The 57,106-nt window shown below is 71.1% G+C and carries 52 protein-coding genes and 1 pseudogene (1 of these 53 cut by a window edge); 25 read left to right on the top strand and 28 right to left on the bottom strand.

The genetic code is table 11. The features are described from left to right. Positions 1–477: 477 nt before the first annotated feature. From clpB to E9998_RS06790, 6 genes are all read right to left on the bottom strand, one after another. Entirely contained in the window at positions 478–3,081 is a 2,604-nt protein-coding gene (gene clpB / locus E9998_RS06765; RefSeq protein WP_136528946.1) for an ATP-dependent chaperone ClpB, read from the bottom strand. A gap of 161 nt (positions 3,082–3,242) precedes the next feature. Next, the gene (locus tag E9998_RS06770; protein ID WP_136528947.1) at positions 3,243–3,806 is read right to left on the bottom strand and encodes a hypothetical protein; all 564 of its coding nucleotides are present in this window, start codon (positions 3,804–3,806) and stop codon (positions 3,243–3,245) included. Between the two features lie 99 nt (positions 3,807–3,905). Continuing rightward, a complete protein-coding gene (locus E9998_RS06775) occupies positions 3,906–4,580 on the bottom strand; it encodes a BRCT domain-containing protein (protein WP_136528948.1) in 675 nt (224 codons plus the stop codon). A 113-nt stretch (positions 4,581–4,693) separates the two neighbouring features. Continuing rightward, entirely contained in the window at positions 4,694–9,682 is a 4,989-nt protein-coding gene (locus E9998_RS06780) for a DNA repair ATPase (protein ID WP_136528949.1), read from the bottom strand. Between the two features lie 233 nt (positions 9,683–9,915). Continuing rightward, positions 9,916–12,015 (bottom strand): SPFH domain-containing protein, encoded by a 2,100-nt coding sequence (locus tag E9998_RS06785; RefSeq protein ID WP_136528950.1) that lies wholly within the window; start codon positions 12,013–12,015, stop codon positions 9,916–9,918. Positions 12,016–12,149: 134 nt separating this feature from the next. Beyond that, positions 12,150–12,812 (bottom strand): OB-fold-containig protein, encoded by a 663-nt coding sequence (locus E9998_RS06790; protein ID WP_136528951.1) that lies wholly within the window; start codon positions 12,810–12,812, stop codon positions 12,150–12,152. Positions 12,813–13,206: 394 nt separating this feature from the next. Between E9998_RS06790 and E9998_RS06795 the strand changes: the two genes are divergently transcribed. Both E9998_RS06795 and E9998_RS06800 read left to right on the top strand, forming a co-directional pair. Then, on the top strand, positions 13,207–15,648 hold the full coding sequence (locus E9998_RS06795) for an FtsK/SpoIIIE domain-containing protein (RefSeq protein WP_136528952.1): 2,442 nt from the start codon (positions 13,207–13,209) through the stop codon (positions 15,646–15,648). Then, on the top strand, positions 15,645–16,295 hold the full coding sequence (locus E9998_RS06800; RefSeq protein WP_136528953.1) for a hypothetical protein: 651 nt from the start codon (positions 15,645–15,647) through the stop codon (positions 16,293–16,295). The genes E9998_RS06795 and E9998_RS06800 overlap by 4 nt, the downstream gene beginning before the upstream one ends. A gap of 46 nt (positions 16,296–16,341) precedes the next feature. Here E9998_RS06800 and E9998_RS06805 read toward each other — a convergent pair whose 3' ends face one another. Both E9998_RS06805 and E9998_RS06810 read right to left on the bottom strand, forming a co-directional pair. Continuing rightward, positions 16,342–16,734, bottom strand: a complete 393-nt coding sequence (locus E9998_RS06805; RefSeq protein ID WP_136528954.1) for a hypothetical protein — start codon at positions 16,732–16,734, stop codon at positions 16,342–16,344. Then, complete coding sequence (locus E9998_RS06810; RefSeq protein WP_136528955.1) at positions 16,727–17,092, bottom strand: hypothetical protein; 366 nt, start codon at positions 17,090–17,092, stop codon at positions 16,727–16,729. The genes E9998_RS06805 and E9998_RS06810 overlap by 8 nt, the downstream gene beginning before the upstream one ends. 105 nt (positions 17,093–17,197) lie before the next feature. On the opposite strand from E9998_RS06810, the gene E9998_RS06815 reads away from it, so the two are divergent. From E9998_RS06815 to E9998_RS26115, 7 genes and pseudogenes are all read left to right on the top strand, one after another. Next, positions 17,198–17,638: a hypothetical protein gene (locus E9998_RS06815; RefSeq protein ID WP_136528956.1), complete on the top strand. Its 441-nt coding sequence runs from the start codon at positions 17,198–17,200 to the stop codon at positions 17,636–17,638. A 10-nt stretch (positions 17,639–17,648) separates the two neighbouring features. Next, on the top strand, positions 17,649–18,149 hold the full coding sequence (gene moaC, locus E9998_RS06820) for a cyclic pyranopterin monophosphate synthase MoaC (RefSeq protein ID WP_136528957.1): 501 nt from the start codon (positions 17,649–17,651) through the stop codon (positions 18,147–18,149). Continuing rightward, positions 18,146–18,661 (top strand): MogA/MoaB family molybdenum cofactor biosynthesis protein, encoded by a 516-nt coding sequence (locus E9998_RS06825; protein ID WP_136528958.1) that lies wholly within the window; start codon positions 18,146–18,148, stop codon positions 18,659–18,661. The genes moaC and E9998_RS06825 overlap by 4 nt, the downstream gene beginning before the upstream one ends. A 40-nt stretch (positions 18,662–18,701) precedes the next feature. After that, a complete protein-coding gene (locus E9998_RS06830; protein WP_136528959.1) occupies positions 18,702–19,868 on the top strand; it encodes a molybdopterin molybdotransferase MoeA in 1,167 nt (388 codons plus the stop codon). Further along, a complete protein-coding gene (locus E9998_RS06835) occupies positions 19,865–20,278 on the top strand; it encodes a molybdenum cofactor biosynthesis protein MoaE (protein WP_136528960.1) in 414 nt (137 codons plus the stop codon). Before E9998_RS06830 ends, E9998_RS06835 begins: the two co-directional genes overlap by 4 nt. A gap of 296 nt (positions 20,279–20,574) precedes the next feature. Beyond that, on the top strand, positions 20,575–21,777 hold the full coding sequence (locus E9998_RS06840; RefSeq protein ID WP_136528961.1) for a sulfotransferase family protein: 1,203 nt from the start codon (positions 20,575–20,577) through the stop codon (positions 21,775–21,777). A 364-nt stretch (positions 21,778–22,141) separates the two neighbouring features. Further along, positions 22,142–22,852: pseudogene (locus tag E9998_RS26115) on the top strand (sulfotransferase family protein); the annotation flags it as partial. Between the two features lie 156 nt (positions 22,853–23,008). On the opposite strand, the gene E9998_RS26120 reads toward E9998_RS26115, so the two are convergent. Then, on the bottom strand, positions 23,009–23,665 hold the full coding sequence (locus tag E9998_RS26120; protein ID WP_136528963.1) for a copper resistance CopC family protein: 657 nt from the start codon (positions 23,663–23,665) through the stop codon (positions 23,009–23,011). 180 nt (positions 23,666–23,845) lie between these two features. Between E9998_RS26120 and E9998_RS06855 the strand changes: the two genes are divergently transcribed. Further along, positions 23,846–24,838 carry a Gfo/Idh/MocA family protein gene (locus tag E9998_RS06855; protein ID WP_136528964.1) on the top strand — a complete coding sequence of 331 codons (993 nt, stop codon included), beginning with the start codon at positions 23,846–23,848 and terminating at the stop codon, positions 24,836–24,838. A 58-nt stretch (positions 24,839–24,896) separates the two neighbouring features. Here E9998_RS06855 and E9998_RS06860 read toward each other — a convergent pair whose 3' ends face one another. The 3 genes from E9998_RS06860 to E9998_RS06870 form a co-directional block, all read right to left on the bottom strand. Continuing rightward, positions 24,897–25,739, bottom strand: coding sequence for a hypothetical protein (locus E9998_RS06860; protein ID WP_204745301.1), 843 nt, complete (start codon positions 25,737–25,739; stop codon positions 24,897–24,899). Between the two features lie 112 nt (positions 25,740–25,851). After that, positions 25,852–26,253, bottom strand: coding sequence for a YbaB/EbfC family nucleoid-associated protein (locus E9998_RS06865; RefSeq protein WP_136528966.1), 402 nt, complete (start codon positions 26,251–26,253; stop codon positions 25,852–25,854). Next, the gene (locus E9998_RS06870; protein WP_136528967.1) at positions 26,250–26,585 is read right to left on the bottom strand and encodes a YbaB/EbfC family nucleoid-associated protein; all 336 of its coding nucleotides are present in this window, start codon (positions 26,583–26,585) and stop codon (positions 26,250–26,252) included. Before E9998_RS06870 ends, E9998_RS06865 begins: the two co-directional genes overlap by 4 nt. 188 nt (positions 26,586–26,773) lie before the next feature. Between E9998_RS06870 and E9998_RS06875 the strand changes: the two genes are divergently transcribed. The 5 genes from E9998_RS06875 (at position 26,774) to E9998_RS06895 (ending at position 31,755) form a co-directional block, all read left to right on the top strand. Then, the gene (locus tag E9998_RS06875; protein ID WP_158299717.1) at positions 26,774–27,103 is read left to right on the top strand and encodes a WXG100 family type VII secretion target; all 330 of its coding nucleotides are present in this window, start codon (positions 26,774–26,776) and stop codon (positions 27,101–27,103) included. Then, on the top strand, positions 27,100–28,188 hold the full coding sequence (locus E9998_RS06880) for a hypothetical protein (RefSeq protein WP_136528969.1): 1,089 nt from the start codon (positions 27,100–27,102) through the stop codon (positions 28,186–28,188). Before E9998_RS06875 ends, E9998_RS06880 begins: the two co-directional genes overlap by 4 nt. A 194-nt stretch (positions 28,189–28,382) precedes the next feature. After that, complete coding sequence (locus E9998_RS06885; RefSeq protein WP_136528970.1) at positions 28,383–29,501, top strand: SPFH domain-containing protein; 1,119 nt, start codon at positions 28,383–28,385, stop codon at positions 29,499–29,501. A 23-nt stretch (positions 29,502–29,524) separates the two neighbouring features. Next, positions 29,525–30,586, top strand: a complete 1,062-nt coding sequence (locus E9998_RS06890) for a TFIIB-type zinc ribbon-containing protein (RefSeq protein WP_136528971.1) — start codon at positions 29,525–29,527, stop codon at positions 30,584–30,586. Next, entirely contained in the window at positions 30,583–31,755 is a 1,173-nt protein-coding gene (locus E9998_RS06895) for a hypothetical protein (protein WP_136528972.1), read from the top strand. The genes E9998_RS06890 and E9998_RS06895 overlap by 4 nt, the downstream gene beginning before the upstream one ends. Here E9998_RS06895 and E9998_RS06900 read toward each other — a convergent pair. From E9998_RS06900 to E9998_RS06940, 9 genes are all read right to left on the bottom strand, one after another. After that, positions 31,752–32,399: a hypothetical protein gene (locus E9998_RS06900; RefSeq protein WP_136528973.1), complete on the bottom strand. Its 648-nt coding sequence runs from the start codon at positions 32,397–32,399 to the stop codon at positions 31,752–31,754. The genes E9998_RS06895 and E9998_RS06900 overlap by 4 nt on opposite strands. Before the next feature lie 16 nt (positions 32,400–32,415). Further along, positions 32,416–32,820: a YbaB/EbfC family nucleoid-associated protein gene (locus tag E9998_RS06905; protein ID WP_136528974.1), complete on the bottom strand. Its 405-nt coding sequence runs from the start codon at positions 32,818–32,820 to the stop codon at positions 32,416–32,418. Continuing rightward, positions 32,817–33,137 carry a YbaB/EbfC family nucleoid-associated protein gene (locus E9998_RS06910; protein ID WP_136528975.1) on the bottom strand — a complete coding sequence of 107 codons (321 nt, stop codon included), beginning with the start codon at positions 33,135–33,137 and terminating at the stop codon, positions 32,817–32,819. The genes E9998_RS06905 and E9998_RS06910 overlap by 4 nt, the downstream gene beginning before the upstream one ends. A 17-nt stretch (positions 33,138–33,154) precedes the next feature. Next, positions 33,155–34,369: a hypothetical protein gene (locus E9998_RS06915; protein ID WP_136528976.1), complete on the bottom strand. Its 1,215-nt coding sequence runs from the start codon at positions 34,367–34,369 to the stop codon at positions 33,155–33,157. Then, a complete protein-coding gene (locus E9998_RS06920; RefSeq protein WP_136528977.1) occupies positions 34,369–35,604 on the bottom strand; it encodes a hypothetical protein in 1,236 nt (411 codons plus the stop codon). Before E9998_RS06920 ends, E9998_RS06915 begins: the two co-directional genes overlap by 1 nt. A 98-nt stretch (positions 35,605–35,702) precedes the next feature. Further along, the gene (locus E9998_RS06925; RefSeq protein WP_136528978.1) at positions 35,703–36,656 is read right to left on the bottom strand and encodes a hypothetical protein; all 954 of its coding nucleotides are present in this window, start codon (positions 36,654–36,656) and stop codon (positions 35,703–35,705) included. A gap of 60 nt (positions 36,657–36,716) precedes the next feature. After that, positions 36,717–37,466: a WXG100 family type VII secretion target gene (locus tag E9998_RS06930; RefSeq protein ID WP_136528979.1), complete on the bottom strand. Its 750-nt coding sequence runs from the start codon at positions 37,464–37,466 to the stop codon at positions 36,717–36,719. A gap of 5 nt (positions 37,467–37,471) precedes the next feature. Next, a complete protein-coding gene (locus E9998_RS06935; protein WP_136528980.1) occupies positions 37,472–38,071 on the bottom strand; it encodes a hypothetical protein in 600 nt (199 codons plus the stop codon). A gap of 175 nt (positions 38,072–38,246) precedes the next feature. Beyond that, positions 38,247–38,618 carry a hypothetical protein gene (locus E9998_RS06940; protein WP_136528981.1) on the bottom strand — a complete coding sequence of 124 codons (372 nt, stop codon included), beginning with the start codon at positions 38,616–38,618 and terminating at the stop codon, positions 38,247–38,249. A 366-nt stretch (positions 38,619–38,984) separates the two neighbouring features. Between E9998_RS06940 and E9998_RS06945 the strand changes: the two genes are divergently transcribed. From E9998_RS06945 to E9998_RS06955, 3 genes are all read left to right on the top strand, one after another. Further along, complete coding sequence (locus E9998_RS06945; RefSeq protein ID WP_136528982.1) at positions 38,985–40,232, top strand: hypothetical protein; 1,248 nt, start codon at positions 38,985–38,987, stop codon at positions 40,230–40,232. Further along, entirely contained in the window at positions 40,233–41,471 is a 1,239-nt protein-coding gene (locus tag E9998_RS06950; protein ID WP_136528983.1) for a hypothetical protein, read from the top strand. Positions 41,472–41,658: 187 nt separating this feature from the next. After that, on the top strand, positions 41,659–42,057 hold the full coding sequence (locus E9998_RS06955) for a hypothetical protein (RefSeq protein ID WP_136528984.1): 399 nt from the start codon (positions 41,659–41,661) through the stop codon (positions 42,055–42,057). 19 nt (positions 42,058–42,076) lie between these two features. Here E9998_RS06955 and E9998_RS06960 read toward each other — a convergent pair whose 3' ends face one another. The 7 genes from E9998_RS06960 to E9998_RS06990 form a co-directional block, all read right to left on the bottom strand. Beyond that, positions 42,077–42,415: a hypothetical protein gene (locus tag E9998_RS06960; RefSeq protein ID WP_136528985.1), complete on the bottom strand. Its 339-nt coding sequence runs from the start codon at positions 42,413–42,415 to the stop codon at positions 42,077–42,079. A gap of 14 nt (positions 42,416–42,429) precedes the next feature. After that, positions 42,430–44,031, bottom strand: a complete 1,602-nt coding sequence (locus tag E9998_RS06965) for a WXG100 family type VII secretion target (RefSeq protein ID WP_136528986.1) — start codon at positions 44,029–44,031, stop codon at positions 42,430–42,432. 92 nt (positions 44,032–44,123) lie between these two features. After that, positions 44,124–45,086: a hypothetical protein gene (locus tag E9998_RS06970; protein WP_136528987.1), complete on the bottom strand. Its 963-nt coding sequence runs from the start codon at positions 45,084–45,086 to the stop codon at positions 44,124–44,126. A 9-nt stretch (positions 45,087–45,095) separates the two neighbouring features. Next, positions 45,096–45,404 carry a hypothetical protein gene (locus tag E9998_RS06975; protein WP_136528988.1) on the bottom strand — a complete coding sequence of 103 codons (309 nt, stop codon included), beginning with the start codon at positions 45,402–45,404 and terminating at the stop codon, positions 45,096–45,098. Further along, complete coding sequence (locus tag E9998_RS06980) at positions 45,401–46,138, bottom strand: hypothetical protein (RefSeq protein WP_136528989.1); 738 nt, start codon at positions 46,136–46,138, stop codon at positions 45,401–45,403. The genes E9998_RS06975 and E9998_RS06980 overlap by 4 nt, the downstream gene beginning before the upstream one ends. 60 nt (positions 46,139–46,198) lie before the next feature. Next, entirely contained in the window at positions 46,199–46,927 is a 729-nt protein-coding gene (locus E9998_RS06985) for a hypothetical protein (protein WP_136528990.1), read from the bottom strand. A 256-nt stretch (positions 46,928–47,183) separates the two neighbouring features. Further along, positions 47,184–48,005, bottom strand: coding sequence for a hypothetical protein (locus tag E9998_RS06990; protein ID WP_136528991.1), 822 nt, complete (start codon positions 48,003–48,005; stop codon positions 47,184–47,186). 491 nt (positions 48,006–48,496) lie between these two features. Between E9998_RS06990 and E9998_RS27015 the strand changes: the two genes are divergently transcribed. The 7 genes from E9998_RS27015 to E9998_RS07025 all read left to right on the top strand — a co-directional run. Then, positions 48,497–48,721 carry a hypothetical protein gene (locus E9998_RS27015; protein WP_136528992.1) on the top strand — a complete coding sequence of 75 codons (225 nt, stop codon included), beginning with the start codon at positions 48,497–48,499 and terminating at the stop codon, positions 48,719–48,721. 40 nt (positions 48,722–48,761) lie between these two features. Next, positions 48,762–49,151, top strand: coding sequence for a hypothetical protein (locus E9998_RS07000; RefSeq protein WP_204745302.1), 390 nt, complete (start codon positions 48,762–48,764; stop codon positions 49,149–49,151). Further along, entirely contained in the window at positions 49,148–52,450 is a 3,303-nt protein-coding gene (locus tag E9998_RS07005; protein ID WP_192907050.1) for an ATP-binding protein, read from the top strand. The genes E9998_RS07000 and E9998_RS07005 overlap by 4 nt, the downstream gene beginning before the upstream one ends. Continuing rightward, the gene (locus E9998_RS07010) at positions 52,447–54,399 is read left to right on the top strand and encodes an MFS transporter (RefSeq protein WP_136528994.1); all 1,953 of its coding nucleotides are present in this window, start codon (positions 52,447–52,449) and stop codon (positions 54,397–54,399) included. The genes E9998_RS07005 and E9998_RS07010 overlap by 4 nt, the downstream gene beginning before the upstream one ends. Before the next feature lie 3 nt (positions 54,400–54,402). Further along, the gene (locus E9998_RS07015; RefSeq protein WP_136528995.1) at positions 54,403–54,942 is read left to right on the top strand and encodes a hypothetical protein; all 540 of its coding nucleotides are present in this window, start codon (positions 54,403–54,405) and stop codon (positions 54,940–54,942) included. Positions 54,943–55,016: 74 nt separating this feature from the next. Then, complete coding sequence (locus E9998_RS07020) at positions 55,017–56,105, top strand: M23 family metallopeptidase (RefSeq protein WP_420842416.1); 1,089 nt, start codon at positions 55,017–55,019, stop codon at positions 56,103–56,105. Between the two features lie 208 nt (positions 56,106–56,313). Next, a protein-coding gene (locus tag E9998_RS07025) for an FAD-dependent monooxygenase (protein WP_136528996.1) crosses the window boundary here: on the top strand, positions 56,314–57,106 show its 5' portion. The gene runs 707 nt beyond the window's last position; the window shows 793 of its 1,500 coding nt (coding positions 1–793); its start codon is at positions 56,314–56,316; its stop codon lies beyond the right edge, outside the window.

The raw sequence follows: 57,106 nt of genomic DNA on the forward strand, positions 1-57,106 counted from the left end.
ACGTGCAAGGCGGCTCGGGGTGCGGCGACGGGCTCGGGCCCGGCTGCGGCACGGGCGCTGGCTCGGTTCGGGCTGCGGGGCCAACGGCGCGGGGTCGGAGACCGGCTCGGGCGGGGGCGGCTGGCGGTCCGGTGCGGGCTCGGTCGGGCGCGGCGAGGCAAAGCAGTGCGGGGCGAGGTGGAGCGTCCGGGCTGCCGGGCCGACCCCCGAGGTCGGGTGTGTCGGCAGTGCGGAGCCCCCGGATCAAATGTGGCTCGGGGGTGCGACGTTCGGGGCCGGTTGGGCGCGTGCGAATCCCGGGGTCGGGTGTGTCGGTGCACAGGTCCCCCCGTTGCAAGAGCGGCTCGGGGTGCGACGTTCGGGGCGGCCCGGAGGCCGCCCCGAATGCGGGTGTTGTTCAAGTTGCGGGCCGGTGGGCGAGGGCACCGGTCGGGCGGTGCATGCGTCCCGAGCCGGTCGGCGGCCGGGCCGTCGCGGCTACTCCTTGGTGACGGTGAGCTTGTCTCCCTGGTCGCTGGTGCCCACTTTGACAGTGTCGCCGTCGACGATCTTGCCTTCGAGGAGTTCGCGGGAGAGGGGGTCGCCGATGGCGGTCTGGATGAGGCGGCGCAGGGGGCGGGCGCCGTAGACGGGGTCGAAGCCGCGGTCGGCGAGCCAGGACTTGGCGGCGTCGTCGACTTCGAGCTTGAGACGGCGGGTCTCCATGCGGTGTTCCAGGAAGCGCAGCTGGACTTCGACGATCGCCTTGAGCTGGTCGTGCTCGAGGGCGTGGAAGATGACGATGTCGTCGAGGCGGTTGAGGAACTCGGGCTTGAAGTGGCTGCGGATCGCGGCCATGACCTGGTCGCGCTTCGCGGTGTCCTCGAGGAGCGGGTCCGTGAGGGCGTGGGAGCCGAGGTTCGAGGTCATGATGAGGATGACGTTACGGAAGTCGACGGTGCGGCCCTGGCCGTCGGTGAGACGGCCGTCGTCCAACACCTGCAGGAGCGTGTCGAAGACGCGCGGGTGGGCCTTCTCGACCTCGTCGAGGAGGACCACGGAGTAGGGACGGCGTCGGACGGGCTCGGTGAGCTGGCCGCCCTCCTCGTAGCCGACGTATCCGGGCGGGGCGCCGATGAGGCGGGCGACCGAGTGCTGCTCGGTGTACTCCCCCATGTCGATGCGGATCATGGCCCGGTCGTCGTCGAACATGAACTGCGCCAGAGCCTTCGCGAGCTCGGTCTTGCCGACGCCGGTGGGCCCGGCGAAGATGAAGGAGCCGGTGGGGCGGTTGGGGTCGGACAGGCCGGCCCTGGCGCGGCGGAGGGCGTCGGAGACGACGGTGACCGCTTCGAGCTGGCCGACGACGCGTTCGCCGAGGACCTCTTCGGCGTGGAGGAGCTTGTGGGTCTCGGACTCCTGGAGGCGGCCCGCGGGAATGCCGGTCCAGGCCGAGACGACGTCGGCGATCTCGTCGGCGTCGATCTCCTCCTTGAGCATCGGCTGGTGGGCCGGGTCGGCGTCGGCGCCCGCGAGTTCGGTCTCGGCCTCGGTGAGCTGCTGTTCGAGTTCGGGGATGCGGCCGTAGCGCAGCTGCGCGGCCTTCTCCAGGTCGTATTCGCGTTCGGCGCGCTCGGCCTGGGTCCTGAGGTCGTCGAGTTCCTCCTTCAGCTCCGAGACCTTGCCGATGCGGCCCTTCTCGGACTCCCACTGGCGCGAGAGCACGGCGAGGCGCTCGCGCTCGTCGGCGAGTTCGCGCTGGAGCGAGGCGAGGCGCTCGGCGGAGGCCGGGTCGGCGGTCTCGTTCTGGAGGGCGGTCTCCTCGATCTCGAGGCGGCGCACGGCACGCTCGATGGTGTCGATCTCCTCGGGGCGCGAGTCGATCTCGATGCGCAGGCGGCTGGCGGCCTCGTCCACGAGGTCGATGGCCTTGTCGGGGAGCCGGCGGTCGGGGAGGTAGCGGGCCGAGAGCTGGGCGGCGGCGACCAGCGCGGAGTCGGTGATGCGCACGCCGTGGTGGACCTCGTAGCGCTCCTTGAGGCCGCGCAGGATCGCGACGGTGTCCTCTATGGTCGGTTCGCCGACGAAGACCTGCTGGAAGCGCCGTTCGAGGGCGGCGTCCTTCTCGATGTGCTCGCGGTACTCGTTGAGGGTGGTGGCGCCGATCATGTGGAGTTCGCCGCGGGCGAGGGCGGGCTTGAGCATGTTCCCGGCGTCGAGCGAGCCTTCGGACTTGCCGGCGCCGACCATGGTGTGGAGCTCGTCGATGAAGGGGATGATCTCGCCGTCGGAGGACTTGATCTCTTCCATGACGGACTTGAAGCGCTCCTCGAACTGGCCGCGGTACTGGGCGCCGGCGATCATGCTGGCGAGGTCGAGGAGGATGACGCGGCGGTCGCGCAGGGACTCGGGGACGTCGCCTGCGACGATGCGCTGGGCGAGGCCCTCGACGATGGCGGTCTTGCCGACGCCGGGTTCGCCGATGAGGACCGGGTTGTTCTTGGTGCGGCGGGACAGGACCTGGACGACGCGGCGGATCTCGGTGTCGCGGCCGATCACCGGGTCCACTTTGCCCGACCTGGCGGTCTCGGTGAGGTCGACGCCGTACTTCTCCAGGGCCTTGTAGCCCTGCTCAGGGTCGGAGGAGGAGATCTTGCGGTCGCCGCCGCGCAGGGTCGGGAACGCGGAGATGAGCAACTTCGCAGTGGCTCCCTGCTCGGCGAGGTGGGTGCCGACCTCGCCGCCCGCCTGGGCGAGGCCCGCGAGGAGGTGCTCGGTGGAGACGTACTCGTCGCCGTAGTCGGTGGCGATCTTGTCGGCGGCGTTGATGGCGCGCAGGGCGTCGCGGGCCATGGACGGCTCGGAGACGGAGGGCCCGGACGCGGAGGGCAGCTCGTCGATGCGGCGCTCGGTCTCGGCGGAGACGGTGCCGGGGGTGGCGCCGACGAGCTGGAGGAGGCCTGGGGCGGTGGAGCCGTCGACGGTGAGGAGCGCGTCGAGGACGTGCCAGGGTTCGACGGCCGGGTTGCCGTTCGCGGCGGCGGTGCGCGCGGCCTGGGAGATGACTTCGCGGCTCTTGGTGGTCAGGCGGTTGACGTCCACGGTCTCCGTGCTCCTTCGCGCTTCGGGTTTCAAGGCCGGCCGAGCTGCCGCGGGCGACCCGAACTTGAGTCTAACCGGCTCAAGTTTCGGCGGCGAGCCGATTCGGTTCGCCTACAGCGTAAAGCCCCGGCCCTGCGGGCCCTGGACTTTCGCGGGCGCGGTCACCGGTCGGCGGCCAGCGCCTCCGGCGTCGCTCCCGCGGCGAGCATCTCGGTCCTCCACCGCCTGATCGCGAAGTAGAGGGCCGACTCGGCGGCGGCGAAGTCCCAGCGGTGGTCCTGGCGCCTGGTGCGCCTGCCGCCGCGCATGAGGAAGACCAGCCAGCGCCCGTCCTCGTCGACGAGGCACCAGGCGTCGTCGCGGATCTCGCCGATGCTGAAGCGGGCGGTGCCGACGCCGAGCGACCGGATGCGCTCCTCGACCGGGATGCGCTCGCGCGCGAAGTACTCCTGGAGGGGCGCGTTCGCCTTCGCGCCGTCCGGGTGGGCGCGGTACTCCTCTTCGACCAGCAGGCGGAGCACATGCGCGCACGCCTCGTGCTCGTCGGCGAAGCGGCCCACGGCGGTCATGCGGCCTTCGAACTTGGGGCAGACGACCCAGGCCTGGCCGTCGGGGATGACGGCGACGGCGTCGCGCCGCGCGACGCTGATCGAGTAGTGGGCGCTGCCGTAGCCCTTCGCGGCCAGGCGCGCGGGCAGGGAGGCGATGGTGAGCGGACCGGTCAACGTCACCTCCGGGGAAGGCCGAACCGTGCCGATCGTATCGGGGCCGGACGAGCGCAGGTCCCCGGCCGTGGGCCGGGGACCTGCGCTCGTCGTGGCGGGTTACTTCTTGGCGCCGGTGAGGCCGAAGATCGACTTGATCTTGGCGAACAGGCCCGGCTTGGACTTGTCGGCGGCGTCGGACTCGATCTCGGGGGCCTCGGCCTGGGCGGGGACGGCCTTCTCCGGGTCGGCGGCGGCCGCTTCGGGCTCGTCGATCGCCTCGGCGACCGGCTTCGCCTCCTCGAGCTCCGGCTCGGGTTCGGCGACCGCTTCGGCGACCGGCTCGGCGGCGGGCTCGGGCTCCGTCTCCACCGCGGTCTCGGCGACCGGTTCGGGCTCGGGCTCGACCTTGACGGTCTCGGTCTCCTCGACCGAGCTCACCGCCGGCTCCGGTTCCGGTTCGGGCGCCGCCTCGACGGCCGCCGCGGCGGTCTCGGCCGGGGGCGTCTCGAGTTCGGCCTCGACGACCTCCTCCACCTCGTCCTCGGCTCCGGCCACCAGCAGCGCCTTGAACTCCTCGAAGGAGAGCACCGGGACCCCGGCCTCCTCGGCCTTCTTCACGCGGGCCTCGGTGGGCTTGACGGTGTCGTCCACGACCAGGTGCGTCACGGTCTTGGTGAACTGTTTGGCGAGCGCGACATCGGCGTCGGACTCCGCGATGAGTCGAGCCGTCTCGGCATCCGGGCCGGTGCCCAGGACGATGATCCGGACCTTGTCTCCCGTCTTCGTCGGCACGGGGACCTCCCTTGTTCGGTGGTATGCGGCTGTAGGGGCACTACGGCTACGCGCCAAGCTTTTGATCAAAAGCGTACCGGGTGGTCGCACCGGGTTCGTTCAGCGGAGAGACTTTACTCCGGACGGATCGCGCTCCTTTGTTGCAGGACGGTTTCGATGCCCGCCACGCGGTCGGAGAGCAAGGTGATGGCCCCGACGGCTCTCGACATTGGATCGTCGGCCGACCCGCCGAGGGTGCGCTCGCGGGCGAACGCCTCCTTGACGGCCGTCCACCGCGCCGCCCGCTCCTCGGTGAGCCGCCCTCGGAGTTCGGCGAGTTTGAGGAGGTTCGCCTCCGCGCCGGAGGCGAGGGTCTGGGCCTCGCCCGCGTAGTGGTCGTCGATGACCGCTTCCAGCTCGTCGTCGTTCATGACGGGGACGACGCGCTCGGTCAGGCGGTTCATGTTTCGGTAGGAGCCCTGGAGCAGGAACGGCGGTTCGGTGCGCGCGGCCTCGTCGGTCGCCGCCGAGGCGATGTAGGCGAGGTTGTTGCCCAGGACGGTGCGCTGGATGTGGACGAGCTTGCGCAGCACCGACAGGACCTGGTCGAGCTCCCCGGCCGAGTACGGGTGGTGCAGGCCGTCGGGGGCGGCGGTCGGGTCGCCCGAGGCGAGGCGGATGAGGAGGTGGACGTCGGCCCGCTCGCGCCCGGCCAGCGGCGCCGTCACCTTGTTCGAGGTGAGCGCGTTCTCGATGTAGGACTGGGCGAACACCTGGTCCCTGCCGGAGAGGACGTCGCCGAGGTTCCACACGTCGGCGCGGTTGGCGAGCATGTCCGGGATGCGGAAGCGCTGGCCCGCCTCGGTGTAGGGGTTGCCGGCCATGCAGACCGCGAAGCGCTTCCCGCGCAGGTCGTAGGTGCGGGTGCGGCCGTTCCAGACGCCCTCCATCTTCCGCTGCGCGTCGCACAGCGAGATGAACTTCTGGAGCAGCTCGGGGTTGGTGTGCTGGATGTCGTCGAGGTAGAGCAGGACGTTGTTGCCCGCTTCGAGCGCGAAGTTGATCTTCTCGACCTCGGCGCGCGCGGTCGCGTTCGGCGCGTCGGCCGGGTCCACGGACACGGTCTCGTGGCCGAGCGCCGGGCCGTTCACCTTGACCAGGAGCATTCCGAGCCGGTCGGCGACGTACTCCATGAGGGTCGTCTTGCCGTAGCCGGGCGGGGAGATGAGCATGAGCATCCCCGACTGGTCGGTGCGCCGGCCCTCGCCCGCGCCCGCGCCGATCTGCTTGGCGAGGTTCGAGCCGATGAGCGGCAGGTACACGTCGTCGATGAGCTGGTTGCGGACGAACCCGGCCATCGTCTTGGGCTTGAACTCGTCGACGCGCAGCGTGCGGCGGTGCGCGGCGATGATCTCGGCCCGGCGGCGCTGGTAGGCGCGGTAGCCGGGCTGCACGTCGCGGCGGAAGCGGCCGGTGCGCGCGAGGAACTCGTCCAGACGCAGCGCCAGGACCCGGTTCTCGACCCGCGGGTGGGTGCCGAGCAGGCCGGTGACCGAGGCGGTGAGCTCGGCGTCCACGTCGTACCCGTCGACCGAGCCGATGAGCAGGGCGATCGCCTCGGGGAGGTCGGAGCGGTCGAAGCGGCCGTCGTCGCTGGCCGAGAGGAACGCGTCGAGCCAGTTCCAGGCCAGGCCCCATTTGAGGAGGACGCTCTCGGGCCGGTCGCCCGGCGTGTCGCTCTCGACGGCGCGCAGGTCCGCGTCGAGCCCGGCCTGCGCGGTCGGTCCGATGTGGCTCTCGAAGGCCGCCAGGAGCGCGCGGGCGCGGCCCGAGGCCGCGAAGGCGCCGGTCGCGGCCAGTTCCTCCACAAGGTACTCGGCGGCGACGCGGTCGTCGGCGCTGAGCGGGTACTGCGGGTGGGCGGCGAGGCGGGCGGCCTCGCCGAAGCGGGCGAGGCTCGCCTGGACGTCCTGGACCAGCCCGGTCATGACGTCGGCGCGCCCGAAGGTGTCGCGGACCTTGGCGAGCGAGCGGGCCTGCGCGGCCCAGACCGACTGGCGCTCCTTGTCGGCGGCGGCGAACTCGCCCCAGAACAGGCGCGCGAGCGCGCGTTCGGCGCCGGGGTAGCGGAGCGTCCCGGCGGCGTTGTAGAGGCGCAGGGCCTCGGTGAGGATCGCGGCGGCGTCGGCGTCGTGGACGCCGCGCTCGTAGCCCTCGTCGTAGCGTTCGGCCGCGGCGGCGGAGACGAAGCGCGGCAGGTCGGCCTCGGCGGCGAGCGCGGCGGGGCCGTGCTCGGCGAGGAGGGCGGCGGCGAGGTGCTCGGCGCGGTAGACCTCGGGGTTCTCCGAGGCGAGGAACTGGCTCCAGTAGGGCCGCGTGTCGGCGAAGGCGGGGTCGTCGACGACGTGGCGGTAGTCGGTGCCGGTGAGGGAGAACGCGAGGTGCTCGCCGGAGGGCACGAGGGTGAGGTCCAGCGGCTGGGTGTTGACGGGGATGCGGTGCTCGCCGAACTTGATGGCGTCGCCGTCGAAGAGGTCGAGGCGGTCGGTGAGGGCGCGCCCGGCCTCGGCGCGCGCCGCGGCGATGCGGCCGGCGATCTCCTCGGCGCGGACGGTGTCGTCGAGGCCGCGGAGCTCCTCGATGACCTTGCGGAGGCGCTCGACCATCGGGTCGGTCGCGAAGTACGTGTTGACCTCGTCCAGTGAGGACAGCGAGGCGGTGCGGCGGGCGACGGCCTCGAGGATGCGGTCGGCGGAGGCCGCGAGCTGCTCGGCTCGGCGGGCGGCCTCGTCGAGGAGGTGCTGCTTGCGCGAGGAGAACGCCTCGTAGACGTCGGTGCGCTTGTCGGCGAGCTGCGTGAGGAACTCGTCGAAGTCGGCGAAGCGCGTCTCGAGGTTCTCGACGGTGAGCAGGAGACGCCCCAGCTGCTCGTCGCAGGCGGCGGGCGTGTCGGCGGCGCTGATCGCGGCGGTGACGGACTGGCCGAGGAGGGCGAACTCGGCGGCGAACTCGGCGCGGCCCTCGCCGACGGCGAGTTCGCGGCGGCGCGCGGCGAGGGTGGCGCGGGCGCGGTTGACGGCCGCAAGGACCTCGGAGACGCGCCCGAGGATGGCGGTGCGCACGACGGCGTCGCCGATCTCCAGACCCGCGACCACTTCGGTGAGGGTCTCCAGGCCCCGCTGGCGGGCGTCGAGGTCCTCGAGGATCGGGGTGGACTCGGCGACCGTCTCGACCGCTTCGGCCTTGGCCTCCAGGCCCGCGATCTGCTCGAAGTAGGCGGTGAAGGCGTCCTCGCGTTCGAGGAAGGCGACGGCGCGGCGGCCGGTGGTCGCCAGGGACTCGGTGACGTCGGCGGCGAGCGCGTCGATCCCGGCGAGGTCGACGTAGCGGACCTCGCGGAGGGTCACCAGGCGCCCGCCGGCGCCGCGCAGCTCGGTGAGCAGGCCCACCCATTCCTCGGCGGACTTGGGGGCCTCGCCGCGGGCGCGGCGCAGGAGCTTGACGGTGTCGGTGCGGGCCTGGTCGAGGGACTTGGCGGCCTCGGCGGTGAGCTCGGCGACCGTAGCGTACTCGTCGAGGACGGCCTCGGCGGTGTCGCGGACCTGCCTGAGCGTGTCGTCGAGGTCGAACAGGCCCTCGTCGCCGAGCCACGGGTAGTCGTCGAGGCAGCGGACGGCGGCGGCGATGAGCGCTTCGAAGACCGCCTGGGCGGGCTCCATCTCGCGGACCATGCGGGCGACGGAGAGGGAGTCGGAGACGGCGCGGACGGCCTCGGCGTTGCCGATCCGGTGGATCGGGGTGTCGCCGGCCTCCTGCGCGGCGGCGTGGGCCTCGGAGACGAACGGGGTCGCCCAGACCTGCACGGGGTGGACGCGGGTGGCCTCCTCGCCGTTGAAGCGGAAGGCGGCGAGGGTGCCGTCGTCGAAGATCGCGTAGCCGTGGACGGTCATCGGCGCCGCCACTTCCTTGCGGATGACGTTGTACGGCAGCAGGAGCGAGCGGCCCTCGACTTCGTGGTAGAAGACGAAGAGGACGTCCTCGCCGTTGGGCGAGCGCAGGACGCGCTTGAAGCGCAGGTCGGTCGTGTCGCCCTCGAAGGTCTTGAGCTTGCCCTCGTTGAGGTAGTACCCGCCGGGGAAGATGATGCCGTGGTCCTCGGGGAGGCGGCGGCAGGCGGCGCCGATCGCGTCGGCGCGCACGACGGTGGCGGTGCGGGTGTTGTACACGAGGTAGCGGGTGACGGTCTCCTTGTACGGGAGGATCCGCAGCAGCAGGAGCGGCCCGATGCGCGCGTAGGCGATCTCGGCGTCGGCGAGGGACTGGAGCGGCTCGGCGACGGGCTCGGTGTAGACGCCCTCGCCGGAGTCGGTGTTGTCCTCGATCTTGACGGTGAGGTCGCCGTTGATGCACTCCACGAAGATCTCGTCGTCGATGGAGACGTGCGGGTGGCGGCCGGTGACGTGGTCGTCGCGGGTGGTCGGGGTCCACTCGAAGTCGTAGGGCTCGGGCCAGACCGCGTCGGCCTCGCCGCGCGCGTCGACGTACTCGGCGGTGCCGTCGGGGCGGCGCTGCCAGCGCATGACGCGCTGGTCGGCGAGGTTCTCGCCGATGCGGAAGACCGCCAGGAGGCGGGTGTCGACCTCGCGCACCTGGAGGAGCTCGGTGGAGCGGTAGTAGCGGTACATCTCCGAGAAGTCGGCGGTGAAGCGCGGGTCGTCGAGGAGGTGGCCCGGTTCGGTGACCTCGTCGAACGCGAAGGTGGCGGCGCCTTCGCCCTCGGACTTGACGAGGTCGTGGAGGGCGAAGACGTCGGCGACGTCGGTGTGCGACCGCAGTCCCATGTGGACGTTGTAGCCGAAGAGGAGGCGGTCGCCGACGCGCGCCATGTCGCGCGGCACGCAGTTGTTCGCGGTGCGGATGCGGGTGGTGCCCAGGAGGCTCAGGCCGGTGGAGCCGAACGCGTCGGTGCGGGCGCCGTTGAGCGACTCGGCGCGCGAGGCCAGCTCGTCGGCGTAGTCGGCGAGGCGGCTGGAGAGCACTTCGTACGTGCCGGCGTCCAGCGCCGCGTCGGCGGCGGGAGCGGCCTCGACGGAGGCCTCGGCGGCGGTCTTCACTTCGGCCATGAATTCCCCTGGGAGCGTTGGGATCGGGTGGCGCGACTCCCGATCGTGCGCCATAGGTCCCACAGGATCTGTCGCGAAATCCCGCAGGACCTACGGCGCACGGTCCGGGCGCACGCGGTCGTTCACGTTTCGGTCGGCGCGATCGGCGGCGGATGCCCGCCGCTCGCGCCGGTCTCGTTCTCGGCGAAGCGCGCGTCGCCGGGGCCGCGGTGTCCGCGGCCCCGGCGGCGTCGCTACTTCGCGGCGATCTCCAAGGCGGGCTTCTCGGCGACGCCGAGGTCCTTCGCCTTGCCGAGCAGGCCGGAGAGGACGTCGTGGTCGCCGCCGCCCTGCATGAGCTTGACGAGCGCGGCCGAGACGGTCAGGTTCTTCACGTCCTCCGAGCCGACCCCGGCGAGAACGCCCTTGAGGTCCTCGGCGAACGAGGTCGAGCCGTTGGTCCAGGACGCGGCCACGGACTGCGCCACGTCGGAGTGGGCGACGAAGCCGTCGACGGCCTTGCCGTAGCCGATCGCGCCGACGACCCGGTCGAAGAACTGGGTGTCGCCGCCGACCAGCGAGATGTCGGCGTTGGTGAGCCCGGCCGAGATGACCCCGGCCTGCTGCTCGGCGATCGAGCGGCGCGCCTCGATCTCCATGCCGCGCAGCTCCTTCTCCATCTCCAGGCGCAGGCGGTACTCCTCGTGCCCGCGGGAGGCCTCCGAGAGGGCGTCCATCGCGGCGGCCTTCTCGGTGAGGCCGACGGACTCGGCCAGGAGGCGTTCGCGCAGCGCGTCGGCCTCGGCCGTGCCCTTCGCGGCGGTCGCGCTGGCCTCGGCGGTGCCCTTGGCGGCCGTGGCGGTCGCCTCGGCCTTGCCGATCGCGGCCTGGGCCTCGGCCTCGGCCTTGCCCTTCGCCTCGGCGGCCTTCGCCTCGGCGAGCCCGCCCTTCTCGATCGCGTCGGCCTCGGCCTCGCGGACCTGGACGGCGGCCAGGCCCGGGGCAGCGGCCACGGCCTGGTCGCCCTCGGCCTGGCGGATCTTCGCGCGCGCCTCGAGCTCGGCGGCCTGCTGGGCGGCCTCGGCCTCCGTCAGGCGCTGGCGGGCCAGGTGCTTCGCGGCCTGCTCGGCGGCCTCGGCGGCCTTGATGTCCTTGACGAGGTTCTCCTGCGCCTCGGCCTCGGCGAGGATGATGACCCGCTGGCGCTCGCGCTCGGCCTCTTCGGTCGCGCGCAGGCGCTTGATGCCCTCTTCCTGCTCGGCGACGGTCTTCTCCACGGCGATGCGCTCGCGCACCACGTCGGCGATGTCGCGCTTCTGCGCTTCGAGCTCCTTCTGCGCGGCGATGCGGGCGAGCTCCTCCTCGCGCTCGCGCGAGACCACTTCGAGGATGCGGTCCTTCTCGATGCGCTCGGACTCCACGGCGATGACGCGCTCGCGGTTCTTCTCGGCCACGGCGATCTCGCGCAGGCGGTTCTCGTGCTGGACGCCGGTGGCCTCTTCGGTCTTGATGCGGGCCGTCTCGGACTTCAGGCGCTCCTCGGCCTGGACCTTCTGGACCTCGGCGGACTCGCGGGCGCGGAGGGTCTCGATCTCGCGCTGCTGGCGGATCTCGGCCTCGGTCTGGCGGCGCTCCAGCTCCAGGACGGCCTCCTTGGCCTCGACGTCCTGGCGCTTGATCTCCTTCTCCTCGTGGCGGCGGTGCTCGTTCGTGGTGACCGCCTCGCGCGCGGTGAGCTCGGTGATCTTGCGGATGCCCTGCGCGTCGAGGATGTTCTTGGGGTCGAGCTGGTCCATCGACGTCTGCTCGAGGTAGTCGATGGCCGCGTCCTCGAGGGAGTAGCCGTTGAGGTCGGTGCCGATGACCTGGAGGATGCGGTCGCGGAACTCGTCGCGGTTGGTGTACAGGTCGGTGAAGTCGAGCTGCTTGCCGACGGTCTTGAGCGCCTCGGCGAACTTGGCGTTGAACAGCTCCTGGAGCGTCTCCTGGTCGGAGGCGCGCTTCGTGCCGATCGAGGTCGCGACGTTGAGCACGTCCTCGACGGTCGCGTTCACCCGCACGAAGAACGTGATCGAGATGTCGGCGCGGATGTTGTCCTGGCAGATCAGCCCGTCCTTGCCGGCGCGGTTGATCTCGATGGTCTTGACCGAGATGTCCATGTACTCGGCGCGGTGGATGATCGGCAGCACCAGCGCGGAGGTGAACGAGACCTTCCGGTTGCGCAGCTTCGTGACGACCAGAGCCTGGCCGGGCGCGACCTTCCGGTACAGGCGGATGATCATGACCAGGAGGCCGATGACGACGAGCGCGACGACGAGCAGCGTGACTATCGTCGCCGGTTGGGTTGCATCCATGGACGGTTCCTAACGAGGCTTCGGGGGACGGGAGTTGTCTGCGGTGTGGCAGCGGGCGTGACCACACCTTATCCGGGCCGCACCGGAGGCGGGGTCCGCGAACTGGGCGGCGGCACGAATCGGGGATACGGGCTTCAGGCGACGGCGACGTCCGGCGGCAGCGCCACCGGCACCACCAGGAACACCTTGTCGACCTCGTCGTAGTCGAAGACGACGACCTTGGCGTGCCGGTCGAACAGCGAGTCCTCGATCCCCTCGGGCTCGTGCGGCGAGCGCCGCACGTTGATGAGCAGGACCGCGCCCTCGTCGTCGACCACCTCGGCCTGCCCCGCGTCGAGCGTCACCGTGCCGGTGCGCACGACGCAGACCTTGCCGACCAGGTCGGCGTGGGCGGTCGCCGGGGCGTCCTCGAACAGCCGCGACAGCGGCCGGGTGAGGAGCTTCGCGCCGAGCATGCCCACGCCCAGGCCCGCCACGAGCACGGCCGTCCCGGAGGCCGCCGCCGGGATGAACATCCCGTCGGCGCTGCGCACCCAGCTGGTGCCCAGGACGGTCACTATCCAGCCCAAGGTGATCCACAGCGACAGCACCACCGTGAACGGGACCGCGCCGAACCCGAAGGCCGACCAGAACCCGCCCGCGCCGTCGAGCTCGGCGCCCGACTCGCCGCCGACGTCGACGACGTCCACGTCGAGCGCGCCGACGATCACGGTGAGCCAGTACAGGACCACGAGCATGAGGCCGAAGGAGAAGACGATCGGCGGAAAGGATAGGGCGATATCCAGGAACTCACTCATGGGGCACGGGTCCTTATCGGCGAACCCGACGCTCGGCCGCCCGCGGGCGGCGGCGCGGCGTTCGTCGGTGCTGTCGGCCGCACGCGCGGGAGCACCGCACGGGCGGTTCACTGCGGTCGGGGCACACGGGTCAACGGGTTCGAGCTCGGCTTCGGGGCCGGGCTGCTGGGCTGTGCCTCTAGAGTAATGCACGCGCCCCATCCGGGGAAGGTTGCGCGAGGGCGCTCACCCGGCCCCGCGCCGCCGCGAGGCCCGCCGCCGGTGCCGCGCAAGCCGACCCGTGCCGTCCCCTCCCCGCGCCGGACCGCGATATGGTGTGACCGGTCGAACAGCCGCCGGCCGGGCGCTCCCCGGGCCCCTGCGCGGCACGCGATCCCGCTGAGAGGGAGGTCCGGTGCCCGGTTTCCAGACTGCGCTGGCGCACGCGGCCGCCGCCTGCGACGCGGCCGCCGCGCGGCTCGCCGCCGCGGGCCGCCGCCTCGGCGACGCCGCCTTCCAGACCCCCGTCGACCCGGCCCTGCTCGCGGCCGAACGTCAGATATCCGACGCCGCCGACGCCTCCGCGCAGCAGCTGCGGTCCGACCCCGAGCTCCTGTGCGCCGGGACCGTGACCCTCCACGACGGCCTCGCGTTCCCGCTGCTGGTCCCTTTCGGCGAACGCGGGCACCTCGCGACCTCCGTCGACGCCCGCGTCGAAGGCGTCGCGGCCCTGGTGCGCACCGCCGTGCTGCACGCCGTCGGCGCCAGGCCGCCGGGCGGCCTGCGCGTGGTCGGCGTCGACGTCGCCACGCTCGGCGCGAGCTTCGCGCCGCTGCGGCCCCTGGCCGACGCGGGCGTCATCGAGGCCGTCGCCACCGACGCGCGCGGCGCCGCCGACGCCGTCGCCGCGGCCGAAGCGCAAGTGGCCGAGCACATCGCGGGCCGCCGCACCGACCGGATGCTCCTGGTCGTGGCCTCGCTCGGCGAGGCCCCCCGCCCGCTCGTCGAGCGCATCGACGCCCTCGCCCGCTCCGGGCTCTCGCACGGCGTCACCGTCCTCGGCTGCGGCCTGCCGCAGCTGCCGCAGGCCGCCGTCATGCACGCCGTCGACGGGCACGTGGAGATCACCAACCCGCCCGCGGCGCCGTTCGGGCCCGGCGAGCGCCTCGCCGCTCCCGTCGCCTGGCCGCAGTCCCCCGACCCGTCCTTCGTCGCCGGGGAGGCGCTGCGCCTCGCCGACCGCGCCAAGGCCGCCGCCACCCTCACCTTCGCCGACCTCATCCCCGCGCGGCCGGAGTCGGGCGACCCCGCGCGCGGCCTCGAAGTCCTCATCGGACGCGACGCGGCCGGGGAGGTGCGGCTGCGCTTCGACGACGCCACCCCGCACTGGCTCGTCGGCGGGCGCACCGGCGGCGGCAAGACCGTGTTCCTCCTCGACGTCCTCTACGGCCTCGCCTCCCGTTACGCCCCTTCCGATCTGGCGCTGTTCCTCCTCGACTTCAAAGAGGGCGTCTCGTTCACCGAGTTCATCCCCACCGAGCGGGACGCGACGTTCATCCCCCACGCCAGGGCTGTCGGCGTCGAGTCCGACCGCGAGTACGGCCTCGCCGTCCTCGCCACGCTGAACGAGGAGATGACGCGCCGCTCGACGGTCATGAAGCGCCACGGCGTCGCCTCCTTCGCGGGGCTGCGCGACCACGAGGCCTACCCGCGGATCGTGTGCGTCGCCGACGAGTTCCAGGTCCTCCTCGCCGGGAACGACCGCGTCGCCGCCGAAGCCGTCGCGCTCCTGGAGAACCTCGCGCGCAAGGGCCGCTCGTACGGCGTCCACCTCGTGCTCGCCTCGCAGACGATCTCCGGCATCGAAGCGCTGTGGGCCAAGAAGGACTCGATCTTCGGCCAGTTCCCGATGCGCATCGCGCTGCCGGGCGCGCGAACCGTCCTCGAACCGAACAACGACGCCGCCGGGCGCATCACCCTCGGCCAGGTCGTGGTCAACACCGAGGGCGGCACCGCCGGAGCCGACCGCGTCGCGCGCTTCCCCGACACCGACACCGAGGTCATGCGGCGCCTGCGCGAGCAGCTCGGCGCCGCCCACGCCGGGGTCGGCGCCCCCCGCGTCTTCTACGGCTACCGGCCCGTCCACCTCGCCGACACCCTGCCCGGCGAACGGCGCCCAGGCCGCGCGCTCCTGGGCCGCGAAGTGTCCCTGCGCCTGGACGCCGCGGGCGTCGACCTCGACCGCAGGCCCGGCAGGCACCTCGCGATCCTCGGCTCCGACCCCGTCGGCGGCGAGGCGCTCGAAGCGGCCGTCGAAGGCCTCGCCGGGAACGGCGCCCAGGTCTGGGCCGCCGACCTCACCGGGAACGCGCGCCCTCGCGGGGCCGCGCGCACCATCGCGCCCGAGGCGTTCGCCGCGACCCTCGCCGAGCTCCCCGACGACACCGTCCTGGCGGTCTGGGGACTCGACGCCGCCGCCCTCGACGCCAAGGGCCAGAAGGCCCTGCGCGACCTCCTGCGCACCGGCCCCGCCCGCGGCGCCCACCTGCTCGGCTGGTGGCGGGGCTTCCGCCGCTTCACCGACGACATCGGCGGCAGCGCCGGACGCGAGGACGTCGCCTGCGCGCTCGTCCTCAACCTCCCCGGCGGCGAGATCATGGCCCACTTCGGGCAGCAGTTCCAGCACTGGAACCCCCGCCAGGGCCGCGCCCTCCTCATCGACCGGCACGCCGACACCTCCGGCGGGCGCCTCCTCGTCCCCTTCTCGCGCCCCGACGACCACGCCGCGCCCGGCGCGCAGCGCACCGGCGACCACCCCGCACCCACAGCGGCCCAAGGCGAAAGAGGCCGAGCATGAGCGCCTTCGACGACTACCTCGCACAACTGCGCCGCCTCGACGGGGCCCGCCGCAGCGCCGACGAGGCCGCCGCCCGCACCGCCACCGCCGCCGAGTCCCTCGGCCAGCGGACCGCCCGCCTCACCGAGACCGCCCGCGACGCCCGCGCCGCCGTCGACGCCCTCGCCCGCGCCGCCCGCGTCCCCGCCCCCCGGCCCGGCCCCCAACCGCCCGCCGGAGCCGACCCCCGCGCCGACCTCGACGCCGCCGAAGCCGACCTCGGCGACGCCCGCGCCGCCTACGACGAGGCCCGCTACCTCGCCCACCGCCCGCCCTGGCTCCCCCGCTGGCGCGCCGACGAACGCAACGGCCTCGTCTACGGCGTCTGCGCGCTCGGCGCCGTCCTGGTCCACCTCATGCTCATGCGCGCCTGGAAGGGCCTCCCCGCCGACGTCGAGGGCAACCAGAGCTCGCTCACCCTCGCACTGTTCATCGGCCTCGGCGTCCTCGCCCCCCTGCTCGCCTTCGTCATCGGCTGGTTCGCCGTCGGCTTCGCCTCCCGCCCGCCCATCGCCCGCGAGGACAAGCGGATCGAACGCCACTGGCAGCTCGGCCTCGTCGTCACCCTCTCCACGCTCCTCGTGCCGATCATCGGCATGTTCGCCTGAAACACGACGAAGGCGCGGCCCCTGCGGGCCGCGCCTTGTTCATGCGTCAGGCCGCGGCGCGGCGCTTGAGGAGGTAGACCAGGCCCGCGACCGGGAGGACCAGGGGCACGTAGCCGTAACCGGAGCCGAAATGCGACCACACCGACGGCTCGGGGAACAGGTCCGGCACGGCGACGCTCAAGGCGCCCACGGCGACCACGCCGACGAGCTCGACCCCGACCGCCAGGAGGGCGAGCCGCGCGGCGCCCTTGATGATCGCGACGGCCGCCACCAGGTAGATCGCCGCAGCGATCGCGCTCAACGTGAAGCTCACCGGGGCCTCGCCGAACTTCGTCGCGACCTGGAACAGCGCCCGCGCGCCCGCCGAGACGGCGAACACGACGTAGACGAGGACGATGAGGCGGCCGAACCCGTCCGCCAGGCGGCGCGGCTCAGACATGGATCTGGAACTCCCAGATCTGGTGGATGCGCAGCATCAGCGCCGCCACGATCAGCCCCGAGGCCGCGACCGTCCCGATCCCCCAGCGGGAGCGGTCGATCGAACCCCAGAAGCACCCTGCGACCGGCACCAGCAGCGTCGTGACCAGGTAGGAGAAGAACAGCGCCTTCCCCCCGCCCGCCTCGCCCGGGACGATCGCGATCGACACCGCCAACTGCGCGAGCAGCAGCGCCTCCAGCACCCCGACGCCCACGAAGTGGCGCCGGCCCACCCGCTGCGAACGCGCCGTCTCGATGAAGAACCAGGCGCCCATCGCCAGCGCGGCGGCCTGTACGACGAGGTAGAGCCATTCGATCACGCCACCGACGCTAGCCCAGGCCCCCCGCGCCCCCGCCCTCGGCCGGACGCCGAGACGCGCGGGCCACGGGCACCGCGCCGCTACCCTGGGCGCACCCGGGAGGAGGTGGACCCCACGGCAGTCCTCAAGCTCCTGCTCGCCCTGCCGTTCACGCTGGCGTGCTTCTGGTTCGGCGGGCGCTTCGTCGCCGAGGCCGGAGGCTACGTCGTCGCCGGCGAATGGCGCGAGGGCACCGTCGTCCGCTCCTTCCCCTGCGAGCCCGCGTTCGCGTGCGAAGGCCCATACGCCTCCCAGGCGACCGTCGAGTACACCGACCGCGACGGCGAGGTCAGGACGATCCTCGTGTACGGCCGCTACGAGGTCGGCGACACCAAGCGGGTGCTGACCAGCGCCCTGCACGACGACGACGTCGCCCAGGTGGTGCCGGACGTCGTCCTCCTGCTCCTGGGCGGGTGCCTCATCGTGCTCGTCGGGCTGACCGCCTCCGTGTCGGCCCTCCTCGAACTGCCGGGCGCGAAACGGGACGGCGTCACCCCGCGCGACTAGACTTCGCTCCATGACCGACCTGACGCACGTGGACCCGACCGGCGCCGCCCGGATGGTGGACGTCTCGGCCAAGGACGTCTCGGAGCGCTCGGCGCTGGCCACCGGGCGGCTCGTCACCACCCCCGAGGTGGTCGCGGCGCTGCGCGCGAACTCACTCAAGAAGGGCGACGCGCTGGCGGTGGCCCGCATCGCGGGGATCATGGCCGCCAAGCGCACGCCCGACCTGGTGCCGCTGTGCCACCCGATCGCGGTCTCCGGCGTCGCGGTCGACCTCGCGGTCACCGACGGGGGCGTCGACATCGCAGCGCGGGTGCGCACCGCCGACCGCACCGGCGTTGAGATGGAGGCGCTGACGGCCGTGTCGGTGGCCGGGCTGACACTGGTGGACATGGTCAAGGCGCTCGACCCGGCGGCGGTGATCGCCGACGTCAGGGTCGAGGAGAAGCTCGGCGGGAAGACCGGCACCTGGCGGCGCGGGGCGCCGGCCGGGACGGAAGGAGCGGACGCATGACGTCGATCAGCGCACTCGTGGTCGTGGCCTCGAACCGGGCGGCCGACGGGGTCTACGAGGACACCTCCGGGCCGATCCTGGTCCAGGGCTTCGCCGCGGCCGGGTTCGGCGTGGCCGGGCCGCTCGTCGTGCACGACGGCGACGAGGTGGAGCAGGCCCTGCGCGACGCGGTGGACGACGGCTTCGACCTCGTCGTCACCTCCGGTGGCACCGGCCTGACCTCGCTCGACCTCACCCCCGAGATGACGCGGCGCGTCATCGAGCGGGAGGTCCCGGGCATCGCCGAGGCGATCCGCGCGGTCGGCCTCGCCGCGACCCCGTTCGCGGCGATCTCGCGCGCGGTCGCGGGCGTCGCCGGATCGACCCTCATCGTCAACGTCGCCGGGTCCCGCGGGGCCGCGAAAGACGCGCTCGGGGTGCTCACCGCCGAGTTCGTGTCGCACGCGGTGTCACAGCTCCACGACGGCGACCACGTCCGCGCCGCGGAGGAGACCACGGGCGGGACGGCCTGATGCGCCTGCACCGCCCTTGCGCCGGAACGGAGCGCACCCGATGACCGACCCGATCCGCTGGGCCGAGGCCCGCGAGACCGCTTGGGCCGCAGGGTTCGCCGCGCGGTCTGAAGGCTCTGATCTGCCGTTCGCGGCGGCGCTCGGATCGGCACTCGCCGCGCCGCTCACCGCCGCCTCCGACCTGCCCGCGTTCGCGACCTCCGCGGTCGACGGCTGGGCCGTCGCCGGTCCGGGCCCGTGGCGCGTCGACGCCGGCGCGGTCCTCGCCGGGAGCGTCCCCGAGCCGATCGGCCCCGGGCGGGCCGTGAAGATCGCGACCGGCGCGCAGGTCCCCGAAGGCACCGAGGGCCTCATCCGGCTCGAACACGCGACGGTCGAGGGCAACGAGGTCGGGGGACCGACCGCGCGCGAGTGGCGCGAGCCCGGCGAGGAGGCCCGCGCGGGCGAGGAGCTGCTGCCCGCGGGCCTGGCGGTCACCCCGCCCGTGATCGGACTCGCCGCCGCCGCCGGGCACCTGACGCTGCCCGCGCACCGCAGGCCCGCCGCCCGCGTCGTCGTCTTCGGCGACGAGCTGCTCACCGAGGGCGTCTCCGAGAAGGGCCGCGTGCGCGACTCGCTGGGCCCGATGGTCCCCCACCTCCTCGCCGCCGCCGGGGCCGAGACGGGCCCGAGCCTCGGGCCTGTCGAGGACACGCTCGAAGCGCACGTCGCGGCCCTGCGCTCGGCGCTCGCCGACGCGGACCTGGTGTGCACCACCGGCGGCACGATGGTCGGCCCGGTCGACCACCTGCACGCCGCGCTCGCCGAGGTCGGCGCCGAGTACGTGCTCAACACCGTGGCCGTGCGGCCGGGGTTCCCGATGCTCTTGGCGCGCACCGCTGACGGGAAGTTCATCGCGGGGCTGCCGGGCAATCCGCAGTCCGCGGTGATCGCGGTCGTCACCGTGGTCGCGCCGCTGCTGGCGGGGCTGCGGGGCCTGCCGCTGCCGCCGCTCGCCTCGATCCGCCTGGCCGAGGACGTCCCGGGCCGGGGCGCGTTCACGCACCTCGCGCTCGTCGACCCGGCCGGCCGGCGGCTCGCCCACCACGGCTCGGCGATGCTCCGCGGTCTCGCGGGCGCCGCCGGGTTCGCCGTCATCGCACCGGAGTCGGCCGCCGCCGCAGGCGACGCGGTCGACCTCGCCACCGTCCCTGGAGTGACACCGTGATCCGCGCCCGCGTCCTCGACGCCCCGCTCGACGCCGCCGAGCATGAGAAGGCGGCCTCCAGCGCCCAGGCGGGCGCCGTCGTCACGTTCTCGGGGAACGTGCGCGACCACGACCACGGCCGGGGCGTCCTGCGCCTGTCCTACGAGGGCCACCCCTCGGCCGGTGAGCTGCTGCGCGCCATCGCAGAGGAGATCGCCGCGCGGCCCGGCGTGCGAGGCGTGGTGGTCTCGCACCGGGTCGGCGACCTCGCGATCGGGGACCCGGCGCTCGTGGCGGCGGTCGCCGCCGAGCACCGCAAGGAGGCCTTCGACGCGTGCGCCGACCTCGTCGACGAGGTGAAGGCGCGGCTGCCGATCTGGAAGCACCAGTTCTTCGACGACGGCACCGACGAGTGGGTCAACTGCCCCTGAGGGAACGCCTGCGCCGCAACGGCGCCCGTTGAGGTGATACCGCTACTGCCAGGGGGTGTCCGGTGGGTCAGGGCGAGTCGGTATCCGAGTCCATTCGTTCGCTCGCTCTGCACACTTACGGCTCGCAAGCGTCGCCGAGGCCGCGGGAGGGTCTTCGAATACCGGTGTTGTATTCGAAGGCCCGACAACGAAGCGAGCGGGCGAATGGGCCGGATAGCGGCCGGTCTGGCCCACCGGACACCCCCTAGACTGCCGGAAACCCCCCCGTCCGTCCCCCACGGCAGAGGAGCCCCCTCATGCGACGCGTGTCGTTCACCGCAAAAGCCCTCAACCTCGTACTCGCCCCCTCCACTTCCGGGCGCAAACGCCCGCTGGAGGCCTGGGCCAAGACCGTTTCCGAGGTCGTCCGCTCGTCGGGCCACTCGGCCGAAGGCGAGGAGACCTTCATCGAGGAGTTCGGCTTCATGCTGAAATGCCTCGCCGACGAGCCCCGCCTCACCCCGCTCGGATGGACCTCGGCCATCGCCGAGGCGAAGCCCCGCCTGGAGAACCGGCTGCGGGTCAAGGCGATCGCCGCCGAGCACCCGGCCGTCCTGGACGAGCGGATCGAGAGGCCGGTCTTCGTCATCGGGCTGCCGCGCACCGCGACCTCGCTGGCGCACCGCATCCTCGCCGCCTCCGACGACCACCGCGGCCCGTACATGTGGGAGATGCTCCACACCGACCTGGAGACCTCCCCCGAGGTGATCGGCAAGCGGATCGACGCCGCGGCGAAGGGCATCAAGCTCATGATGCGGGTGGCCCCTTCGTGGAAGGTCATCCACCCCAGCGCAGTCGACATCCCCGAGGAGTCCATGATGGTGCTCCCCCACGGCGTCTACCACCTCTTCCTGCGCGGCCTGATGCCCGAATACCGCGAATGGCTCGCCGCCCGCGACACCACCCCCGACTACGAGTACCTCAAGCTCGCGCTCCAGATCCTCCAGCACGGGCGCGAGCCCAAGCGCTGGGTCCTCAAGTACCCCGGCCACCTCAGCGACATCGAGACCATCCGCAAGGTCTTCCCGGACGCGACCTTCGTGTGGACCCACCGCGACCCGGTCACCGTCATCGGCTCCCTGTGCAGCCTCATGGAGACCTCCTGGTCGACCTACCAGCAGCGCCCCGACCTCCACGACATCGGCAGGCTGGCAGTGGAGCTGACCTCCGAGGCCGTGCGCAAGGGCCGCGAGTCCAGGGTCGCGCTCCCCGCCGGAACGATCGTGGACGTCCCGTACGCGCTGCTCAACTCCGACCCGCACCACGAGGTCCCCAAGATCTACGAGGCGATCGGCGCCACCTGGACCGAGAAGGACGCGGGCAACCTCGACGCCGTGGTCACCGGGCCGGTCACCGACCGCAAGCACGAGTACGGCGTGGCCCGCTACGGCCTCGACCTCTCCGGCGTCGAGGACGCCTTCGGGGACTACACCCGCCTGGTCGCGAGCCTCAACCGGTGAACGCGACCCGAACCCGCCGAGGAGACCGCACTTGAGCCGACGCCGCCCCGCCGCCGCCACCCTCGTCAACCTCGCCCTCGCCCCGTTCGCGGGCGGCCGGAGGCGGCCCGAGGCCGCCTGGCGCAAGGCCGCCGACGCGGCCGCCGCGCGGGCCGGGCGCCCCCTCGGGGACGACAGGGCCTTCGCCGACGAGCAGGGGTTCCTGCTGTCGTGCCTGGCGGCGGCGGGCGGCGTCACGCCACTCGGCTGGACCGCCGCCGCCACCGAGGCGAAGACGCGCCTGGAGAACCGCCTGCGCATCAGCGCCCTGGTCGAGGCGCACCCGGAGATCCCCGACGGCGAGATCCGCCGCCCGGTCTTCGTCGTGGGCCTGCCGCGCACGGCGACCACCTTGGCGCACAAGGTCCTCGCCCTCGCACCGGGCCACCGCGCCCCGCTCATGTGGGAGATGCTGCACACCGGCGTCGAGACCGACCCCGCCGCCGTCGAGCGGCTCGTCAGGGCCCGCTCCAGGCAGGTCGCGCTCACGCCGAGGATCGCGCCCGGCTGGGAGGTCATGCACCCCGTGGGCGCCGACCAGCCCGAGGAGTCGCTCTTCGTGCTGCCGCACGGGCACTACTACCGCGTCCTGCGCGGCGAGCTGCCCGGGTACCGGGCCTGGCTGGACGCGCGCGACACCGTGCCCGACTACGAGTACCTCAAGCTCGCGCTCCAGGTCCTCCAATACGGGCGCGAGCCGAGGCGCTGGATCCTCAAGTACCCGGCGCACCTCGGCGACGTCGACGCGATCCGCGAGGTCTTCCCGGACGCGGTGTTCGTATGGACGCACCGCGACCCGGCCACCGCGGCCGGGTCGATGTGCAGCCTCATGGAGACCTCGTGGGGGATCTACCGCGAGCGGGTCGACCCGGAGGCGGTGGGCCGCATCGCCCTCGGCGAGATGGCCAGGATCGTGGAGCGCGGCATGGCCGCTCGCGCCGCGCTCCCGCCTGAGTCCATCGTGGACGTGCCGTACGCGATGCTCGCCGAGGACCCGCACGCCGCGGTGCCCCGGATCTACGAGGCGATCGGCGCGGACTGGACCGACGCGGACGCCGCGAATCTCGGCTCGGCGCTCGCCCGCCCGACCACGGCCCGGCACGAGTACGCGCTGGACCGGTACGGGCTCGACCCCGACCGGATCACCGAGGCGCTCGGCGACTACCCCGAACTGCCGGCCTCGCTGGAAGCCTTAGGACTCGTCGGTCTTCGCGTCCGTCTCGTCGTGTCCGCCCTTGCGGCCCAAGGTCTTCACGAGGACCACGCCGACGACGACGATCACGAGCAGGCCGAGCAGGATCGCGGCCAGGGTCGCGCCGGTGTTCGACTCCTCGTCATCGCCGTCGCTGTCGGCGGCGGCCGCGGTCGTCGCCGCGGCCTCGGAATCCGACGCCTCGGGCGCCTCGCTCGAAGGAGCCTCCTCCAAAGCGGTCGGCTCTGAGCCGGGCGCGTACAGGCCCTCAGGGATGGACTCGACGGTGAAGGCCAACTGGCCGTCCACGCGGTGCCCGTCCTCGGAGATCACCCGGAACGCCACGGTGTACTCCCCGGCGGTGGTGTACAGCATCGGCAGCGTGAACGTGTCGCCGTCGAAGGACGGGTCGGCGACCGCGACGACCGCGCCCGAGGGGTCGGTCACCGCGATCTCGGTCGAGGGGCCGTCGAGCAGCTCCGAGAACGTGGCCGAGACCTCGGCGGGGGCCTCGGCGAGCACGGCCCCGTCCTCGGGGTCGGTGCTCACCAGCGCCGCGTGGGCCGAGGCCGGGGCGGCCGAGCCGAGGGCGAGCGCGCCGCCGAGGAGGGCGGCGAGGAGAAGCGGAACGGCACGTCTGGCGGGAGTCCTCTGCATGAGGCCATAGTGCCACGGCCCCAGCGGCTCCACCCTGGGGGAAAGGTCACAATCCCTACCGATCCATAGCCATTCGGTCACGGAGAGTACCGAACTTGCGCTGAAATCGCCCGGTTGGCGGAGATAGTACCGCTCACCCTCGTGTTGACGATCGCCGGAAGTTGTGATGTGCTTACGTCCATGGTTGAACCGATCCGATGGGGAATCCTGGCGACCGGTGGAATCGCATCGACCTTTGTGGAAGATCTTGCCCTCCTCGACGATTGCCGCGTCACCGCCGTGGCCTCTCGATCGGCGGAGCGCGCCGCCGCGTTCGCCAAGAAGTACGACATCGACAACACCTGGGACTCCGTTCAGGCCCTGGCGGCCGACGACCAGGTCGACATCGTCTACGTCGCCACCCCGCACTCCCACCACTACCTGCCCACGCTCCAGCTCCTCGAGGCCGGGAAGCACGTCCTGTGCGAGAAGGCCTTCGCCTACAACGCCGCCCAGGCCCGCACCATGTTCGACGTCGCCCGCGAGCACCAGCGGTTCCTCATGGAGGCCATGTGGACCCGCTGCAACCCGGCCATCCGCGAGATGCGCCGGGCCATCCAGGAGGGCATGATCGGCGAGGTCGTGTCGGTCCACGGCAACTTCGCGTTCGCCACCGACGCCCCGCCGAGCCACCGCCTGCGCAACCTCGAACTGGCCGGGGGCGCCCTCCTCGACCTCGGGGTCTACCCGCTGACGCTCGCGCACCTCGCCCTCGGTGCGCCCGAATCGGTCTCGGCCACCGCGATCATGGACACCACCGGCGTCGACGCCTACACGGCGATGACCCTGCGCTACCCGAACGCGGTCGCGCAGCTGTCGTGCTCCATCCGCGGCGGCGCCGCGAACGAGGTCACCATCTCCGGCACCGAGGGCCGCATCGAACTGCGCGGCTTCGCCTACCGCCCCAGCGGTTACACGCTGGTGCGCTACAACGAGCCGCCGCGCGAGTTCGAGGCCCCCTACGTCGGCCACGGCTACGTCCACGAGGCCCTGGAGGTCCACCGGGCCCTGCGCGCCGGACGGCTCGAGTCGACCCTCGTGCCGCCGCAGAGCACCATCGAGGTCCTGGAGGTCATGGACGAGGTCCGTGCCCAGATCGACCTGCGCTACCCCGGGGAGACCCACCCGAAGTAGCAAGTGCCCCAACGATATTCCGCGCGCCGCACGTGAAGTGCGGCGCGCGGCTTAGTTCCTACGGCGCCGGCTCGGCCGGGGCCTCCTCGATCGCCTGCACCGCGGCCTCGCGCTTGGCGACGATCGCGGCGTGCTTCTCGCGCAGCCACGCCACCCGCGCCTCGGCGCTCGCGATCGACGTCTCCTCCGCCTCCTCCACGACGACGCCGCGGCGCCCGGCCTCGGCGCGCAGCACCGCGTCCAGGCCCGGCAGCAGCGCCATGACCGGGCCGGTGAAGAACCCGGTCTCGGCCTCCTTCGTGCGGATCCAGCCCTTGTACTCGATCTCGCAGACCACCTGGCGCCTCCCGGCCTCGGGGTCGCGGATCGCGAGGTCGGTGACCATCGCCCAGATCGTGAACATCGCGGCGGTGGCCTTCTCGGAGACCCACCCGCGCCCGGGGACCGGCGGCAGCAGACCTTCGACGGACTCGGTGAACGTGTCGGTGGAGAGCTTCTGGAGGATGCCGTCGAGCGAACGCGTCCGGACCGCGCGGACCTTGTGCCACTTGGCGGTCGCGCCGTCGAAGCCGACCTCCTCGGGGCCGACGTCGATCGTCCCGAAGTTGTCGAGCAGGCCCAGGAGGAGACCGGTGCCCAGCGGCGGCTTGTTCCCCGCCGTGATGAGCTTGCCCAGGCTCCACTGCCAGTGCTCGGCCACCGGCGAGGCCGGCAGCGGCAGCCGCCGCAGCAGCTCCTCGACGTCGCCCTCCTTGAGGGCCGACTTCGCCTCCCCGGCGAACGCCTGCGCCGCGTCGCGGCGGTCGGTCACGTAGCCGGTCGCGGCGTCCCGCTTCTCCCGGACGGCGTCGACGCCCACGTCGACGACCATCTTCCCGGCCTCCTGCGCGCGCTGCCTCATCTGTTCGAGGCGATCCTTCATACCCATGGATGCAAGATACCGGCACGGCCCCAACGCAGGTCGGGGCGCGTTCGGCGCACCTCCCGCGCGGCGCCGCCCCGCGCGGACCGGCTCAGCGCTCGAGGTTGCCGCGCGCGCGTTCCTGCATGTAGTCGGGCATGTTGCGGGTGACCATGCCCATGACATCGATCTTGTCGCCCACGAGCTCCTGCGCCATGGCCGCCATCTTCATGCCGTACGTCGCCTTGGCCTCGTTGATGAGCGCGATGATGGAGGGGCCGAGCGTCTGCTTCATGCGCATCGCGTACTCGTCGATGCCGATCTCGGCGACCTTGCCGTCGCCGTCGAGCTTGACGCGCAGGTAGCCGTCCTCGGAGTAGACCTCCACGGCGTCGGTGCCCGCCTCGGCGGCCAGCGCCTCGTACTTGGCGAGCATCGCCTCGGCGTCGGTCCTCATCTGCTCCAGGCGCGCCATCATGGCCTCGGGGTCCATGCCGCCCAACCGGTCGCTCATCGCTGCTCCTCTTCCCGCTCGATCCGCTCGGGCGTGCCGTCGAAGGACTCCGGGGAGATCTCCCTGCCCATGATCTGCCCGGCCTGCTCGGCCATCTCGGCCCCGGCCTTCCGGTTCGCGTCCTTGATCGTCTCGACGATGAGCTCGCCGAGCTCGACGCCGGAGAGCTCGAACGCGTTGAGGCGCAGGTCGAGCTCCCAGATGCTGTCGGCGGCGCCGGCCACGACGCGGACCGCGCCGCCCTCGCTGATCGCCTCGGCGCGCAGCTCGACGGCGATCCGCTCGATCGCCTTGGCCTTGCCCCGCATTTCCTCCGCCGAATCCTCGGACACGGCATCCTCCCAGGGTCTGGCCGCGGCGCCCTCCGCCGCGGCGTCATCCCAGCATGCTACAAGCCCGAAGCGAGCAACCGCACCGGCCGCGATCGTGGCAGTGCGGGACTATCGTTCTCATTGGCGCCAAATTGCTCCCGAGCGCCCTATCGACAACGATTCAAACCTCCTTCGGAAGGAGCTTGCCCGTGGCCACCGGATACGGAGTCGACCCCGAGGAACTGCGACAGGCCGCCACCACCCTGCGCGGCAGCACTGGAGAGATACAGGCGCTCGCCGACTACTGTCAGGAGGCTGATCCGGACCCCGAGGCGTGGGGATTGTGCGGCATACCGTTCGGCGCCGTCTACTTCGGACTCGCGGAGCTGTACCGGGCCATTCTCGGCCAGTTCACCGACGCCGTCGAGGGCCTCTCCGACAACATCGAGGCCTGCGCCGACAGCTACGACGCCACCGACCAGGAGATCGTGACCGGTCTCAACGCCATCGGCTCGAACATCGAAGGGACCGCGGTATGAGCGACGAGATCGAGAAGCCGACCTGGCAGGACGAGGCCCCCGAGGCCGAGCACGGCGTCCTCACCGACCCCTCCCAGCTCTCGGGCGAGAACTGGACGCCCGACAGCGGCACCGTCACCGAGCAGGCGCTCCAGATCGACGGCGTCAGCAACGTCGCCTCGGCCTACGACTCGGGCAAGAGCGTCGTGGAGGCCGCCCAGGGCGTCGACAGCCTCACCGACTGGGAGGGCATGTTCGGCCTCGCCAGCACCTTCGGCGACGCCGTCACCAACATCGGCGACCAGGTGCAGGGCATCTGCGACTTCGCGAAGGTCCTCGCCGAGAACCCCCTGGGCTGGCTCGCCGGGACCATCACCGAGTTCCTGCTGGGCATCTTCCAGCCGCTCGACGACCTGGTCCAGCTCGTCTCGGGCAACGAGGGCCTCATCACGAACTCCTCGGAGATGTGGGGCTCGGTCGCCGACGGCTGCCCGCAGGTCGCCGACTTCTTCTCCCAGACCGCCGAGTCCGCGCTCCAGGGCTGGGAGGGCGACGCGGCGAACGCCGCGCGCACCCGCGTCACCGAGGTCGGCTTCGGGCTCCAGATCATGGGCTTCCTCGCCGTCGGCATGAAGCACCTGCTCGTCAAGGCCGCCGAGCTCGCCGCCGCCGCGTACGAGAAGGTCAAGGGCTACATCGCCGACGGCGTCGAGTGGGTGCTCACCCGGATCGTGGCCTACCTGGCCGCCAGCTGGGCCACGCTCGGCGCGGCCGTGCCGGTGGCCGTCGCCGACACCGTGCGCAAGGTCTGCACCCTGCTCATGGACGCCTACAACTGGATCAAGCGGGCCATCGAGGTCTTCGTCAACATGGTGAAGGCCTCGCAGATGGTGCAGCAGGTCGTCACGAAGGTCAAGCCCGTCCTGGACTTCCTCCAGAAGGCCCAGCCGTACATCGCGGGCGCGCAGCAGGCCTACGAGGGCTACCAGTTCGCGCAGGAGTTCGCCGCCGACCCCGGCGGCACCGCGCAGCAGACCGCCCAGGACCAGATCACGCAGCGCTACGGCGACCTCGCCGGGGACGCGTTCGGGCAGGTCTTCAAGTAGCGCGAACGCCCAAGCAGGACAGAGGAAACGGTTTCGGCGGGGTCCTGCGGCGCGGCCTTCGGGCCCCGCCGCGGGACCCCGCTTTGGCGTCGCTCTTGTAAAGTAAGGCCCACCGATCCGGCGGCGGACGGTCCCGAGTTCCGCCGCCCGCCCCCGGCAGGGCGCCCACCCGCAGCGAAGGACAGTGACCGAACATGGGTCTTTTCGACGGCATCCGCGGTGAGTTCATCGACATCGTCGAATGGCTCGACAACTCCCGCGACACGCTGGTCTGGCGGTTCCCCCGCCACGACAACGAGATCAAGATGGGCGCCAGGCTCGTCGTGCGCGAGTCCCAGTCCGCGGTGTTCATCAACGAGGGCCAGCTCGCCGACGTGTTCGGGCCCGGCACCCACACCCTCGCCACGGGCAACCTGCCGATCCTGTCGACCCTCAAGGGCTGGAAGTACGGCTTCGACTCCCCGTTCAAGGCCGAGGTCTACTTCGTCAACACCCGCCAGTTCACCGACTTCAAGTGGGGCACCAAGAACCCGGTCCTGGTGCGGGACCCCGAGTTCGGGGCCGTGCGCATCCGCGCCTTCGGCGCCTATGCGATCCGCGTCGTCGACCCCGCGGCCCTGCTGCGCGAGTCCGCCGGCACCGACGCGCAGTTCCGCACCGAGGAGATCGAGTCCTGGCTGCGCGAGAAGGTCATCGGGGCCTTCGCGCCCGCCATCGCCTCGGCCCGCATCCCCGTGCTGGACATGGCGATCCACCAGGAGCAGATCGGCCAGCAGCTCAAGTCGGCGATCTCGGCGCAGCTCGCGCCGCTCGGCCTCGAGGTCCCCTCGTTCACCATCTCCAACATCTCGCTCCCCGAAGAGGTCGAGCAGGCCATCGACAAGCGCGCCTCCATGGGCGTGGTCGGCGACCTCGGCGCGTACACCCAGTTCCAGGCCGCGAACGCCCTGGAGGACGCGGCCCAGCACGGCGGCGGCGCCGCCGACGCCCTCAGCCTCGGCGCGGGCATGGCGATGGGCAACCAGTTGGCCGCCAACATGGCCGCGCAGCAGCAGCCGCAGTACCAGCAGGCCCCGCCCGCCGCGGGCCCGCCGCCGCTCCCGGTCGCCGCCGCCTGGTACCTGGGCCTCGGCGGCCAGCAGGCCGGGCCGTTCGACGTCCCCGCCCTCCAGCAGAAGATCGCCGCGGGCGAGCTCACCCGCGAGACCCTCGCCTGGAAGCAGGGCCAGGCCGCCTGGTCCCCCGCCGGCCAGGTGCCCGAGCTCTCCGGGCTCTTCGGCATGGTCCCGCCGCCGCCGCTGCCCCCGCAGTAGCCACCCCTCAAGAGGAGAGACCCGTGACGAACCCGGCTCCCGCCAGCCACCAGACCTACCCGTGCGGGGACTGCGGCGCGCAGCTCCAGTTCGCGCCCGGCACCACCGACCTCGCCTGCCCGTACTGCGGTGCGCGGCAGCGGATCGCGCCCCAGCAGCGCCAGGTCGTCGAGCACGACTACAACGCCCTCGGCGCCAAGCCCCGCCGCAACCCCGAGCAGGTGCCGCCGAACCTGTTCGTGTGCACCGGATGCAAGGCCCACACCGAGTCCGACGCCTGGTCGGACGTGTGCCAGTTCTGCGGCGCGCCCGTCGTGGCCGACCGGTTCGACCCGAACCTCGTCGCCCCCGAGGGCGTCGTCCCGTTCCAGCTCGACAAGGGCAGGGCGCGCGAGGCGCTCAAGTCCTGGGTGTCGAGCCGCTGGTTCGCGCCCAACGCGTTCAAGAAGGTCGACGAGGCCGAGTCGCTCAAGAGCACCTACCTGCCGCACTGGACCTGGGACGCCCAGACCACCACCGACTACCGCGGCGAACGTGGCGAGCACTACTACGTCGAGGTCGACGGCAAGAGCGAGCGCCGCACCCGCTGGCACCGCGCGCACGGCACCGTCCAGCGCGCCTTCGACGACGTGGTCGTCCCGGCCACCGCCCACGTCAGCGGCGACTACCTCGACGACCTCTCGCCCGACTGGGACACGAAGAAGGCCGTGGCCTTCCAGCCGCAGTACCTCTCGGGGCACTTCACGCAGCGCTACGAGGTCGGGCCCGACCAGGGCCTGGAGGCCGCGAAGCGCAAGATGGCCCCGATCATCCGCAAGGACGTCGAACGGCACATCGGCGGCGACGAGCAGCGCGTCCACCACATGGACACCCGGTACGCGAACCTGACGTTCAAGCTCCTGCTCCTGCCCGTCTGGCTCCTCGCCTACCTGTTCAACGGCCGCACCTGGCAGGTCCTCGTCTCCGGCCAGACCGGCAAGGTCGAAGGCGAGCGTCCTTGGAGCGCTTGGAAGATCACCTTCGCGATCCTCACCGCGCTCATCGTCCTCGCGGGCGTCGTCTACCTCGTCTACACCAACCGGTGACCGGCGGCCGTGAGGGCCGGGCGCGGCCCTTTCGCGCCTACGCCGACCGCGAGCGCGCCCTCGCGTCGCCGCGCCCGCTGCGCGTGAGCGAGCCGATGCGACTCCTCGACGAGCAGGTCACCGCCCGCGTCAGGGGCCCTCGCGGCGGCTCCGCGATCCCCGACCGGAAGCCGATACCGGCCTTCCAGGAACCCGACCTCGTGCCCGGGCCCGGCGAGGGCCTCCTGTCGCTCCTGGTCGACGGCGGCGCGACCGCCCCGGTCGCGGCCGTCGACGGCGTCCCGCTGACGGTCGGCTGCGGCCAGCTCGACCTCGTGCTCCGCGCCGGACCGCACACCGTCGAAGTCCAGGGCGTCCGCACCGTCGACCCGGTCGCAGTCCACATCGTCCCCGGCGGCTCGCATCGGTTGCAGTACTACGAGGACGACGCCGTCGGGCACCGCGTCCTCGGCGCGCTCCCCGATACCTACGCGTTCACGCCGACGAACGCGGGCTGCCTGTGGTGGCTCGTCCTCGTCTCGCTCCTGTGCGGCCTGCCGTACGCCGCGGTCGCCTGGCTGCAACCGCCCCTGCTCGTCTCCGCGATCACCTCCGGCGCGATCTCCTTGGCGCTCATAGCAATCTGCGTCCCGGCCCACCGCCGCAGCAAGGCCCGCCACCGCCGCGCCCTCGCCGCCCAGCGGCGCGCCGCCCCAAGCGAACCCGTGCCCCACCACGGGGACGCGTTCCTCCTCGGCGCCGACCCCATTGCGCTGCCGCCGATCCCGCCCGGCCACGCCGCGATCGACCTGCACCTGGACTGCGCCCGGCACCTGTGGGCCGGGCGTCGCGCCCTTCCCGAAGGCGGATTCCTCGCCCGCGCCTGGACGAACCCGCCGCGCGTGCGCATCGACGGCGTCGAGCGGCCCGCGTCCTGGGGCCACTGGCGGTACCTCGTTCCCCCTGGCGCACATCAGATCACCATCCTCGTGGACGGCCGTCCCGCGAACCTCGGCGTCCCCGCCCGCCACACCGGCGGCACCGAGGAGCACGCCGACCTCACCGTGGACGCCCCCGCCGGAGCGGCGGTGCGCGTGGACGCCGAAGCGCACGTGTACGCGATCTGGCGCCCCGCCTCCGGCGAGGTCGAGTCCTTCCGCCCGCGACTGCTCCTCGAACCGGTCCCCTAACGGCGCTTGCGCAGATCCACTCCCGAACCGTCGGCGAACGTGATCCTCCGGTACACCCCCGCGGGCTTGAAGCGCCGCAGAATCCTGGTGCACCGCATACGGTCCACCGCGCCCTCGTACTCGTAGCCGCCCTCGCGCACCTCGACCAGCGTCCGCACCGGCCACGGCCCCTCGAAGTCGCTCGGCTCCCCCGACCCGCTCAGGAACCTCCCGTAGGTGCGGCCCGTGACCTCCACGAACGCTATGCGCCGGTTCGTGAACGCCCACACGCCCCGGCACCGCAGCGCCGGGGTGACCAGGCGCCCCATGATCGAGTCGCCGCCACCGCCCCTCAGGACCACGTTGGGCCCCTTCCGCTTCCCGGAAGGCCCGTCCGCGCTCGCCCCGCTCAGCCCGTCACCGATGATCGCGAGCACGATCAGGAGCACCACCGAACCGAGCACCCAAGCGAGCGTCAGCCACACGACCTTCCACACCCGCCTGGCGACCTGCTCAGACGTCCACGGCGGCTTCGCGATCCCGTCGAGCTCAGGCAACCGCCACACCGGCGCCCACTCGATGAGCCGCTCACCGGGCTCAAGCCACTGCCGTTCGAGCATGACCGGCCCGTCGAGCTTCAAATCGAATCTAGGGGTACGAGACATCAGGGGTGTCACTCCTTCAGTCGCGGTAGCCGAGATTGCCCCGCGCCCGCTGCCGCACCTCGTCGGGCATGTACCGGCTGACGATCCCCTGCACGTCGATCTTGTCGCCGAGGAGGGCCTGCGCCATCTCGGCGGCCTTGACCGCGTGCATGGCCATCGCCTCCTCCGCGACGGCCTTGACGATGTACCCGAGCGCCTGGCGGTGGCGCATCCCCATCTCGTCGATGACGACCTTGTCCACGCGTCCCTGAGCATCGAGCCGGACACCGACGGTGCCGTCCTCGGAGTACGCCTCGACCGAGCCGAGTCCGTACTCGGCGCTCAGTTCCTCGTGCCTGCGCTTCGTCGCCTCGGCGTCGGCGCGGATCTGCTCGAACTGCCGCATGGCCTCTTCAGGGCTGGGCAGGCTCTGGTCGCTCATCCTCGCTCCTCCGTACCGCCGTTGAACGGGTTCGGCGGGACCTCGCGGCCCAGCAGTCGCCCGATCTCCTCTGCCAAGGTCCGGTCGGCTGCGCGGCCGGCGCTCTTGAGCGTCTCGGTGATGACGTCGCCGAGTTCGGCGCCGCTCAGTTCGAGCGCGTGGAGCCGGACCTCGATCTCCTTGATCTGTCCGGACGGTCCTGCCACCACGCGGACCGTCCCCTCCTCCGAGATCACCTCGGCCTCCGCCTCCTCGGCGAGGAGGCGCATACGGGCGAACTTCGCGCTCATGTCGTCATCGGACAGTTGGGCGTCCATAGTGCTCCCTCAATCTCTCACAGCCGGTCGGTCCAGAAGGCGACGCGTTTAGCGGGGTCGGCCATCCAGGCGGCCTCGAACGCCTCGGGCCTGAGGCGCAGCGTGCCCTCGCGGGCTTGGACCGGACCGCTCTCGCCCGGGCCGCGGTCGACGAAGAGATGGGCGTCGGCGCGCACCACGGTCGCCTCGCCCTCCCGCACCTCGATGTCGAGCCGTTCGCTGATGCGCTGCGGCGCACCGGAAAGGGCCAGGTCGCACTCGACCTCGACGACGTGCTTCCCCGGTCGCATCGGGTACCACCAGTTGCCCCAGGTCGACTGCTGCTCGAAGCCGTCGATGCGCACGGTGGGCGGCGAGGCCCGCAGCGACGCCCGTTCGACGTCGCGGACGCACACGCCCTCGCCGTCCTTCCACAGGTGACGGTGGCCCTTGAGGCGGAGCAGCACCGCCCCGTGTCCGTTCGCGAACGCAGGAAGGTCCTCAGGGTCGTCGCCCAGCAATGCAGGACGATCGGCGGCAGCGACACCGTCCAGGGGATACCGGCGTACCCGCGAACGCCCGGCGCGCCGCTGTTCGTCGAACCCGGCGTTCACGCGCGCCCGCTCCCGGCGCTTCCAAGGAAGGAGCACCAACAGGAACAGGCCGATCGCGGCGATGACGCCGAGGATGACGCGGCTGTCGGTGTTCTCCAGCAGGAACGCCTGCACCACGGCCGTAGGCAGGCCGCAGATGAGGAACACCATGAACAGCCACTCGTACAGATACACCTTGGAGACGGGCGACACCAGCTCCGCTGCGGAGGCGCCGAACGAGTGCACGCGCCGGTCCACGCCCTCGAACCAGACGAGTCGAGTCTTCACCTGATCGGCGATGTCGACCACGACCGGGCTCACCGTCTCGCCGCCCTGGACCTCCACGGTCCAGAGCCCGGCGGGCAGCACCACGTACACGGTTCCCTCGCCGACGGCGACGAGCTCGCCGTCGACGGAGGCGACCGGCATCGTCGCGGCCGCGTCGAGCACCAGTTCCAAACGCCCGGTGCCGGATTCGGTCACCATCGGGTCGCTGAGCGAGGTCGCGTACCGCGAAGGCACGAGTTCGACCGAGGGGTCCCGGTGGAGCAGCGGCTTGGACCTGACCGGCCTGCCGCGCAGGTCCGTGTAGTGGGACTTGCCGCGCCGGTAGGACACCTCCAGGTTCTTGGGTATCGCCTTCCGATCGAGACCGCGCATCAGCCGCCGCCCGCCTGAGTGAGGCCGCTTGCGGCCTGGTCGTCGGCGTCCTTGTAGCTCGCGGCGACCTCGGTGAAGCGCTGTGCGTTCCCGTCCAGGGCCGGTGAGATGAGGGCGATGTCCTCAGAGATCGAGGCCTTCTGGTCGTTGTAGCCGTCCACGAACATGAGGCAGGCGAGGCCCCAAGTCCAGTAGTCGGTGTCGGTGTCGCTCGCGACGGCGGCCGACAACGAGTCGGCGTCGCCTTTCAGCTCAGCGAGTTTCGAGCCGCAGACGTTGAACTCCTCAGGGTCCACATCGATGTACCCGGCCATGTCGACGCCGGGATCGGAAGACCCTCCGGAAGGGACGCCCGCGCTGGTGTCGCCGGTGCCCTGGACGCCGCCGGCGATCGAAGTGAGCATTCCCCCGCCCCACAGGAGCATGTCCTTACTGGCCTGGCGGAACGTCGCGTCGAGGAACTCTGAACCGATGAGCGCCAACCTTCCACCGGTCGCCTGAGCGAGCGTCACCTTCAGCGATGCGGTCGCGATGTCGATGGCGCTCTTGCCGGTCGCCCATGCCAAGAACGAGGCGATGGAGGCGCCGAAGGTCGCCCAGGATGTGGCGAGCGCGGTCAGGCCGTAGATGATGAGCTGCTCGATCAGGATGGAGAGGAGCGACTTGACGACCTCGTAGATCGTCTTGGAGAGCATCTGCGCGTAGCCGAGGTGGGACTCGATCTCCCCGACGGCGGCGGCGCACCCGTTGAGGGCGGCGGCCATGCCGCTGACCTTGTCTCGGGCCGCGTCGGCCGTCGGCGACTGCGAAGTCTCCAGAGCACTCTGCCAAGCCTCGTCGACCGCTTCGCTCATCGCGATGAGGACATCCTTGAACTGGCGCCAGCGTCCTTGGAGGTTGCTCATCGCATCGGGATCGCCCGAGAGCCAGGTGATGATCTTCTGGAGGGGCTCAACCAATGCGAGGACCATGTCCAGGCCGGCACCGACGAGGAGGCCGAGCGGATTCGCGAAGGCGCCGTAGATCTCCAGTCCCAGGTTGGCGATGTCGGCGGCGACCGCGGTCGTTGCCTCCATCGCGGAGACCTCATCGGACTCGATGGCACTGTTGATGACCGAGGCGCTGTTCATCACCTGCTTGACGCCTGGTGTGGCGCTGCCGGCCTTCTCCCAGAAGCCCTTCTCGTCCTGAGGGTTCTCGTACTGGTCCGAGTTGATGTCGGTGCTGTCGCTCATGGGTCTCCAAGTCTTCCAAGAGTGCGGCACCGTCCGGCCCGCCGGGTAATGAGAACGGGAGCGGCGTCGAAACCTCGATGCCGCTCCCGTCGTGTCACTTACGCGTAGGGGTCTTCCTCTTCGTTGCCGATGCCCCAGACGTCGTCGTCCTCGGTGAGCCAGGTGGAGTCGCCTTCACCGTTCTCGCCCTGGCCGCCCATGCCGCGCCCGCCGGCGCCGCCCATCATGCCGCCGCCCATCATGCCGCCGGCACCACGGCCGCCACCGGCACCGCCGCCCGCGCCCATGCCGCGGCCCATGCCCTTGGGCCCGCCGCCGCCACCGCGACCACCGGCCGCACCGGCACCGGCTCCACGGCCGCCACCGGCGCCGCCCATCATGCCGCCCATGCCACCGGCCATACCGCCGCCGACACCACCGCCGATGCCACCACCGGCGCCGCCGACACCACCGCCGATACCGCCGCCGCTGCCGAGGCTGCCGCCTCCGAGCCCGCCGCCGATACCACCACCGCCCAGGCCGCCGCCGATGCCACCGCCACCGAGCCCGCCGCCGCCACCGGAGGCGAGACCGCCGGAGAGGTCGTCGGGGTCGACACTGCCGGTGTTCCACGGGTTGTCGTCGTCCAGCCCGATGTCGCTGCCGTTCTCGTAATCGGGAAGGCTCGTGTCGGGAGTGCCCGGACCACCGGGTCCGCCGGGGTTGAAGTCGTTGAGGTCCGGCGCCGTCGGCGGCGTGGGGGTGAAGTCCCCCGCACCGCCGGTCGAGGGGATGCTCGGCTTCGGCGGGCTGTTCAGGTTCGGAGTCGGGTCCACCTGCTCGCCGTCGGCGATCGGCGCGGGCTCCTCGGCGTCGTTGCCGAACCGGAGCCGACTGGTGTCGGTCTTCGCGTTCTGGCTCCGGTTCACGATGTCGTCGACGAGAGCCTGGGCTTCGTCGTCGTACTGCTTCATCGTGTCCTCGCTGGCGGAGGCGACGCGCTGTTTCGAGTACCCGCGCGCGATCTCGCGCGCTTCCGCGTAGGTCATTTCACCGGGCTCGTAATATTTCATGAGCTCCTCACCTTCCAGCCGTCATGCAGGCTTGAACTGCGGTGTCGGGTCGGGATGCCATCAGTAGTACCCGCCCGCTTCCTGGATGGCGGCCGCGTCGGACTCGATCTTGTCGCGCTCTTCCGCCGCGAAGGTCGAGCCTTCGGCGCAGAGGACCTCGGCGATCTGGTCGCCGCCCTCTTTGATGATGCAGTCACCGGAGTGCCAGGGCGGGCGGACGTGCAGCTTGTAGTCGTCGCAGCAGCCGTCCTCGTCGTTGACGAGGTTGAACCCGGCCGGAGGGAACGGGGTCTCGCTGACCTTCTGGTGGATCCGCAGGTTCTCGGCGGCGTCGTCCAGTTCGGTGGCGAGTTCGAGAACCTTCTCCTTGGTCCGGCCGAGGTTCGACAGCGTCTTGGTCATGTTCTCCTCAAGGGCGTCGAAGTCGTCGCCCTTCCAGGAGTTCGCCAGGTTCTTGATGGCGGTGTTGAGGTCGGCGTCGATGTTCGTGAGACTGTCGTCCGCCATCAGCCGCCAGGTGTCGGCGATCGGCTGGATCGCGTGCTCGTCACTGGGCCTGATGGTGTTCATGACCATGTTGTAGGTCTCTTCGGTGGGGGTGACGTACTCGCTCCGCCCTTGGGCGGAGGGCACCTCGTAGACCCCTCCTCCGGTCGAGTCGGGCAGGCCGGACATCAAGGTCTCGTACGCCTGCTCGGCCTCGGTGCGCCCGAGGGTGCACCCATCCTCGTTGCACGCCCGCTGCGAGCCGGCGTAATAGGCGACATCGGTAGCCTCTAGCTGGTCGACCGCCTCGATTTCGTCTGACATCGCGCCTATCCTTCCAACTTCGCAGTGATCGTCTCCTGCACCGCGGGCAGGTAGTCCGACTGCATCCAGTCGGCCAGGTCCATCGGGGTGTACTCGTACGTGGGATTGTCGTACGTCTCGATGTCCTTGTACGACAATCCGTTCATGATGCCGGGGTCGGGGTCGCCGCCGACCTCGATGAAGACCACGTAGGGGCCCTTCTGGATGATCGCCCTGAAGCTGCTCCCCACCCCGACCGAAGCGAGGATCGCGCCCTGGTCCCAGTCGCCCTCGATCGACTCGTCGACCGACTGCTCGTCCTCGGGGCGCTCCCGAACGGCCTCGGCGGCCCCGTCGTAGAGCGTCTGGAAGCCTTCGGCGGCCTCTTCAGGAGTGCCGTACGGCATGAGGACCTGGTAGAGCCATCCGCTCAGCTCCTCTTTCGAGGAGTTCTCGGGGATCTCAATGTCGGCGGGGTAGTCGTAGAACGAGTTGCACTTGATCGACCCCGGGAAGTCGCCCTCGTTCGTGCCCAGCGCGACAGGACCTTCGGTGTACTCCCCGATCTGGAGTTTCGCGGTGACCGTGTCGGGATCGAGCACTTCGCAGGCGTCCCAGGAAGCCATTGCCGTGTAATCGGGCCCGGAGCCCGTGGTCTCGCCGCCTGGATCGTCTCCGGAGCCCGAGTCTGCGGTGCAGGCCGTGGCGGCCATGAGCAAGGCGATCCCGGGAACTAGCCCGCTCCGGAGGATTCGAGAAGTCATTCTGGTTCCTTTCAACCAACTCGCGAGTAGCTCAGGGCTAGCCGAGGGATTCGTACTCGGAGTCCGACGTGGCCGTCTCCTCCGTGTAGATCGGTTCGAGGGAGAGCACCTTGAGTTCGGCGACGTTGGCCTCTTCGGTGATCTCAGTGCCTTCGAGGGCCTGGTCGACCACGTCGATCATGCCTTTGAGGGTCGCTTTCAGGTTCTGGATGTCCATCCAGATGTTCCCGAAGTCGCCCTCGTACTCCCCGGCCTTGCCCGTCTCGTCCGCGAGCCCGAAGGCGGGCGCGTAGCTGAGGGCGCCGTCCTTCATGAGAGGGACGAGCTGCTCTTCGACGTGCTGGAGTTCCGCTTCGAGGACTGCTTTGAAGTAGTTAGCCTCGTCGGGATCGAACTCGCGCTGGGCCATCGGAAAATCCTCCGGGGTGCGGATGCTATCGGTCGGTATGCAATCTCAAATCAGGTTAGCAGGCACCCGCAACCGCCACAGACCCGAAGGTTTCGCCCGGGCGGGCCGTCTGACCTGGTGATTGACCGGGTCCACTTGTGTTGCGGCAGGGCCCTTCAGGAGGGGATGCGGGTCGTTCGAGCGAATGGCCGGGATTATCACAGGGCGTCCGGGGAAAGGCAACCGGCCCGGGAAGGCCTCGCGGGGTGGGAGCGCGGCACGCCGTCGGCCGGGCGCGGTCGCGGTGTGGAGGGGGATTGACCTGCTCGGTTATATTCGGGGGGAGTGCCGTAGTGCTGATTCCGAGGCCCCCCGAGGTGTGTTGACATGAGTGAACCCGTAGGCATTACGCCGCAACAGCTTTCCGACGCGGAGGGGATCCTCCGCGGCCAGATGCCCGCCGCGGCGGAGCTTCAGGGGCAGGCCAATGACGAGGGCCTGGACATGATGGCCTGGGGCGTCCCGGGGCTCTTCATCTCGCCCGGGTACTACCAGATGGTCGGGGACCTGCGGGAGCTGTTCCGGATGATGAACGAGGGCCTGGAGGGCCACGCGAACCGTCTCAAGGAGTGCCGCGAGGAGTGGGACACCGCGGACATGGAGATGGCGAAGGAGTTCTCGCAGTTCGACCCCGCGGGCCTGGGCGACTCGATCCAGGGCGGCGGCTCGACCTGGACCAACGACGGCGACCGGTACCACGGCCCCGGCTCGGTCGGGCTGGTCGACAGCGACGCGTGGAAGGCGTCCGGGGTGAAGGCCGTCATGGGCGGCAAGGACGTCTACGAGAAGATCCTCGCCGTCGGGAAGGCCGACGACGCGGGCGAGGGCCTCAACGCCGTCATGGACCTGACCGCCACGGCCATGGGCTGGGGCTGGGACATGATCGACGCGGCGCTGAACCCGCTGTCGTTCCTCATCTCCTCGGGCCTGGACTTCCTCATCTCCCTCATCCAGCCCCTCGACGACCTCATGGGCATGGTCACCGGCAACGGCGAGCGCATGGCCGCCGAGATCGAGCGCTGGGGCGGCATCAAGGACGGCCTGCCGCCGATCGGCGACGCGGTCAAGGCGATCCCCGAAGGCGGCCTGAGCGAGTGGTCGGGCACCGACGGCGACCTGGCCCGCGAGAAGATCAAGGACTTCGCCGAGTCGGTGTACAAGCTCGGCGACCAGATCCAGGTGCTTCAGGGCCTCATGCAGCTGTGCGAGCTCATCGCGACCTGCATCCGCAAGACGATCCTGTCGCTGATCTCGGACTGGATCACCAACCGGATCATCGACTGGGCCGTCGCGACGCCGCTCGCCGTCCCGACCGCGGGCGCCTCGACGGCCGCGGCGATGGTGCGCTCGGTGATCTCCTCGATCAGGACCGTCGTCACCGCCCTGAACCGCTACAGCAAGGTCGCCAACACGTTCGTGGAGGCCAACCGCATCCTCATGCGCGTCAAGCAGGTCTTCGAGATCGCCGCGAAGCCGCTCGCCGAGGCGGGCTTCAAGTCCGTGGGCATGATCGGGACGCTCGCAGGCAGCGGCGGGCCGTCGACGAGCGACATCGCCGACGGGTTCAACGGCTAGATGGCCGGGCCGACCGACCAGGCCGCGAAGCACGGGTTCACGTCGCTCGACGAGGTCGATCCCGTGCCGCGCGCCTACCGGGACCGGGACGGCCGCCACTTCGCGGCCCCCGGCGTCCTCGCGCGCTTCGACACCGCGGAGGCCTTCGCGAAGCGGTCCTCGCCGGACCTCCAGCCCTCAGTGGGAAAGGCGCTGCTCGACCTGTACGTGTGCACCGACCTCCCGGTCGGCGGCACCGGCACGGTCCTGCTCGACGGCACCGCGGTCGCCGCGGGCGACGGGCGGCACCAGATCGAGGTCGAGCCGGGGCGCCACCGGATCGAAGTCCAAGGCGGGGACGCCACGACCGCCGAGTTCGAAGCCGCTGCGGGCGAACGGGTCTGCTTCACCACCGGCCACGGCGCGGCGGTTCGCAACCTGCACGAGTTCCGCACGATCCTCTACCGCGTCAAGGGCCCCGAGGGCTTCGCGGCGCAACTGACGGGCAAGGCCGCGAACGCCTCGGCAACCGGCTGCCTCCTGGCGCTGGCGGGCGTCCCGGTGATCATCGGCGCGGCTATAGCCGTCTCGGTGGTCTCCAGCCCTGCGGCGCAGATCGTCTGGTCGGTGCTCCTCCTGCTCGGCGTGGCCGCGCTGGTCGCCGGGTTCACCTTGGGCGTCACGGTCACCAACCGCCTCCAGAAGAAGGCGGCGGCGCACCGGCTCGACGCGCAGCACCGCACGTCGGGGAGCGCCGTCGCGTTCCCGTCTGCCGAGGACGCCCGGGTCTGGGCGAAGGGCCGCGGCGTGCGCGGCGTGGTGCTGGTCCTCGACCTGTTCCTGTACCGCCTGACGCGGTCGGGCGGCACGGCCGAGTACACCGGCGTCGGCGACCATCTGGCGCTGGCGCACGCCGACGGGGTGCGCGTCCGCATCGACGGGGCCGAGGCCCCGGCGGACTGGGCGGCCTGGCATTACCCGCTCGCGCCCGGCGAGCACGCGTTCGCGGTGGAGTACGGGGACGGCGAGGCCCGCCACGAGTTCACTGTGAAGGTCAAGGACGTCGACGACCTCACGGTGGTCCACGTGCCGGTCCAGGTGTTCCGCTTCTGGGACGCCGACCGGGCGGCCCCGGCCACGCTGGCGCCGCGCATCGCGCATTCGGTGCAGTACGAGGCGAAGTCGCTGGTCGGCCAGGTGACCCGGAAGGAATCCGAGAACGTCAACTGGGTGCCGCTGCGCTACTGGGCGAAAGGGTAGCCCCGGCGCCCGTTCCTGCTCCGGCGGTGGGCGTTTCAGCGGACTCGTCGCTTGCGGTCACGACCGAGTGCGCTCCCGTTCCTTCGGCAGTCGGTACTGCGCACCGGCAGTCGGCAGGTCCGGGTTTCCCCAACCTGACTGAATCCTCCTGGTATGAGTTGGTTCGGCATTCAGATCAGGAGGAATCATGAAACGCATGCTCGGACTGCTGACCGTCGCGGCCACGGTGGCGGCGGTGCTGCTCACGACGGCCCCGGCTCAAGCGCAGACTCGCGGCGACACCGCCGACGGCCAGTGCTGGCAGATCACCGTCAAGGGCGACAACTACGGCGAGATGTGCTGGGACGACTACCTGGGCGGCAGCGACGCCGACGTCATGTACCTGCACGACAACTGGTTCGACGGCACCTCGACCCGCATGACCGTGTGCCGGGCCAGTTTCTGCGAGTCGGTTCACGCTTACGGCGGCGACGAGTTGATCGCGGTGCCCAGGTTCCACAGCGGCGACACCTTCGAAGTGCAGGGGTGCGGGTGGGACGAGGGCGACGAGAAGGGGTGCACCGACTGGATCACGGTCACCGAGTGAGGTGCGCTTCGCAGGGCGGTCAGGCGTAGAGGTCGTCGCCGTCGGTGAGGCGGAGCATGTCGGTGGCGACCTGCTGGTCGACGACGCCGCCGTTCTCGATGGCCGACTGGAGTCCGGCGATGAGGCCGTGCAGGGTGCCGCGCAGGTACTGGAGGTTGCGCCAGGTCGTGGCGTGGAAGTCGGCGTACTCGACGGCGGCGTGCTCGGTCGCGCCGGGCGCGGTGCCGAAGGCGGGGGCCTTCTTCAGGTCGCCGGTGCGCAGGGACGGGATGATCTCGTTCTCCAGCTCTTCGAGCAGCTCGGCCAGGAACTGGCGGTAGCGCTCGAGCGCGGCGGAGTCGAAAGCGCGCGTGGACATGCGGGGCTCCTTGTCTAGGCGTAGGGGTCGTCGTCCTCGTTGATGAAGCCCCACATGTTCTCGTCTTCGACCAGGTCGACGTCGGCTTCGCGTTCGGTGTCGTTGCCGGGCATGCCGTGGCCGCCGCCCGCGCCGCCGCCCATCATCGCGGAGGAGGACCCCCGCGAGCCGGCGGCCGCCGCGGCGCCGGTGGCCGCTGCTCCCGTGGCGGCGGCGCCGAACGCGCTGCTGGAGGTCGTTCCGGTGGTCCCCGAGGCGGTCGGCAGTGTCGCCGTGCCGCCTCCTCCGGCGAAGCCCGGTCCGCCGCCCGCGGCGCCTCCGGGTCCGCCGCTGGCGAGGCCGCCGCTTGGCTCGTCGTCCTCTTCGGCGGGCGCGTCGGGCTCGGCCTCGGGGACCTCGCCGGCGGGCGGTTCGAGCGAGGGGTCCTCGCTGGCCTGCGGCGGGGCGGTTCCGGCGGGCGGGTCCATGGCCGGGGGTTCGAGGTCCATGTAGGCCGGGTCGGCCGCGGCGGGGTAGTCCTTGTCGCTGCGGACGGTCCGCACCGACCGGTCCTCGTCGTCGGTGTCGGCGCTGCGCTGCTCGATGTCCTCGTTGATCTCGGAGTGGCGCGAGTCGTAGGAGGTCCAGCTGGAGGCGACGGCGGGGCCGTAGTGCTCCATGGCGTCGGCCACGGCCAGATCCTTGGCCTCGTCGACGGTGATGCCCTTGGGGTCGAGGCCCTCCCGCTCGATGTTGACGGGGCTGGAGTAATAGTCCACGAAGTGGAGGATGCGCTCGTCGATGTAGTCGATGATCTCGGTGGCGAGCTCGGGTTCGGCCCCGCCGAGGGCGAGCACGTGCTCGGCGTCCCGACAGGTGTACTCGATGCAGTCGCCGTGCCACCAGGCGGGCCTGACGTGGACGGACACCCAGCTGTGCCAGTCGCCGTCGATCCAGAACTGCGGCGCGGGGTAGGGGATCTCGCCGGAGTCGCCGCCCTGGATCGAGTACAGGGAGTCCTCAGTGGACTGAAGGCTGCCGACGGTGGCGTCGATGTCGTCGATGACGTCCTCGACCAGCTCGCGCGTCTGGGTGCACGCGGCCTCGAACGACTCGAAGTCGGCGCCCGCCCAGCCCTCGGAGAGGTCGGTCAGGTTCGACTTGATCCGCTCGGACCAGTCGGCGAGGCGCCCGGCCACCGAATCGGTCCACGCGTTCCGCAGGCGCTCGATCGAGTGCGCGTCGGCGTACTCGGGACGGACCGCCGCGACGGCGGTCCGGAAGTCGGCCTCGGTCGGGAACGACATCCCGGCCTCCTTGGGCCGCAAGCGGTACAGCTGCCGCTCGACCGGCACGGCCGAGACGAGCCGCTGCCATCCGGCCTCGCCGGGGTGCTCGGTCGGGTTCTCGCACGCGGCGTTCGAGCAGCCCGGCCGCGGGGCCGGCGGGCAGTCGGGGAGGGTCACGATCGTGTCGGTCGGCACCTCGGCCGGCTGCGTCGAAAGGGCATCGGCGGGCGGGGGCGGCGGGGCGGTGGCGCCCGCCGCGGCCGGTGCGACGTCGCCGAACGCCGGGGCCGACGATGCCGGTGCGGCGGCGTCGAGTCCCTGGTAGGACTCGTACGAATTGTCGCTCATCGATACTCACCTCGCGAGGGGACGTCGGCCGGTCCCGTTCACGGTAGCAACTCGACGCCACCGGCGACAGCGCCGAAAGTGCCGTTCACGGCTCAGGTCCACTGCGGGTCCTCGGGGTTCACCGCCCCCTCGGGCAGGTGCGGGCCGACCGCGTTCGCGATCCCGTCGGGCAGCCCCAGCCCGGCCCCGCCGCCGTCGAAGCCGCCGTTCCAGTTGTCCGGGTCGAAGAAGTCCCCGCCCTGATAGGTCGGGAACACGTTCGTCGCCGACTGCACCCCGTGCTGCCACCACGCCGTGTTCGCATGGCGCCCGGCGGGAGTCATCGTGAACTTCCGCGCGTAGTACGTCGCCAGGCCCTCCAGCATGTTCACGATCCCCGCCCCGGCGATGTCCAGCGGGCTCGCGGGGTTCCCCTTCGACTTCTGGAACGCGAAGGTGAACACGGTGAACGCACCGCACAGTGCTGCGCAGGTGTGCGAGATCGTCGAGATGATCCCCTCGGTGGTCTTGGCGTACCCGACCATCGTCGCCGCGGTCGCGTTCGCGCTCGCCTGTATCCCGGCCGCCGCGGGCGCGCCCACGCCGGTCGCCAGCGCCGACAGGTAGGCGACGAGGTAGGCGTCCATGGCGATCGTGCAGGACAGCAGGAACGCCCAGTACGCGGCGAGGGTGACGGCCAGGACGATGAGCTCGGCGGCGAGCAGGCACGCGTTCAGCGCGAGTTCGCGCAGCTGCGCCTGGAAGTCGGCGGCCTTGGCCTTGAACGCCTCGGCGTCGTCGCCGCTCCAGTTGTCGTCGTTGACTTCGGCGACCTCGGCCTCCAGGGCTTCGGCGGCGGCCTGGTTCCGTTCGGCGAGCGTCATCCACGCCCCCGCGGCCTTCATGAGGTCGCCGGGGTTGCACTGGTTCATGTAGACGCTGGTCGCCAGTGCCTGCACCGCGGGGCCGAGCACGACCGCGGGCGGCATGATGCCCGTGGCGCAGCTCTTGATGACGCCGTTGAAGTACGGCGACATTTCGCTCCCGGTCGCGAAGAGTGTTTCTCCGGTTGACATGCGGCGCTCCTAGTTCCCGCTCGAGCCGAAGGCGGTGGCGCAGGCTTCGTCGGCGGCTTCCATCTCGACCGCGCAGTCCTCCAGCGCGCCGTGGAGTTCGCGGAAGCACTGGGCGGCGCCTTCCATCGACTCGGCGACGGTCGCGTTGGCGGCCGTGTAGGCGGCGGCCATGGAGACGGTGACGACGGTGTAGAGGCTGCGGTCGATGGCGCCGAGGTTCGGGAGGACCTCGTTCACGGACTCCAGGATCGGGACGACGTTGGCATCGATGCCCGCGCTGAGCCCGCGCACGAACTCGGGGTCGAAGACTCTGCTCATTCCCTGCCTGCCTTTCGCTTGAGGTCCTCGCCGAACCTGCTGGCGATGTCGATGATGTCGGCGCTCTCCCCTGCCGCCCGCTCGACGGCGGCGGGTGCGGCGGCGACGGCTTCGGCGACGCCTTCGGGGAGGCGGCCCCGCACCTCGGCCTCCGAGCGCCGCCGCAGCGCGTCCCGGGCCTGGGCGACGAGGCCGGTGAGGGCTTCGCCGAGGCCGTCGACGCCGCGGGTGCGGGCGCGGGGGTCGATGCGCACGGCCGCGATGACGCGTTCGGTGCTGGAGGTGACGCTGAGGTCGCCGTTCTCGCTGGTGGCCTCGGCGCTGAGGACCTCGGGGTCGGGGCGGGTGCGGGGGGCCGCGGCCTCGCGCATGGACTTGAGGACGCCGTCGAGCCGGAGCGCGACGGCCCGGTCGAACTCCGGGTCGCGGCTGACGGCGTTGTCGGGGGTCTCGACGCCGAGGCGTCCGCGGGCGATGGCGGTGAGGGCCTCGTAGCCGCCGGTGGCCGCGGCCCGGTGGAGCTGGCCGATGGCGTCGATGCCCGCGGCGAGCGCGTCGTCCGCGGCGGCTCCGGGCCTGGGGAGCCGTGCGGCGAGTTCGGTGATGAGGTTCGCGATGACGCCGGGCGGCTGTCGGAATCCGGGGACCGAGATCGCGACGTGGATCGTCTCGTCGCGCTGGCGCAACGTCACGAACTCGTCGAAATCGGTCAGGGTGGGGTCAGATTCATTCAAGGCGGAGGCTCACTTCGGTGGAGGTCACACCGAGGATAGCGAACGGTCGCGGACGGTCACCTATTCCAATTCGCGGTACCGCTCCTCGCATAGGTCGCCGATGACGGCGGCGCCGTCGGCCTGGGCGGCGGTGACGGCGGCGAGGATGCCGCGGGCGAGGGCGCGGCGGTCGGTGCCCGCGAAGGGGTCGTGCTCGTGGCAGACGAGGTCGACGAAGGCGCCGCAGAGGTCGACGGTGACGGTGCACCGGCCGTCGTCGGTGGTGCGGTGGAAGCGTTCATGCGCGCGGTCGTCGATGGCGCGCTGGATGGAGTGCTGTACCTGGCGGGTGGCGGTGTCGACGCGGGCGGCGGCCTGGAGTTCGGCGCCGGCGGCGCTGCTGCGTTCGGCGAAGGCGAGGGCGGCGTCGAGCCGGCTCGCCTCGGCGCCGGCCCATGCGGCGCGGAGCGCTTCGGGGAGGCCGTCGGAGCCGAGGCGGACGGCGCTCGCGGTGAAGCGGAGTTCTACGAGGATGCCGGTGGCGTCGAGGACGACTTCGGTGGTGTCCTCGCGGTCGCGGCCGGTGTGGCGGGCGGCCTGGTGCTCGGCGATGAGCGCGAGCGTCTGGGCGCCTTCGCGTTGGAAGGTCTCGTGGGTCCGGCGGTCGGGGGCCTGGTCGAGGGCCTGTCTGGCCTGCTCCCAGTGCTCATCGCGGGGCAGGCGGTCGAGGGCGCTGCGGGCCTCGTCGAGCATCTTCTCGTAGTCGTCGGGCAGTGCGAACGAGAAGGCTTGCGGTTCAGGGGAGGTCATGGGCGACTCCGAACGGGCTGCGGTAGGTGAGGGGCCTGATCGTACTCACCGCGCGCTCACGCACCACCAGATCCTATAGGATATATCCTATAGGGTCGATGTCCTCGGTGCTCCGTCCAGCTGCACGCAGGTGAACAGCGCGCGAATCTTCCATCACGGTCCGGGCTCCCGGTCCGATCGACCCACCAGGCCCGTTCCGGCTGCGCCGCTGCGGCATCACACGCCGACAGCGCTGGCCCGATCCGATCGCCCGTTCCTACTGCGCCGCTTCGCTCTCCGAAGAGCCGTTGTCGCCGTTCTCCAGGGGCCAGACCGTCGCCTCGACCGATCCGACCAGTTCGAGAGGGCCGACGAGGGAGGCGGTGCGGGCGACGGTGAAGTCGTCGAGGGCGAGGAGGCTGATGCCGCCGCGGCTCTGGGCGACGGCCGCGTAGAAGGCGCCGGTGCCGCGGTCCTGGAAGACCCAGCCGGGCCGGGTGTCGGTCGGGATGGTCGGGACCTTGGTCCGTACGGCCGGCTGGGAGCCGGTGGCGGAGATGTCGGGTGCGAACGGCGGCAGCGGGTGCCGCGGCTCGGGCGCGTAGCGGTGCGGGTAGTCCTGCGACAGTTGGTGCTGAGACTCTGGTTCCATGGGGGTCTCCGTGTAGTCCGGCATCTGGTAGCGGGTCGGGTCGCCCGAGACGGGGATCGGGGGCGGCGCCTGCGGGTGGTCGGGGACGGCGATGAGCGTGCGCATCTCGACCCTCCCGGCGACGGCGCTCACCAGCCACAGTCCCACGGCGAGCGCGAGGAGGTCGACCCCCACCGCCAGCAGCACCCGCAGGTTCGCGTTGAGGCCGGTGCCGATCTGCGACAGGGAGAACAGCCCTGCGGCGAGGGCGAAGACGACCAGGCCGAGGAGCGCGCCGGTCATGACTGCCGGGCGTCCCATGCGCGGCGCCGGCGCGGAGGGCCACTTCTCGGCGGCCCGGACGCCGCCGAGCGCGGCGGCCGAGAGCGCGGCGACGGCGAGACCTGCGACGGCGAAGGCGATCGCGGCGACGGTGAGCCGCCCTGCGATGTCGTCGATGTAGTCCATGGTGGTCTCCGCGAGGTCGGTGCTCGGCCTGGTGGCCGGCGGTTCGGGCTGGCTGTCGTCGTGCCGGTCGGTGCCGGGTCGTCGGGGTCTATTGTGCGGTGCCGCGCAGGTTTCGAGCGTAGGACACCGGGCGACCCCAGTTTAGTGTCGGATTCCCGACATGGAGTGATCGCGGGCATTGGATTGCCTTGACGGGGCGAATCGCCTTCACTGTCAAGGGCGAGTACCCACTGCGGGCCGCACCGTCGCTCTTCGAGCCGACGAAGGTGCGTTCCGTCAGGGGTCCGGCATATGATGAGGGCAGAACCCGCAATGGGTTGGGAGACAAGAAACATGAGTGAAAATTGCGTTACGTGAGGTGCAAGTGGCCTGTGTGACGGGAGGATGGGACTGACGATGATGAGAGAGACACTCTGGACCGTGTTTTTTGGGGATCATCGGTTTCTTCCTGTCCAAGATCGCCNGCCGCGCACGCGCAGGCCGGCGCCGAGATCAACACCTCGGGGATCATCGGTTTCTTCCTGTCCAAGATCGCCCCGATCCTGCTGGCCATCCTCGGCCTCATCTTCATCGCCCGCGCCAACAAGGGCGAGGTCAGCCGGGTGCTCACCTCGTCGACCATCGCGATCATCGGCATCGCGTTCATCGCCGGAGCCGTGGTCCTCGTGGCCGTCGGCAACGGCCTGGTCGACGTGCTCTTCAGCCAAGAGGACTAGGTCGGACATCGCCCCATAGGGCAGCGGACGGAGGACGCCAATGCGCTTGCGCACCGACGACGACATCTATCGTGCCCGCCTGCTGTACCTCGGCCCTCCCGGCTACACGCTCCCCGTCCACCTGCCGTACGGGCAGTACGGGGCATTCGCCGCGCTCCTGGCCCTGTTCATGCTCCTGCGCTGGGCCTTCACCGGGGACGTCGACCTCTTCCCCGCCATCGAGATCTCCCTCGCCCTCGTCGCCACCTCGCTGATCTTCCGCTACGTCGACGCCGACCGGCCCGCGACCACCGTCGTCCGCACGCTGCTCACCGACTGGAAGCACACGCGCGGCGACGGGCGCGAAACCCGCGTCCCGGCGTTCACGACCCGTTCGATCCGCCTGCGGCCCACGCTCGTGGAGCCCGTCCGAACTGAGGAGCGCCTATGAGCGGCGAGGACCGCCGTCAGCCCGTCGCCAAGTTCTCCGCCCCGCGGCCGCCCGCACCCGTGCGGGACCGCGAGCGGCACTCCGGCGAACTCGGCGACGACGCCACCGCTCTCGCCGATGCGGTGTTCAGGGCGGAGCCCGCAAGAGGGCCCAGTAGGGCGGAGCCCGCCAGAGGCTCCGGCAAGGCAGAGCCCGCGAACGGCTCCGGCCAGACCGCGGGCGCGCCGAACCGCGTCGAGCCCGCCCGGCCGCCGCAGCCTTCGCAGCCGCGGACCGAGTCCGCGCCGCGCCCGCCCGCCGCGCCGCAGAGCGCCCCGGCCCCGCAGCGCACGCAGCCGAGCGCACCGCAGGCGGCCCGGCCCCCGTCCTCCCCAGTGGACCCGGCGGGACACGCTTCGCCACCTGCGTCGATGACCCCTCCCTCCACCGTTCGTCCACAGGGTTATCCCCAGGGTTATCCACAGAATCAGCCGAGTTATCCACAGGGATATCCACAGCGTTACCCACAGGCTCCGACCAGCGGGAATCCACAGGCTTATCCACAGGACGGCGGAAGTTATCCACAGCCGGGGCAGAGTTATCCACAGGCTGTTGACCAGGGTCGCGGGCGTTCCGCCGCAGGTGGCGGAGGCTCGGTCGCAAGTCGGCAGCGGACGGCGCAAAAGACCGCACAACGGGTGCCCGGCCAGGACCTCGTCCCGGTCAAGCAGGCCCGCGCCGAAGCGCAGCAACTCGTCGAGACCGCCGAGCCCAAGCCGACCCGCGTCAAGCCGCTCGCGACCCAGAAGGAGCGCCAGCCGCTCCGCGAGCTGAGCCTCACCGAGATCGCCGGGCACGTGACCTTCACGCCCGCCTCGGTCACCGCCTGGTACGTACTGCCCGGCGTGCGCTGGTCCTTCCGTCCCGACCTCGAACGCGAAGCGCTCATCATCGCGATCGCCGAGCAGTTCGCCGGGCTCGCCGGGATGCGCGTCCACCTGCGCCGCACCACCCGGCCGTTCCCGGCCGACCAGTGGGCCCGCACCGTCGACCGCCACACCGCGCGGCCGCTGCGCACCGTCCCCGGCGGCACCAGCTGGGCCGACCACCTGGTCGCCGCCCAGCGCCACCTCCAGCAGCTCTCCCACGCCGAGGGCGAGACGTTCCTCGGCATCACCTTCTCGCGCCGCGGCGCGTTCGACCAGCTCGGCGAGAAGGTCGGGCGCATGTTCGGGCGCGGCACCAAGCTCTCCGAACGCGAGAAGATCGAGAAGCGCAGCCTCCAGTTCGACGAGGTCCTCGGCTCGTTCGGCGTCCGCGCCCACCGCGCCACCACCGCCGAACTCGAATGGCTCGTCTACCGCTCCGTCGCGCTCGGCATGGAACCGCCACGCCTGCTCTCGGGCTCGGACGGCGACTGGGAGGCCGGGGACGTCCTCGCCCTCACCGAGTCCATCGAGCGCTACCGCAGCCCCTACGGCTCCACCGTCAAGCTCGTCAACCGCCTCACCGGCGAGGAGAAGCACACCGCCGTCCTCACCGTCGGCCGCATGGAGGAACTGGAGATCCCCCAGCGCCACGAGCCTTGGCTGCACTTCCACGAGCGCTGCCCGTGGCCGGTCGAGCTGTCGAGCCGCATCGACATCCTCGGCCCCGGCGAGGCCTTCCGCGACCTCGACCACCGCCTGCGCCTCATCCGCAGCCAGCAGCGCGACTACGACGAGCACTCGATGGACGCCCCGCCCGAGCTCCAGCGCCTCGCCGAGCGCGCCCTGGGCGTCGGCGACGAGATGACCACCGGCCTGCCCATCGACGCCGCGCGCGCCCACGGCTGGCACCGCCTCGCCGTCACCGCCGACACCAAGGAGGAGTGCCTGGAGCGCGCCCGCACGCTCATGCAGATGTACCAGCGGGACATGCGCATCAGCCTCCAGCACCCCAAGAACCAGGACTGGCTCGCCCGCGAGTTCATCCCCGGCGAGCCGGTCGCCGGGACCGGGTACGTCCGGCGGATGCCGGTCAAGCTCATGGCCGCGGCCCTGCCGCAGGCCGCCTCCACCGTCGGCGACCAGCGGGGCGACCTCATCGGCCGCACCGCCGGCACCTGCCGCAGGCCCGTGTTCCTCGACCTGCACTTCGCCACCGAGGTCCGCGAGAAGTCCGGCCTGTCGGTCTTCGTCGCCGAACCCGGCGGCGGCAAGTCGACCCTCATGGGCGCCATCGGCTACCTCGCGGCCCGGCGCGGCGTCCAGGTGACCCTCCTCGACCCGTCCGGCCCGCTCGCCCGCCTGTGCGAGATGCCCGAGCTCAAACCGTTCTCGCGCGTCCTCAACCTCACCGGCTCCGAGTACGGGACGCTCGCGCCGTACGCGCTCATCCCCTCGCCCAGGCGCGAGCACTACCCCGACTCACCGGACGGGCAGCGCGAGTACGACATCGCCGTCTCCAACGCCCGCTCCGAACGGCGGATGCTCGTGCAGGACATCTGCTCGATGCTCCTGCCGCCTCAGGTCCAGCGCGAGGCGAGCACCGCCCGGCTCCTGCGCCACGCCGCCCGCCACGTCCCCGCCGAGGAGGACTCGGCCCTCGAAGACATCGTGGAGTCCCTCCAGGACGCCGAGGACCACGTCTCCGGCGACGGCGCCGAGCTCGCCGCGCTCCTGCTCGACACCGCCGAGATGCCGCTCGCGAAGCTGTTCTTCGGCACGCCCGACAAGGGCGTCCTGGAGGACGACACCGCGCTCACCGTCATCACCATGTCCGGCCTGCGCCTGCCCGACCTCGGGATCGAACGCGAGTACTGGTCGGCCGAAGAGGCGCTCGCGCTGCCCATGCTGCACACCGCCCACCGGCTCGCCGTCCGCCGCGCCTACGGCGGCGACATGCACCGCCGCAAGCTCGTCGGCCTCGACGAGGCGCACTTCATGGAGGGCTGGAAGTCCGGCCGCTCCTTCCTCGTGCGCCTCGCCCGCGACTCCCGCAAGTGGAACCTCGCGGCGCTGGTCGCCTCCCAGAACCCGAAGGACATCCTCGGGCTCGACGTGCAGAACCTCGTCTCCACGGTCTTCGTCGGCCGCATCGCCGAGGACGCCGAGGTCGCCGAGGAGGCGCTCAAGCTCCTGCGGGTGCCCACCGGCGTCGGCTACGAGAGCGTCCTCGCCTCACTCTCCGAAGTGGACGCCGCAAACACGAGCAAGCTCCCTTACCGCGAGTTCGTCATGCGCGACGTCGACGGCCGCGTCCAACGCATCCGCGCCGACTTCGGCTGGGTGCGCGGACTCCTCGACTACCTGAACACCACCCCCGGGGAGGAAAAGTGAACGACCCCTCCGCTCACGACCTCGCACCGCCTCCCCCTCGCAGACCCGGCCCCCTCAAGCGCGCGCTGCGCCTGACGAGCCGCCTCCTCGTCGTCCTCGCCGCCGTCGCCGGGGCACTCGTCTTCACCCCCGGCCTCGCCGGGGCCCAAGCCGACGAGGGCTGCACCGACTACGAGTGGCACAACTCGTGGACGCAATGCCTGGAAGAACTCCCCGAAGCGCAGGAACTGCCCTGCGAGGCGGCGCCGCAGCCGGCGTCCCCGGACTCGGGTATGGCGGGCTGGTTCGCCGACCCGAGCAACCTCGACAAGAGCGAGGGCATCGGCACCTACAGCGCCTACGGCTACGCCGGATACCAGCTCCCGATGTACGGCTCGCAGGAGATGAGCATCGGCGGGCAATGCGTCCAAGGCGTCTCGATCCCCAACGGCGCCGACACCGCGAACGCCCTGGCCAACATGGAGTTCAGCCTCTCGGTTGCGACCGTGGGCGCCGCGAACTCGATGCGGCAGGCCGCCTGGGAGCCCGACACCATGTGGGGCTGGTCGAACGACTTCATGGAGCAGGGCACCGAGGTGCTCTACCGCCAGGTCTTCACGGTCTTCGGCGCGGTCACCGTAGGCCTCATCGGCATCTACCTGCTGTGGCGCTCCAAGCAGGCCGACATGAACAACGCCATCACCACCGTCGCCTGGGCCGCACTCATCCTCGTGCTCGTCACCGCAGTGGTGCGCTGGCCGGTCAAGGCCGCCGAGTTCACCGACAAGGCGCTCACCATCGGCATGGACCTGAGCGTGGTTCTCATCGCCGACGACGCGGCCGAGGGCTGCGCGCGTGAGGACGACCTCACACAGGCTGAGTACGACAGACTCAAAGAGGCCAACCAGGCGAACCCGAACTTCTGCATCGACACTCGGTCCGCCGCAGTCACCGCAGCCGACACGGTGTCCAGCCAGGTGCTCTACCAGAACTGGCTGCGAACCATGCTCGGGCAGAGCGAGGAGTTCACCTACGAGAAGCGCGGCGGCGAGGTAGTCGAGGACGACGACGGCAACCCCGTGGTGCTCGATGCGAACACCGCATACAAGTACGGTCCGGCCCTCTTCGCGGCGCAGGCGTTCTCCTGGCAAGAGAACCAGGAGGCCGAGGGTTCCCCGACCGTCCGCGATCGGCTCATCTCGGAAAAGCAGGAGACCTGGCAGGGCCTGGTCGCCCAGATCCAGACCGAGGACCCCGAGGCCTTTGCCAACATCAGCGGCCAGCGCGCCTGGGAGCGCACCGGCACCGGCTTCCTGGCCCTGCTGACGGCGATCTTCTTCTCGCTGTTCGACCTCACCGCCTCGATCCTCATCATCCTGGGCTTCATGATCGTGCGCTTCGCGATCGTGGCCCTGCCGATCATCGGCACCATCGCGCTCCTGCGTCCCGCGGGCGGACCGTTCAAGCGCCTGGTCAACACGGTGCTCGGCGCGATCATCAACGTCGCGATCTTCTCGCTGGCGGCGGTGATCTACGTCTGGGCCTCGGGCCGCATCCTCGCCACCGCAATGCCCGTGTGGCTGCAAGTGGTCATGATCGGCCTGCTCGGCGTGGCCGCCTGGCTGCTGCTGCGGCCGGGCAGGCGCATAGCCGGGATGGTCGGCGGGCGCGGTCCGTCCGAGGTCCTGTTCGCGCGCCGCTCGGACTCGGGCGACAAGGACCGGGACGGCGACCGGTCCGGTTCGGGCGCACCCCGCAGCAACGGCCGCCCGGAGCACGCGGGAGGTCCGCTCCACGACCTCAACCGGCAGGTGGAGGACTTCAAACCGGGCGAGACCGCGGACAACATCCGCAGCATCCGCGACCAGAACGACTCCCTCCCAGGGCAGCCGGGCGGCGGTTCGAGGTCCGAGTCGACCTCGTCCGCAGGCGGCGGTGGAGAGGTCTTCCGGCCCGCCGGGAAGGAGTGACGGATGAACCGCGTCCTTCGGATCGTCTTCTCCCGCTACGGGATGATCGTGATCATCCTGGTCCTGGTGCTCGGCGTGATCGCGCTGGCGCAGACGCGGGAGGAGCTTCCGCTCGACGGCAGTGACGCGGGTTCGAGCGGCGTCGACGGCGAGGCGACCTCGGAGGCGTTCACCGAGGACGACGGCCTCGCCACCGAGGCGTGCGACGGCGAGGACTGCTACACCGATGCCGAGCTGCCGCAGGAGGCCCTCAACCGGGCGTCGGCGTTCGCGGAGGCCTGGCTGAACCCCTACGGCTACGGCCCGGACGGCTGGCACGATTCGATCGCGCCGTTCCTCACCTCGGACACGGCGGACCTGATGGAGGGCGTGGACCCGTCGACGGTGCCCGCCGAGGAGCGGACGGGTGAGCCGACGGCTTCCGGTTCGAAGGTCGCAATCCCGATGGACACCGGCACGTTGACGCTCACCATGCACGAGGGGGCCAACGACTGGACCTCCAACGGTTGGCTGGTCTCCGCGATCGACTGGGAGCAGCTGTGAGCACCGTCCCCGAGAGCGAGCAGACCGCGAAGGAGCGTTACGAGGACCCGGAGCGTCCGAAGGTCCCCAAGCGCCTGCGTCCTCTCTTGTGGACGCTCACCGTGGTCAGCGTGTGCTGCCTCGGCATGGTGATCTCGATCGTGCAGCTCCTGTCCGACCAGTCGAGCGACGACGACGGGAGCGTGGTCCTGGCGGGCTGCGGCACCGTCGGCGACATCGACATGAGCGGCGAGTTCCCCGCGATCGAACCGTACAGTTCCGAGCAGGTCGGCAACGCCGCCATCATCATCGCGGTCGGCCAGGAGCTCGACGTCCCCAGCCGCGGCTGGATCATCGCGGTGGCGACCGCGATGCAGGAGTCGCGCCTGACGAATCTCGGGCACCTCGGCGACCGGAACGACCACGATTCGCTCGGCCTGTTCCAGCAGCGTCCCTCCTCCGGTTGGGGCACACCGGATCAGGTCACCGACCCCGTCTACGCCTCGACGAAGTTCTACGAGAAGCTCCTGACGATCGAGAACTGGGAGTCGCTGCCGCTCACCGTGGCCGCCCAGCGGGTGCAGATTTCCGCCTTCCCCGACGCCTACGCCAAGCACGAGCCGAAGGCCATCGAGATCGTCAACACCCTCACCGGCGGCGGCGCCCGGATTCCGGCGGTGTCAACCGATCTGGGGACCTGCACGCAGCCGGGCCAGCTGTCGGCCGCGGGCTGGATGATCCCCGTCGAGGGGCCGATCAACTCCGGTTTCCGCACCTCGCAGCGCCCCTCGCACGACGGCGTCGACATCGGCGCGCCGCGCGGTTCGACCATCGTCGCGGCGTCGAGCGGCACGGTGATCACCTCGGAGTGCAACGCGAGCCTGTACGGCGAGTCGTATTCGTGCGATGTGGATGGTTCCCCCGAGGTCGCGGGCTGCGGCTGGTACGTCAACATCGTCCACGCCGGGGACTACCTGACCCGCTACTGCCACATGGGCTCGGCGCCCCTAGTCAAGGAGGGCGACGTGGTCCAGGCGGGCCAGATCCTCGGCTACGTCGGCTCCTCGGGCCGCTCCAGCGGGCCGCACCTGCACTTCGAGACCCACTTGAACGCCGACCGGAGCTCGGCCGGAGCGGTGAACCCGATCCAGTTCATGGAGCAGATGGGCGCCCCGCTCGAATAGCGGACTCGCCGGTCCCGGCGCCGCTGAAATCGCTCGACGCGAGCCGCCGTGCCTGGTAGTTTGCTGTGGACCGCGACGCCGACCGAGGAGGTGAGACCCGTGAACAGAGCATCGACGTGGGTACTCCCCCGACTCGTCACGGTCGGCGACTGACGCAACCGTCGCCGGGAGCGCCTCGACAATCAGGCACTTCCGAAAGGCGACACCGATGAGCGCTTCGCGCCTCACCACCGAATCCGCGGCCGAGAACGACTCCAGCGGCACCGATCCCGCGCCCCACCACGACTTCGACGTGGTCATCGCCGGCTGCGGCCCGACCGGCTCGATGCTGGCGGCCGAACTCCGGCTCCACGACGTGCGGGTGCTGGTCCTGGAACGCGACACCGAACCCGCCTCCTATGTCCGCATCGTCGGCCTGCACATCCGCAGCCTCGAACTGCTGGCGATGCGCGGCCTGCTCGAAAGTATCGCCGAGCACGGCAGGCGCCGCCCGGCCGCCGGCTTCTTCGCCGCCATCGCCAAACCGGCCCCCAAGGATCTCGATTCGGCGCACGACTTCCTGCTGGGCATTCCCCAACCGGTCGTCGTCGGGCTGCTCGAAGCGCACGCCGTCGAACTGGGCGCCGAGGTCCGGCACGGCCGCACCGTGACCGGCTTCGAGCAGGACGAGGACGGCGTGACGGTCGCACTCGCCGACGGCGAACGGGTCCGAGCGCGCTTCCTCGTCGGCTGCGACGGCGGACGCAGCACGGTCCGCAAGCTCCTGGGCATCGACTTCCCCGGTGTGCCCACGCGGAACGAAACGCTCATGGGCGAGATGGAAGCCGAAGCACCGCAAGCGGAGATCGCCGCCAAGGTGGCGAAGGTCCAGGCCACCGACCGGACTTTCAGCATCACTCCCTTCGGCGGCGGACGCTACCGCGTTATCGTTCCCGCGGGTGAGGTCGGCACTCGGACGCAACCGCCTTCGCTCGAAGACTTCCAGCGGCAACTGTCCGCCT

The sequence above is a fragment of the Glycomyces paridis genome (assembly GCF_004912155.1).
GTDB classification, from domain to species: Bacteria; Actinomycetota; Actinomycetes; order Mycobacteriales; family Micromonosporaceae; genus Glycomyces; species Glycomyces paridis.

Coding starts and splice junctions, on each gene's coding strand:
- E9998_RS06790 (WP_136528951.1), bottom strand. CDS start 12,812: ATGAGTGAGTTCCTGGATATCGCCCTATCCTTTCCGCCGATCGTCTTC.
- E9998_RS06950 (WP_136528983.1), top strand. CDS start 40,233: ATGGCCGGGCCGACCGACCAGGCCGCGAAGCACGGGTTCACGTCGCTC.
- E9998_RS06880 (WP_136528969.1), top strand. CDS start 27,100: ATGAGCGACGAGATCGAGAAGCCGACCTGGCAGGACGAGGCCCCCGAG.
- E9998_RS06860 (WP_204745301.1), bottom strand. CDS start 25,739: ATGAGGCAGCGCGCGCAGGAGGCCGGGAAGATGGTCGTCGACGTGGGC.
- E9998_RS06900 (WP_136528973.1), bottom strand. CDS start 32,399: ATGTCTCGTACCCCTAGATTCGATTTGAAGCTCGACGGGCCGGTCATG.
- E9998_RS06800 (WP_136528953.1), top strand. CDS start 15,645: ATGAGCGCCTTCGACGACTACCTCGCACAACTGCGCCGCCTCGACGGG.
- E9998_RS06855 (WP_136528964.1), top strand. CDS start 23,846: ATGGTTGAACCGATCCGATGGGGAATCCTGGCGACCGGTGGAATCGCA.
- E9998_RS06940 (WP_136528981.1), bottom strand. CDS start 38,618: ATGGCCCAGCGCGAGTTCGATCCCGACGAGGCTAACTACTTCAAAGCA.
- E9998_RS07000 (WP_204745302.1), top strand. CDS start 48,762: ATGCGCTTGCGCACCGACGACGACATCTATCGTGCCCGCCTGCTGTAC.
- E9998_RS06990 (WP_136528991.1), bottom strand. CDS start 48,005: ATGGACTACATCGACGACATCGCAGGGCGGCTCACCGTCGCCGCGATC.
- E9998_RS26120 (WP_136528963.1), bottom strand. CDS start 23,665: ATGCAGAGGACTCCCGCCAGACGTGCCGTTCCGCTTCTCCTCGCCGCC.
- E9998_RS06955 (WP_136528984.1), top strand. CDS start 41,659: ATGAAACGCATGCTCGGACTGCTGACCGTCGCGGCCACGGTGGCGGCG.
- E9998_RS06930 (WP_136528979.1), bottom strand. CDS start 37,466: ATGTCAGACGAAATCGAGGCGGTCGACCAGCTAGAGGCTACCGATGTC.
- E9998_RS06975 (WP_136528988.1), bottom strand. CDS start 45,404: ATGAGCAGAGTCTTCGACCCCGAGTTCGTGCGCGGGCTCAGCGCGGGC.
- E9998_RS06785 (WP_136528950.1), bottom strand. CDS start 12,015: ATGGATGCAACCCAACCGGCGACGATAGTCACGCTGCTCGTCGTCGCG.
- moaC (WP_136528957.1), top strand. CDS start 17,649: ATGACCGACCTGACGCACGTGGACCCGACCGGCGCCGCCCGGATGGTG.
- E9998_RS06910 (WP_136528975.1), bottom strand. CDS start 33,137: ATGGACGCCCAACTGTCCGATGACGACATGAGCGCGAAGTTCGCCCGT.
- E9998_RS06925 (WP_136528978.1), bottom strand. CDS start 36,656: ATGAAATATTACGAGCCCGGTGAAATGACCTACGCGGAAGCGCGCGAG.
- E9998_RS06960 (WP_136528985.1), bottom strand. CDS start 42,415: ATGTCCACGCGCGCTTTCGACTCCGCCGCGCTCGAGCGCTACCGCCAG.
- E9998_RS06830 (WP_136528959.1), top strand. CDS start 18,702: ATGACCGACCCGATCCGCTGGGCCGAGGCCCGCGAGACCGCTTGGGCC.
- E9998_RS06920 (WP_136528977.1), bottom strand. CDS start 35,604: ATGAGCGACAGCACCGACATCAACTCGGACCAGTACGAGAACCCTCAG.
- E9998_RS06945 (WP_136528982.1), top strand. CDS start 38,985: ATGAGTGAACCCGTAGGCATTACGCCGCAACAGCTTTCCGACGCGGAG.
- E9998_RS06915 (WP_136528976.1), bottom strand. CDS start 34,369: ATGCGCGGTCTCGATCGGAAGGCGATACCCAAGAACCTGGAGGTGTCC.
- E9998_RS07015 (WP_136528995.1), top strand. CDS start 54,403: ATGAACCGCGTCCTTCGGATCGTCTTCTCCCGCTACGGGATGATCGTG.
- E9998_RS06970 (WP_136528987.1), bottom strand. CDS start 45,086: ATGTCAACCGGAGAAACACTCTTCGCGACCGGGAGCGAAATGTCGCCG.
- E9998_RS07005 (WP_192907050.1), top strand. CDS start 49,148: ATGAGCGGCGAGGACCGCCGTCAGCCCGTCGCCAAGTTCTCCGCCCCG.
- E9998_RS06780 (WP_136528949.1), bottom strand. CDS start 9,682: ATGGCCGAAGTGAAGACCGCCGCCGAGGCCTCCGTCGAGGCCGCTCCC.
- E9998_RS06825 (WP_136528958.1), top strand. CDS start 18,146: ATGACGTCGATCAGCGCACTCGTGGTCGTGGCCTCGAACCGGGCGGCC.
- E9998_RS06840 (WP_136528961.1), top strand. CDS start 20,575: ATGCGACGCGTGTCGTTCACCGCAAAAGCCCTCAACCTCGTACTCGCC.
- E9998_RS06985 (WP_136528990.1), bottom strand. CDS start 46,927: ATGACCTCCCCTGAACCGCAAGCCTTCTCGTTCGCACTGCCCGACGAC.
- E9998_RS06885 (WP_136528970.1), top strand. CDS start 28,383: ATGGGTCTTTTCGACGGCATCCGCGGTGAGTTCATCGACATCGTCGAA.
- E9998_RS06965 (WP_136528986.1), bottom strand. CDS start 44,031: ATGAGCGACAATTCGTACGAGTCCTACCAGGGACTCGACGCCGCCGCA.
- E9998_RS06935 (WP_136528980.1), bottom strand. CDS start 38,071: ATGGCTTCCTGGGACGCCTGCGAAGTGCTCGATCCCGACACGGTCACC.
- E9998_RS06905 (WP_136528974.1), bottom strand. CDS start 32,820: ATGAGCGACCAGAGCCTGCCCAGCCCTGAAGAGGCCATGCGGCAGTTC.
- E9998_RS06865 (WP_136528966.1), bottom strand. CDS start 26,253: ATGAGCGACCGGTTGGGCGGCATGGACCCCGAGGCCATGATGGCGCGC.
- E9998_RS06805 (WP_136528954.1), bottom strand. CDS start 16,734: ATGTCTGAGCCGCGCCGCCTGGCGGACGGGTTCGGCCGCCTCATCGTC.